At 43.5% G+C, this 57,671-nt stretch carries 61 protein-coding genes (1 of these 61 running past the window's edge); 8 read left to right on the top strand and 53 right to left on the bottom strand.

Annotation, left to right across the window (positions count from 1 at the left end):
- The 38 genes from carB to BLV00_RS19460 form a co-directional block, all read right to left on the bottom strand.
- Window positions 1–144, bottom strand: the start of a protein-coding gene (carB, locus tag BLV00_RS19645; protein WP_093046645.1) for a carbamoyl-phosphate synthase large subunit. 3,057 nt of this gene lie to the left of the window's left edge; the window shows 144 of its 3,201 coding nt (coding positions 1–144); the start codon lies at window positions 142–144; its stop codon lies off the left edge, out of view.
- Complete coding sequence (locus tag BLV00_RS19640) at window positions 123–1,238, bottom strand: carbamoyl phosphate synthase small subunit (protein WP_093046644.1); 1,116 nt, start codon at window positions 1,236–1,238, stop codon at window positions 123–125. Before BLV00_RS19640 ends, carB begins: the two co-directional genes overlap by 22 nt.
- A 1-nt stretch (window position 1,239) precedes the next feature.
- The gene (locus tag BLV00_RS19635; RefSeq protein ID WP_093046643.1) at window positions 1,240–2,511 is read right to left on the bottom strand and encodes a dihydroorotase; all 1,272 of its coding nucleotides are present in this window, start codon (window positions 2,509–2,511) and stop codon (window positions 1,240–1,242) included.
- On the bottom strand, window positions 2,511–3,389 hold the full coding sequence (locus tag BLV00_RS19630) for an aspartate carbamoyltransferase catalytic subunit (protein ID WP_093046642.1): 879 nt from the start codon (window positions 3,387–3,389) through the stop codon (window positions 2,511–2,513). The genes BLV00_RS19635 and BLV00_RS19630 overlap by 1 nt, the downstream gene beginning before the upstream one ends.
- Window positions 3,390–3,578: 189 nt before the next feature.
- Window positions 3,579–4,970 (bottom strand): solute carrier family 23 protein, encoded by a 1,392-nt coding sequence (locus tag BLV00_RS19625; protein ID WP_093046654.1) that lies wholly within the window; start codon window positions 4,968–4,970, stop codon window positions 3,579–3,581.
- A 162-nt stretch (window positions 4,971–5,132) separates the two neighbouring features.
- Window positions 5,133–5,681: a bifunctional pyr operon transcriptional regulator/uracil phosphoribosyltransferase PyrR gene (gene pyrR, locus BLV00_RS19620; protein ID WP_093046641.1), complete on the bottom strand. Its 549-nt coding sequence runs from the start codon at window positions 5,679–5,681 to the stop codon at window positions 5,133–5,135.
- Window positions 5,682–5,877: 196 nt separating this feature from the next.
- Complete coding sequence (locus BLV00_RS19615; protein WP_093046640.1) at window positions 5,878–6,786, bottom strand: RluA family pseudouridine synthase; 909 nt, start codon at window positions 6,784–6,786, stop codon at window positions 5,878–5,880.
- Window positions 6,783–7,256, bottom strand: a complete 474-nt coding sequence (gene lspA, locus BLV00_RS19610) for a signal peptidase II (RefSeq protein WP_093046639.1) — start codon at window positions 7,254–7,256, stop codon at window positions 6,783–6,785. Before lspA ends, BLV00_RS19615 begins: the two co-directional genes overlap by 4 nt.
- Window positions 7,257–7,417: 161 nt before the next feature.
- Window positions 7,418–10,174 carry an isoleucine--tRNA ligase gene (gene ileS, locus BLV00_RS19605; RefSeq protein WP_093046638.1) on the bottom strand — a complete coding sequence of 919 codons (2,757 nt, stop codon included), beginning with the start codon at window positions 10,172–10,174 and terminating at the stop codon, window positions 7,418–7,420.
- 357 nt (window positions 10,175–10,531) lie between these two features.
- Window positions 10,532–11,047, bottom strand: coding sequence for a DivIVA domain-containing protein (locus BLV00_RS19600; protein WP_093046637.1), 516 nt, complete (start codon window positions 11,045–11,047; stop codon window positions 10,532–10,534).
- A gap of 88 nt (window positions 11,048–11,135) precedes the next feature.
- The gene (locus BLV00_RS19595; protein WP_093046636.1) at window positions 11,136–11,909 is read right to left on the bottom strand and encodes a YlmH family RNA-binding protein; all 774 of its coding nucleotides are present in this window, start codon (window positions 11,907–11,909) and stop codon (window positions 11,136–11,138) included.
- A gap of 235 nt (window positions 11,910–12,144) precedes the next feature.
- Window positions 12,145–12,408 (bottom strand): YggT family protein, encoded by a 264-nt coding sequence (locus tag BLV00_RS19590; RefSeq protein ID WP_093046635.1) that lies wholly within the window; start codon window positions 12,406–12,408, stop codon window positions 12,145–12,147.
- A gap of 4 nt (window positions 12,409–12,412) precedes the next feature.
- The gene (locus BLV00_RS19585) at window positions 12,413–12,859 is read right to left on the bottom strand and encodes a cell division protein SepF (protein ID WP_093046634.1); all 447 of its coding nucleotides are present in this window, start codon (window positions 12,857–12,859) and stop codon (window positions 12,413–12,415) included.
- A 25-nt stretch (window positions 12,860–12,884) separates the two neighbouring features.
- Window positions 12,885–13,553, bottom strand: coding sequence for a YggS family pyridoxal phosphate-dependent enzyme (locus BLV00_RS19580; RefSeq protein WP_093046633.1), 669 nt, complete (start codon window positions 13,551–13,553; stop codon window positions 12,885–12,887).
- A gap of 1 nt (window position 13,554) precedes the next feature.
- Window positions 13,555–14,376 carry a peptidoglycan editing factor PgeF gene (gene pgeF, locus BLV00_RS19575; RefSeq protein ID WP_093046632.1) on the bottom strand — a complete coding sequence of 274 codons (822 nt, stop codon included), beginning with the start codon at window positions 14,374–14,376 and terminating at the stop codon, window positions 13,555–13,557.
- Window positions 14,377–14,439: 63 nt separating this feature from the next.
- Window positions 14,440–14,703 carry a YlmC/YmxH family sporulation protein gene (locus BLV00_RS19570; protein ID WP_425441708.1) on the bottom strand — a complete coding sequence of 88 codons (264 nt, stop codon included), beginning with the start codon at window positions 14,701–14,703 and terminating at the stop codon, window positions 14,440–14,442.
- A 749-nt stretch (window positions 14,704–15,452) separates the two neighbouring features.
- A complete protein-coding gene (sigG, locus tag BLV00_RS19565; protein ID WP_093046631.1) occupies window positions 15,453–16,232 on the bottom strand; it encodes an RNA polymerase sporulation sigma factor SigG in 780 nt (259 codons plus the stop codon).
- Window positions 16,233–16,350: 118 nt separating this feature from the next.
- On the bottom strand, window positions 16,351–17,070 hold the full coding sequence (gene sigE, locus BLV00_RS19560; protein WP_093046630.1) for an RNA polymerase sporulation sigma factor SigE: 720 nt from the start codon (window positions 17,068–17,070) through the stop codon (window positions 16,351–16,353).
- A 17-nt stretch (window positions 17,071–17,087) separates the two neighbouring features.
- Window positions 17,088–18,002 (bottom strand): sigma-E processing peptidase SpoIIGA, encoded by a 915-nt coding sequence (gene spoIIGA, locus BLV00_RS19555; protein ID WP_093046629.1) that lies wholly within the window; start codon window positions 18,000–18,002, stop codon window positions 17,088–17,090.
- A gap of 307 nt (window positions 18,003–18,309) precedes the next feature.
- Window positions 18,310–19,473, bottom strand: coding sequence for a cell division protein FtsZ (gene ftsZ, locus BLV00_RS19550; protein WP_093046628.1), 1,164 nt, complete (start codon window positions 19,471–19,473; stop codon window positions 18,310–18,312).
- A 74-nt stretch (window positions 19,474–19,547) separates the two neighbouring features.
- Complete coding sequence (ftsA, locus tag BLV00_RS19545) at window positions 19,548–20,852, bottom strand: cell division protein FtsA (RefSeq protein ID WP_093046627.1); 1,305 nt, start codon at window positions 20,850–20,852, stop codon at window positions 19,548–19,550.
- A gap of 184 nt (window positions 20,853–21,036) precedes the next feature.
- Window positions 21,037–21,405: a small basic family protein gene (locus BLV00_RS19540; RefSeq protein WP_093046626.1), complete on the bottom strand. Its 369-nt coding sequence runs from the start codon at window positions 21,403–21,405 to the stop codon at window positions 21,037–21,039.
- Window positions 21,405–22,130, bottom strand: coding sequence for a DUF881 domain-containing protein (locus tag BLV00_RS19535; RefSeq protein ID WP_143030753.1), 726 nt, complete (start codon window positions 22,128–22,130; stop codon window positions 21,405–21,407). Before BLV00_RS19535 ends, BLV00_RS19540 begins: the two co-directional genes overlap by 1 nt.
- Window positions 22,131–22,135: 5 nt before the next feature.
- Window positions 22,136–22,837 (bottom strand): DUF881 domain-containing protein, encoded by a 702-nt coding sequence (locus BLV00_RS19530; RefSeq protein ID WP_093046624.1) that lies wholly within the window; start codon window positions 22,835–22,837, stop codon window positions 22,136–22,138.
- The gene (locus tag BLV00_RS19525; RefSeq protein ID WP_093046623.1) at window positions 22,821–23,642 is read right to left on the bottom strand and encodes a cell division protein FtsQ/DivIB; all 822 of its coding nucleotides are present in this window, start codon (window positions 23,640–23,642) and stop codon (window positions 22,821–22,823) included. The genes BLV00_RS19530 and BLV00_RS19525 overlap by 17 nt, the downstream gene beginning before the upstream one ends.
- A 1,014-nt stretch (window positions 23,643–24,656) precedes the next feature.
- Complete coding sequence (gene spoVE, locus BLV00_RS19520; RefSeq protein ID WP_093046653.1) at window positions 24,657–25,739, bottom strand: stage V sporulation protein E; 1,083 nt, start codon at window positions 25,737–25,739, stop codon at window positions 24,657–24,659.
- 87 nt (window positions 25,740–25,826) lie between these two features.
- Complete coding sequence (gene murD / locus BLV00_RS19515) at window positions 25,827–27,176, bottom strand: UDP-N-acetylmuramoyl-L-alanine--D-glutamate ligase (RefSeq protein ID WP_093046622.1); 1,350 nt, start codon at window positions 27,174–27,176, stop codon at window positions 25,827–25,829.
- Window positions 27,173–28,159 carry a phospho-N-acetylmuramoyl-pentapeptide-transferase gene (gene mraY, locus BLV00_RS19510; RefSeq protein ID WP_093046621.1) on the bottom strand — a complete coding sequence of 329 codons (987 nt, stop codon included), beginning with the start codon at window positions 28,157–28,159 and terminating at the stop codon, window positions 27,173–27,175. The genes murD and mraY overlap by 4 nt, the downstream gene beginning before the upstream one ends.
- A gap of 33 nt (window positions 28,160–28,192) precedes the next feature.
- Complete coding sequence (locus BLV00_RS19505) at window positions 28,193–29,554, bottom strand: UDP-N-acetylmuramoyl-tripeptide--D-alanyl-D-alanine ligase (RefSeq protein ID WP_093046620.1); 1,362 nt, start codon at window positions 29,552–29,554, stop codon at window positions 28,193–28,195.
- Window positions 29,554–31,029: a UDP-N-acetylmuramoyl-L-alanyl-D-glutamate--2,6-diaminopimelate ligase gene (locus BLV00_RS19500; RefSeq protein WP_093046619.1), complete on the bottom strand. Its 1,476-nt coding sequence runs from the start codon at window positions 31,027–31,029 to the stop codon at window positions 29,554–29,556. Before BLV00_RS19500 ends, BLV00_RS19505 begins: the two co-directional genes overlap by 1 nt.
- Window positions 31,030–31,212: 183 nt before the next feature.
- Complete coding sequence (locus tag BLV00_RS19495; RefSeq protein ID WP_093046618.1) at window positions 31,213–33,135, bottom strand: stage V sporulation protein D; 1,923 nt, start codon at window positions 33,133–33,135, stop codon at window positions 31,213–31,215.
- A gap of 77 nt (window positions 33,136–33,212) precedes the next feature.
- On the bottom strand, window positions 33,213–35,423 hold the full coding sequence (locus tag BLV00_RS19490) for a penicillin-binding transpeptidase domain-containing protein (protein WP_342723153.1): 2,211 nt from the start codon (window positions 35,421–35,423) through the stop codon (window positions 33,213–33,215).
- A 23-nt stretch (window positions 35,424–35,446) separates the two neighbouring features.
- A complete protein-coding gene (gene ftsL, locus BLV00_RS19485) occupies window positions 35,447–35,812 on the bottom strand; it encodes a cell division protein FtsL (RefSeq protein ID WP_093046617.1) in 366 nt (121 codons plus the stop codon).
- Window positions 35,812–36,789, bottom strand: coding sequence for a 16S rRNA (cytosine(1402)-N(4))-methyltransferase RsmH (gene rsmH / locus BLV00_RS19480; protein WP_093046651.1), 978 nt, complete (start codon window positions 36,787–36,789; stop codon window positions 35,812–35,814). The genes ftsL and rsmH overlap by 1 nt, the downstream gene beginning before the upstream one ends.
- 24 nt (window positions 36,790–36,813) lie before the next feature.
- Complete coding sequence (mraZ, locus tag BLV00_RS19475) at window positions 36,814–37,245, bottom strand: division/cell wall cluster transcriptional repressor MraZ (protein ID WP_093046650.1); 432 nt, start codon at window positions 37,243–37,245, stop codon at window positions 36,814–36,816.
- 200 nt (window positions 37,246–37,445) lie between these two features.
- Window positions 37,446–39,071, bottom strand: a complete 1,626-nt coding sequence (gene bshC, locus BLV00_RS19470) for a bacillithiol biosynthesis cysteine-adding enzyme BshC (RefSeq protein ID WP_093046616.1) — start codon at window positions 39,069–39,071, stop codon at window positions 37,446–37,448.
- A gap of 80 nt (window positions 39,072–39,151) precedes the next feature.
- Window positions 39,152–39,535, bottom strand: coding sequence for a DUF3397 domain-containing protein (locus tag BLV00_RS19465; protein WP_093046615.1), 384 nt, complete (start codon window positions 39,533–39,535; stop codon window positions 39,152–39,154).
- Window positions 39,528–40,409: a 2-dehydropantoate 2-reductase gene (locus tag BLV00_RS19460; protein WP_093046614.1), complete on the bottom strand. Its 882-nt coding sequence runs from the start codon at window positions 40,407–40,409 to the stop codon at window positions 39,528–39,530. Before BLV00_RS19460 ends, BLV00_RS19465 begins: the two co-directional genes overlap by 8 nt.
- 260 nt (window positions 40,410–40,669) lie before the next feature.
- Here BLV00_RS19460 and BLV00_RS19455 point away from each other — a divergent pair, with 260 nt between their 5' ends.
- On the top strand, window positions 40,670–41,164 hold the full coding sequence (locus BLV00_RS19455) for an N-acetyltransferase (protein ID WP_093046613.1): 495 nt from the start codon (window positions 40,670–40,672) through the stop codon (window positions 41,162–41,164).
- A gap of 163 nt (window positions 41,165–41,327) precedes the next feature.
- Here the strand turns inward: BLV00_RS19455 and BLV00_RS19450 are convergent, their stop codons facing one another.
- The 4 genes from BLV00_RS19450 to BLV00_RS19435 form a co-directional block, all read right to left on the bottom strand.
- On the bottom strand, window positions 41,328–41,801 hold the full coding sequence (locus BLV00_RS19450; RefSeq protein WP_093046612.1) for an RsfA family transcriptional regulator: 474 nt from the start codon (window positions 41,799–41,801) through the stop codon (window positions 41,328–41,330).
- Between the two features lie 82 nt (window positions 41,802–41,883).
- Window positions 41,884–42,654 carry an enoyl-CoA hydratase/isomerase family protein gene (locus tag BLV00_RS19445; RefSeq protein ID WP_093046611.1) on the bottom strand — a complete coding sequence of 257 codons (771 nt, stop codon included), beginning with the start codon at window positions 42,652–42,654 and terminating at the stop codon, window positions 41,884–41,886.
- Window positions 42,655–42,840: 186 nt separating this feature from the next.
- Window positions 42,841–43,014: a 50S ribosomal protein L32 gene (gene rpmF, locus BLV00_RS19440; RefSeq protein ID WP_028782672.1), complete on the bottom strand. Its 174-nt coding sequence runs from the start codon at window positions 43,012–43,014 to the stop codon at window positions 42,841–42,843.
- 46 nt (window positions 43,015–43,060) lie between these two features.
- A complete protein-coding gene (locus BLV00_RS19435; protein WP_093046610.1) occupies window positions 43,061–43,585 on the bottom strand; it encodes a YceD family protein in 525 nt (174 codons plus the stop codon).
- An 827-nt stretch (window positions 43,586–44,412) separates the two neighbouring features.
- On the opposite strand from BLV00_RS19435, the gene BLV00_RS19430 reads away from it, so the two are divergent.
- Entirely contained in the window at window positions 44,413–45,705 is a 1,293-nt protein-coding gene (locus BLV00_RS19430) for a nucleotidyltransferase (RefSeq protein WP_245729025.1), read from the top strand.
- Window positions 45,706–45,774: 69 nt separating this feature from the next.
- Here BLV00_RS19430 and BLV00_RS19425 read toward each other — a convergent pair whose 3' ends face one another.
- Entirely contained in the window at window positions 45,775–46,800 is a 1,026-nt protein-coding gene (locus BLV00_RS19425) for a SepM family pheromone-processing serine protease (RefSeq protein ID WP_093046608.1), read from the bottom strand.
- 1 nt (window position 46,801) lies between these two features.
- Window positions 46,802–47,584, bottom strand: a complete 783-nt coding sequence (locus tag BLV00_RS19420; protein WP_093046607.1) for a patatin-like phospholipase family protein — start codon at window positions 47,582–47,584, stop codon at window positions 46,802–46,804.
- Window positions 47,585–47,752: 168 nt separating this feature from the next.
- Between BLV00_RS19420 and ylbJ the strand changes: the two genes are divergently transcribed.
- Window positions 47,753–48,970 carry a sporulation integral membrane protein YlbJ gene (ylbJ, locus tag BLV00_RS19415; RefSeq protein ID WP_093046606.1) on the top strand — a complete coding sequence of 406 codons (1,218 nt, stop codon included), beginning with the start codon at window positions 47,753–47,755 and terminating at the stop codon, window positions 48,968–48,970.
- A 45-nt stretch (window positions 48,971–49,015) separates the two neighbouring features.
- On the opposite strand, the gene coaD is transcribed toward ylbJ, so the two are convergent.
- Together coaD and rsmD are read right to left on the bottom strand one after the other, a co-directional pair.
- Complete coding sequence (gene coaD / locus BLV00_RS19410; protein WP_093046605.1) at window positions 49,016–49,498, bottom strand: pantetheine-phosphate adenylyltransferase; 483 nt, start codon at window positions 49,496–49,498, stop codon at window positions 49,016–49,018.
- Window positions 49,499–49,510: 12 nt separating this feature from the next.
- Entirely contained in the window at window positions 49,511–50,059 is a 549-nt protein-coding gene (gene rsmD, locus BLV00_RS19405; protein ID WP_093046604.1) for a 16S rRNA (guanine(966)-N(2))-methyltransferase RsmD, read from the bottom strand.
- A gap of 503 nt (window positions 50,060–50,562) precedes the next feature.
- Between rsmD and BLV00_RS19395 the strand changes: the two genes are divergently transcribed.
- Window positions 50,563–50,952 (top strand): DUF7147 family protein, encoded by a 390-nt coding sequence (locus BLV00_RS19395; RefSeq protein ID WP_093046602.1) that lies wholly within the window; start codon window positions 50,563–50,565, stop codon window positions 50,950–50,952.
- Window positions 50,953–51,301: 349 nt separating this feature from the next.
- On the opposite strand, the gene BLV00_RS19390 is transcribed toward BLV00_RS19395, so the two are convergent.
- A complete protein-coding gene (locus BLV00_RS19390; protein WP_093046601.1) occupies window positions 51,302–51,577 on the bottom strand; it encodes a YlbG family protein in 276 nt (91 codons plus the stop codon).
- Window positions 51,578–51,725: 148 nt separating this feature from the next.
- Between BLV00_RS19390 and BLV00_RS19385 the strand changes: the two genes are divergently transcribed.
- The gene (locus BLV00_RS19385; RefSeq protein WP_093046600.1) at window positions 51,726–52,055 is read left to right on the top strand and encodes a hypothetical protein; all 330 of its coding nucleotides are present in this window, start codon (window positions 51,726–51,728) and stop codon (window positions 52,053–52,055) included.
- A 1-nt stretch (window position 52,056) separates the two neighbouring features.
- On the opposite strand, the gene BLV00_RS19380 is transcribed toward BLV00_RS19385, so the two are convergent.
- Genes BLV00_RS19380 through ylbD form a run of 3 tightly spaced genes read right to left on the bottom strand, consistent with a single transcriptional unit; the run spans window position 52,057 to window position 53,189 of the window.
- Window positions 52,057–52,494 carry a YlbF/YmcA family competence regulator gene (locus tag BLV00_RS19380; protein WP_093046599.1) on the bottom strand — a complete coding sequence of 146 codons (438 nt, stop codon included), beginning with the start codon at window positions 52,492–52,494 and terminating at the stop codon, window positions 52,057–52,059.
- A gap of 58 nt (window positions 52,495–52,552) precedes the next feature.
- The gene (locus BLV00_RS19375; protein WP_093046598.1) at window positions 52,553–52,789 is read right to left on the bottom strand and encodes a YlbE-like family protein; all 237 of its coding nucleotides are present in this window, start codon (window positions 52,787–52,789) and stop codon (window positions 52,553–52,555) included.
- Between the two features lie 7 nt (window positions 52,790–52,796).
- On the bottom strand, window positions 52,797–53,189 hold the full coding sequence (gene ylbD / locus BLV00_RS19370; RefSeq protein ID WP_093046597.1) for a spore coat protein YlbD: 393 nt from the start codon (window positions 53,187–53,189) through the stop codon (window positions 52,797–52,799).
- A gap of 85 nt (window positions 53,190–53,274) precedes the next feature.
- Here ylbD and BLV00_RS19365 point away from each other — a divergent pair, with 85 nt between their 5' ends.
- Complete coding sequence (locus BLV00_RS19365; RefSeq protein ID WP_093046596.1) at window positions 53,275–53,643, top strand: hypothetical protein; 369 nt, start codon at window positions 53,275–53,277, stop codon at window positions 53,641–53,643.
- On the opposite strand, the gene BLV00_RS19360 is transcribed toward BLV00_RS19365, so the two are convergent.
- Both BLV00_RS19360 and BLV00_RS19355 read right to left on the bottom strand, forming a co-directional pair.
- The gene (locus BLV00_RS19360; protein ID WP_093046595.1) at window positions 53,629–54,714 is read right to left on the bottom strand and encodes a CAP domain-containing protein; all 1,086 of its coding nucleotides are present in this window, start codon (window positions 54,712–54,714) and stop codon (window positions 53,629–53,631) included. The two genes, BLV00_RS19365 and BLV00_RS19360, sit on opposite strands and share 15 nt — an antisense overlap.
- A gap of 182 nt (window positions 54,715–54,896) precedes the next feature.
- Window positions 54,897–55,325, bottom strand: coding sequence for a CBS domain-containing protein (locus BLV00_RS19355; protein ID WP_093046594.1), 429 nt, complete (start codon window positions 55,323–55,325; stop codon window positions 54,897–54,899).
- Between the two features lie 184 nt (window positions 55,326–55,509).
- Here BLV00_RS19355 and BLV00_RS19350 point away from each other — a divergent pair, with 184 nt between their 5' ends.
- Window positions 55,510–55,881: a YugN family protein gene (locus BLV00_RS19350; protein ID WP_093046593.1), complete on the top strand. Its 372-nt coding sequence runs from the start codon at window positions 55,510–55,512 to the stop codon at window positions 55,879–55,881.
- Window positions 55,882–56,018: 137 nt separating this feature from the next.
- On the top strand, window positions 56,019–57,077 hold the full coding sequence (gene ytvI, locus BLV00_RS19345; protein ID WP_093046592.1) for a sporulation integral membrane protein YtvI: 1,059 nt from the start codon (window positions 56,019–56,021) through the stop codon (window positions 57,075–57,077).
- Window positions 57,078–57,149: 72 nt separating this feature from the next.
- Here the strand turns inward: ytvI and BLV00_RS19340 are convergent.
- Window positions 57,150–57,671 (bottom strand): hypothetical protein (locus BLV00_RS19340; RefSeq protein ID WP_218131913.1); only part of this gene is annotated, 522 nt, incomplete at its 5' end.

The raw sequence follows: 57,671 nt of genomic DNA, 5'->3' as shown, positions 1-57,671 counted from the left end.
GTTGGCCAGGATGACTTCATAGCCTTCTTCTTTCAAAGCCTGACATGCTTGTGTTCCTGAATAGTCGAACTCTGCTGCCTGACCGATAATGATCGGTCCGGAACCAATAACAAGAATTTTATTTAAATCTGTGCGTTTAGGCATGTGGCTTCCTCCTTCTGCTGCTTCTTGTCGGCTTGTATGTTTTCTAGAAATACATCAAATAAGTTTTCCGTATCTTCTGGTCCTGGTGAGCTTTCTGGATGATATTGCACCGAGAATACCGGATGTAAGCGGTGTGCAAGCCCCTCAACCGATTCATCATTCAAGGAAGTCTGGGTAAGTTCCAGATCGGTCGCTTCCAACGACTCCCTGCTCACTGAGTAGCCGTGGTTCTGAGAAGTGATGTAGGTTTTGCCATTTTTCAAATCTTTGACAGGCTGGTTGGATCCCCTGTGGCCGAATTTCATCTTCGCTGTATCAGCTCCGCTTGCTAAAGCGATCAGCTGATGACCAAGACATATACCGAACACCGGTACCTGGCCGATCAATTCTTTGATTGTCTCAATCGCTTCCGGCACATTCTTCGGATCCCCCGGTCCATTTGTCAGCATGATGCCATCAGGCTTAAGCCGGTCGATCTCCTGGGCTGTTGTATCGTATGGTACTACGGTGACATGGCAGTCCCGCTTCGTAAGTTCTCTTAAGATCCCATGCTTCATCCCGAAATCCATCAGGACGATGCGGCATCCTCTTCCAGGTACTACATATGGCTTGATGGTAGATACCTGGCTAACCTGATCTATAGGAAGTTTTGTCTGATTGAGAATTTCCAGCACTTCCGATACCGGCCGATCCATTGAAGTAATCATCGCTTTCATCGTTCCATGACGACGTATGATTTTCGTCAGCTTCCGCGTATCGATACCTGCGATTCCCGGAATGTCTTTTGCCTCTAGAAATTGATCCAGCGTTTCTTCACTGCGGAAATTTGAAGGCGTGTCGCAATGCTCTTTCACTACAACCCCTAAAATAGCCGGGTCGACGGATTCAAAATCATCACGGTTGATGCCGTAGTTCCCAACCAATGGATAAGTGAACGTTACAATCTGTCCACAATAAGAGGGATCTGAAATGATTTCCTGGTATCCTGTCATTCCTGTATTGAAGACGATTTCTCCTATTGACTCGCTGTCGCTGCCGAAACCTTCCCCGACAAAGTAGCTGCCATCTTCAAGTACTAGCTGTTTTAAACTCATATCACTCATCCTCCCAAACAATTTTTCCTTCTGCTATCGTCAATGCCGGCCATCCTGTTGCTTCCCATTCATGAAATGGAGTGTTCTTCCCTTTTGATACAAAGGCATGCCGATCGATGGTGGCTCGTTTTTCAAGGTCAATCAGTGTAATATCAGCCACAGCGCCTTCTTCCAGCCTTCCATATGGGAGTCCGAAAACATCGGCAGGCACCCGGCTCAGACGATCAAGCAACTCCTCCAGACTGATTTTTCCTTTCTGGACCAGGTGGGTGTACAATAACGGAAATGCGGTTTCCAGGCCTACAATTCCGAACGGCGAACCTATCAGCCCTTGCGATTTTTCTTCCTCGGTATGGGGGGCGTGATCCGTGGCAATACAATCGATTGTTCCATCCAAAAGTCCTTCCAGCAAGGCTTGCTGATCCGCTTCACTACGTAGCGGGGGATTCATTTTGAACATGGCGTCATCATTTTTTATATCATTTTCATTCAATAACAGGTGATGTGGTGTCACTTCTGCTGTCACACGTATTCCTGCACGTTTCGCATCACGGATAACCCGGACCGATTCCTTCGTACTTACATGACAGACATGGTAATGACAGCCCGTTGCTTCGGCAATAAGAACGTCCCTGGCGATGTGGACAGATTCGCATATAGATGGAATACCAGGCACATCCAATTTCTCACTTGTCGTACCTTTATGGATGACTCCTCCCTGAATAAGGCTGTTATCTTCACAATGGGCAACAATGCTATACCCATGCTCTGCAGCCTTGGTCATGGCCTCTAACATTTTCCCTGCTTCCTGCACCCCGACACCATCATCAGTAAAAGCGAATGCTCCTGCTTCATACAAAGCCTGCATATCGACAACTTCTTCGCCAAGCTGACGGGTTGTTATTGCTGCATATGGCAGAACACGAACCTTTGCGTCCTGCTCGATTTTTTCCTTCAAGCTAGTCACTGTTTCTTTCGTATCTGGGACCGGCCTGGTATTCGGCATTGCGCATACCGTTGTAAATCCGCCTTTAGCTGCGGCATCCGTGCCGGTAGCTATGGTCTCTTTCGCTTCTCCGCCTGGTTCGCGGAGGTGAATATGTACATCAACCAGCCCGGGAGTTGCTATTTTTCCCTGGCCATCAATGACTTTGTCAACCTCTATATCAATAGATGAATCAATTTTTTTAATGTTGTTGCCCTCCACCAGGATATCGTGAGTCAACCATTCCCCTTCTTTTCTGAGTTTTACATTTTTAATTAATAGATTCATTACAATTCCTCCTTCAGCAATGCAGTGATGATCGCCATACGCATTGTCACGCCGTTCGTCATCTGTTTGAAAATCCGTGATTTTGATGAATCAACTACCTCACTATCGATCTCTACCCCTCGATTAAAAGGCCCAGGATGCATAATTATTGAATTTTTATTCATTATTGCTTCTCTATCCTTGGTTAACCCATAGGTGTAGAGATAGTTATTTTCATCCGCGGCTGTTTCATGTCGTTCCCTTTGGATGCGAAGCAGCATGACGACATCTGCAAGTCTGACCGCCTCATCGATAGATACATAGTTTTCGGATATCCCCTCGTCCTGCCACTCCGGTCTGGAAACGTAATATACTTCTGCTCCCAGCTTCCTTAAAGCTTCACTATTGGAGCGGGCTACCCTGCTATGTTTGATGTCACCGATGATGGCAACTTTCAACCCTTGGAATGTATGAAATTCCTGATAAATCGTATAGAGGTCCAGCAGACATTGGGTGGGGTGCTGACCGGTCCCATCACCAGCATTGATGATCGGTACATCCACTTGATCTGCTATTTCTCTTAATATACCATTTTGGGAGTGACGTACAATGCATAAATTTGCAGAAATACTGTATAATGTTTTAACAGTATCATATAAAGACTCCCCTTTTGTCAAACTCGAATTCTCCCCGGAAACATCGAGAACTTCCAGTCCCAACCGTCTTTCTGCGACGATAAAGCTATTTTTCGTCCTGGTGCTTGGTTCTAAAAAAATATTTGCTGCAAATAATTGTTTGAGAAATGCCGGAACATCTCCTCGTTCAATCGCTTCTGCCTGGTTGATCAAACGAAAAATGTCTTCGGACGTCAAATCTTCCATCGATAGTAAATGCTTCACGTCATAAACCTCCTTAAGTTGTCGGGGGTGAGCAAGGCGCTTTCGCTTTTGTGCACGCAACAGGGTATAAAAAAAGCACCCCCGGGGTGGGGGGTGCTCAATCATCATCATTTTGAGACATGACGAATCAATCAAACCCTACACCCTTTAAAATCTCACGGGATTTTATTAAAAAGTGTGATGGTTCGCTTATGCGGCGCTATCATCATTTGATTTTTTATTATTGACTGTAGTGTCCTTAAACATTTTACCATTTCCATGAGCCTTTTCTTTTCCTGGAAGAATGACATTCAATACGACACCAATCAGTGCGGAAAGAGCCATGCCGGCGATTTGTACATTATCGGTAACCTGGATGAAAGCTCCACCGATTCCGATTACCAGAATGACAGATGAGATGATCAGGTTACGCTTTTCTCCTAAATCAACCTGATTGTCAATCAGCATGCGGAGCCCGCTGGATGCGATGATACCGAACAGCAGGATGGAAACCCCACCCATGACAGCGGATGGAATCGAACCGATCACAGCGGTACTCATACCGATGAATCCGAACAGGACAGCCAGGACTGCCGCTCCGCCGATGACGAAGACACTGAAAACACGTGTGATGGCAAGTACACCGATATTTTCACCATAGGTAGTGTTCGGCGGGCCTCCTAGGAAGGAAGCAATAACGGTCGCTGTTCCATCTCCAAGGATCGATCTGTTCAAGCCCGGTTCTTTTATGAAGTTTCGCCCGACGACTTTTGATAGTACCATCTGGTCTCCGATATGTTCCGCAATTGTTACCAGTGCGATCGGCACCATAATAAAGACGATCTCTACACTGAGAACATCCAGCGGTGAGTAATCTACGAACGGGACAATGAAATCCGGTTTCTGGAAGATTGCGCCCAGTACTCCACCAAGTGAATCCGCGGAAGTGATTGCTTCCCATTCGACTTTAATCTCTGAAGTGTCAACAATGCCGCGGAATAGTCCGAATACATAACCGCCGACGATCCCGACAAGGATTGGCAGAAGGCTGAAAAATCCTTTGAAAAAGACGGAAGCGATGATGGTAATGGCTAGAGTGACTAACGCGACACTAAAGTGTTTCGAGCTGTACACCTGCTCATCGATACCTGGTACATACATCGACATGTCGATAGCAGTTGTGGCAAGTCCAAGCCCAATGACGATGATGACTGGCCCCACTACCACAGGAGGCAATAAGTTGATCAGCCAGTTGGTACCAAACATCGTGATCAGGAGAGCTACCAAACCGTATACGATACCGGCAAGGAAACTACCGACCATGGCCCCGGGTACTCCACTGGCCGAGCTTGCAGCTATTACAGGAGCGATGAAGGCAAAACTGGAACCGAGATAGGCTGGAATCCTTCCTCTTGTAATCAGCAGGTAAGCCAGTGTACCAGTACCGCTGGAAACTAATGCAACTGATGGCGACAATCCTGTCAAGAATGGTACAAGGATTGTTGCTCCGAACATGGCGAATAAGTGCTGTAAGCTTAAGGTGAGCCATTTATGAAGAGCAGGAACCTCTCTGACATCTAATGCAGCGTTATTTGATTTCATAATCATTTCCTCCTTTTGTTTATTGCAAGTTGCTTGCGCTTTTGACATAAAAAAACCTCTTTGCTTAAAAAACCGCAAAGAGGTGAACGTATCTTTGGATTGCCTGATACGTACTGGTTTGCGACCTTTTAAGCCTCACTGGACTTACTTAAAGGTGCTTCGTTATTCGTTTTTTTCGAAGATGACTACTTCATCTTGTTTATCTGTTTCTGAGACAGTCACCGTTACTATTTCATCGAGTGATGTCGGAACATTTTTTCCGACATAGTCAGCCCGGATTGGCAATTCACGATGTCCACGGTCTACGAGGACGGCCAATTGTATTTGTGAAGGTCTTCCGTGATCGATCAAGGCATCCATTGCGGCACGCACTGTCCGACCTGTATAAAGAACATCATCGACGAGTACCACTTTTTTTCCGTCTATGTTCGTTTCAATATTCGTTTCTTTCAGTTCAGGTTCTTTTTGATTTGTTTTTGTAGTCAGATCATCGCGGTAAAGCGTGATATCCAGTTCCCCGCTTGGCAGGGTGACTCCCTCGATATCATTGATCCTTTTTTGCAGGCGGGCTGCCAAAGGCACGCCTCTGGTTTTTATACCGACAAGGATGACGTCTTCGACTCCCTTGTTCTTTTCTATAATCTCGTGGGAGATGCGAGTGAGTGCTCGTCGGATAGCTGCTTCGTCTAATACGGTCGTCTTCGGTTTCATTCCTCCACCCCCGGTTCTCTGAATTTATTGGAAAAACTTTCTTTAAAGTATAAAAAACCCTTTTCCTGCGTGAGGGCAGAAAAAGGGTATGATACACATACGAAAATATGAGCCGTTTCCTTTTCAGCCTCACAGGACTGTCTTTAAAGGTCTTATTCAGTTCTTTAATTGATTATCACAAATGATACGCGATTTGTCAACTGCGTTTTTTCACAAGTTCGAGCATTTCTTTGAAATCATCTGGAGGTTCGACATGAAAATCCATGCGCTCATTCGTTACAGGATGATTGAAGGCAAGCGTTCGGGCATGAAGTGCCTGACCGTTAATAGGCAGCGATTTACGCGGGCCATACTTTGGATCACCAGCAAGTGGGTGGTTGATATATTTCATATGGACTCGAATTTGATGGGTGCGCCCTGTCTCGAGTACACATTCCACATGGGTGAAGTCCTTGAATAGCTCGAGCACCTTAAAATGCGTGACAGCCGGCTTGCCTTCTTCTACCACAGCCATGGACTGCCGGTCTTTATTATCACGTCCGATGGGTGCTTCAATCGTGCCGTATTCATGAGCGATTTCACCATGGACAATCGCTTCATACTTTCTATCCGTCGTTTTGTTTGCCAATTGTTCCGCCAGTGACTGATGGGCATGATCATTTTTGGCAACCATTAACAGACCGCTGGTATCTTTATCTATCCGATGGACGATCCCCGGCCTTGTGACTCCATTGATCCCGGACAAATCATCACAATGATGCAGAAGGGCATTGACCAATGTCCCATTTGGATGGCCGGAAGAAGGGTGTACAACCATTCCTCTTGGCTTGTTGACAACAATGAGGTCCTTGTCCTCATACACGACGTCAAGCGGGATATCTTCCGCTTCAATTTTCAAAGGTTCCGGCTCTGGTATCTCCCAGGTAATCTCATCATTTTCCTGGACTTTATAATTGCTTTTCACTTGTTCCCCGCCCACAAGGAGGTGACCATCTTTGATCCAGTTCTGCACCTGTGTCCGTGAAGCGGAAGGATCTATTTCTGTGATCAATTTATCGATTCGTTTGCCTGTATCCTGTTCACTTACTTGATAATGATTACTCACGATTGGGTACTCTCCTTCTTCTTACGTTCATCCAAAAAGGATGCGATCATCACTAAAATGACACCGATCACCAGGGAGGAGTCGGCGATATTGAAGATCGGATAATCGTATGTAAAAATAATAAAATCAAAAAAGTCCACGACTTCTTTCCTTAGCAGCCGGTCGATGAAATTCCCGATGGCTCCAGCCAATAACAATGCGAGGGCAATGCCCCCTAATTTATATTGTTTTCCATATTGATGCAAGTAGTAAATGATTACGCCAATGACCACCAGTGTGATAATGTAAAAAAAGATCATCTGCCCTTGCAATATCCCCCAAGCTGCCCCACGGTTACGGTGAGAAGTCAGATAAAAAAAGTTTGCAACGATCGGGATACTTTCCCCGAGATACATATTTTTAACGACCAGCCATTTTGTCCATTGATCAATGACGACGACAAAACTTGCTAATATGTAATACCAAACCATAGTCTTCCTCCAAAATAATTATTCGATTTTTTCATTGTACCATAACTATCACTGAAAAAGATAATCACTGTCATTTGTTTACATAATAATATTATTAACAAATAAAACCAAGTAAAAAGCCGTGTGCAGCTGGTTTCTTGCACACGACTTAATAGAATCAATTAATCTTGATAGTGCTCTTTTACGACAGTGGCACAGCGTACACACAATTCCGGATGCTCGTCGTCTTCTCCAACATCATTGGAAGCGACCCAGCAGCGTTCACATTTTTCACCTTCATGCTTCTCGACATAAACGTCGACATGCTCATATGCTTTTGCATCAGGATGTGATAATGCTACCTCTGCTTCTGAGACAATCAGGAGCTGGTGGAGATGCTCAATGTTTTTCAAGACACTTTGTGTCTGCTCATCCTTCGGTACAATCGTCACTCTTGCTTCCAGTGACTTACCAATGACTTTTTCGTTCCGGGCATCTTCTAAAGCTTTTAGAACATCATCTCTCACATCCATGAAATGATCCCATTTGGCTTTAAGCTCCTGGCTGTCGATAACGGCTACCTCTTCCGGCATATCAGTCAGTTGGACACTTTCTTCGCTCACGCCTGGCAGGTACTCCCACACTTCATCTGTGGTGTGAGGAATAATTGGCGCTAACAGCTTAACTAATGCAGTCAGCGTTTCATAGTAGACCGTCTGGATGCTTCTTCTCCGTGGATGATCAGGAGCTTCGATGTACAGGATATCTTTGGCGAAATCCAGGTAGAACGAGCTCAAATCAATCGTACAGAAGTTATGAACCTGATGGTAGATCACGTTGAATTCATAGTTGTCATAAGCTTCATTGACGTTTTTAACCAGGTTGTTCAATCGCATTTTCATATAACGATCTACTTCTTCCAATTGTTCCTCCGGTACACGGTCGGCAGCTGGATCGAAATCATGAAGATTTCCGAGCAGGAAGCGGAACGTGTTGCGAATTTTACGATAAACCTCAGATACCTGTTTCAGGATATCATCGGAAACTCTTACATCTGCCTGGTAATCAGAGCTTGCCACCCATAAACGGATGATTTCCGCCCCCAGCTGCTTCGTCACCTTGTCCGGCAGGATGACGTTACCGATTGATTTACTCATCTTACGGCCATGGCCATCCAAAGCAAACCCGTGGCTTAAAATCCCTTTGAATGGTGCTTTTCCTGTCACAGCTACAGAAGTAGATAAGGAAGAGTTGAACCAGCCGCGGTATTGGTCAGAACCCTCTAAATAAAGGTCTGCCGGACGTTGAAGCTCTGGGCGCTGGTGCAGTACTGCCTGGTGTGACGAACCGGAATCAAACCAGACATCCATGATGTCTTCTTCTTTGGTGAATTTGCCGTTCGGGCTGTGTTCGGAAGTGAAGCCTTCCGGAAGCAAATCTTTCGCCTCGCGTTCGAACCACACATTGGAGCCATGTTCACGGAACAAACCTGCAACATGGTCGATCGTTTCATCCGTAATGATTGGCGTTCCATCTTCCCCATAGAACACCGGAATCGGTACGCCCCATGTACGTTGACGGGAAATACACCAATCTTCACGGTCGCGAACCATGTTGTACAGACGTGTTTCACCCCAACGCGGCACCCATTTGACATGGTTGATTTCCTCTAATAATGTGTCACGGAAATCTTTGATGGAAGCGAACCACTGGTCTGTAGCACGGAAAATCGTCGGTTTCTTCGTTCTCCAGTCATGCGGGTAGGAGTGCGTGATGAATTCTAATTTTTCCAATGCTCCTGCTTCGGTCAATTTTTCTGTAATCGGTTTGTTTGCTTTATCGTAGAACATGCCTTCAAAACCAGGAGCTTCTGCGGTAAATACCCCTTTGTTATCAACCGGGCAAAGCACCTCCAGTCCATATTGCTTTCCGACCCAGAAGTCATCTTCCCCGTGCCCAGGTGCGGTATGGACACACCCGGTACCACCATCTGTAGTAACATGATCACCAAGAATGACTAGAGATTCACGATCATAGAATGGATGCTTGGTCGTAACATGTTCTGCTTCTTTTCCTTTAAAGCTCTTCTCGACTTCGTGAGATTCCCATTCCAGCTTTTCTGCAACATCTTCAAGCAGATCTTCAGCAATGACGAATTTATTGTCTCCAGCTTTCACGACTACATAGTTGTAGGCCGGATTCAAAGCGATTGCCAGATTAGAAGGAATCGTCCAAGGAGTTGTCGTCCAGATAATGAACTTTTCATCTCCGTCAAACAAATCCTTTCCATCTTTCACTTGGAAAGAGACATATATGGATGGGGACCTTTTATCCTGATACTCGATTTCAGCCTCTGCAAGCGCTGATTCGGATGATGGAGACCAATAGACAGGCTTCAATCCTTTGTAGATATATCCTTTTTTAGCCATTTCTCCAAATACTTTGATCTGTTCAGCTTCATAATCTTTATTCAATGTCACATAAGGGTTATCCCAATCCCCGCGGACACCCATGCGTTTGAATTCTTTTCGCTGGTTATCCAGCTGCCCCATCGCATAATCCGCACACTTTTGACGGAATTCAGCTATGGACATCTTTTTACGATCAATTTTCTTTTTCTTTGTCAATGCTGTTTCAATCGGCAGTCCGTGTGTATCCCAGCCTGGGACATATGGCGCATGGTACCCGGACATGGATTTATACCTGACGATGAAATCCTTCAAGGATTTATTAAGCGCATGCCCCATATGCAAGTCGCCATTAGCGTACGGAGGGCCGTCATGAAGAACGAACAATGGACGTCCTTCGGTCCGTTCCTGTACTTTTGCATAAATGTTCATTTCTTCCCACCGTTCCTGCATCTTCGGTTCACGGTTCGGAAGGTTTCCCCGCATTGGAAACTCGGTCTTAGGCATCCGTAATGTATCTTTATAATTCACTGTTGCTTCCTCCTTCAGTTTCTAAGTATTGCTAAATAATATAAAAAAGACCCTCTTATCCCTGGAAGGGACGAGAGGATCTCGCGGTACCACCCTTGTAGAACCGGCCATCAACATGCCGATTCCGCTCTGTTGATCCGTATCGTGGATAAAGCGTCCATTTCTACTCATCGCTTTTCGAATGGAAAACTCGAGGGTGATTTTCCATCTAGGCGCTGCCCCAGGCTTTCACCATCCCTGGATCGCTCATGCTGCATGCGAGCCTGTGTACTCTCCCTGTCATCGTTCAACTATTTCTATTCTTTTCTTCTGGAATTATATCATGTTAATGAATTATATGTAATATTACTTTTTTCGTCAAGATTTATTTTCCACCATCTCTTTTTTCACGTTTGTCTTATCATCTAATTCCGTGTCAAATAAGTGATCCCAGTCGTCTGTATCAATCATATCCAGTTGGGCTTCCACCAGCATACGCAGCCGGGTTCTGAACACTTTTGACTGTTTTTTCAACTCTTCCACCTCGATAGCAATCCGGTGGGATTTCTGCAGGGCTTCATTGATGATTCGGTCGGCGTTCTTTTCTGCTTCTTTTATAATCAGCTTAGATTCTTTGCTGGCATTGCTTTTTACTTCTTCTGCCGTTTCCTGAGCCACTAGAATGGATTTATTAAGCGTTGTTTCGATGTTATTAAAATGACCGAGACGCTCATTCATCTGTTCCACTTTTTCTTTGAGCGCTTTTTTATCACGGTTCACCATCTCATAATCTTTGATGACCTGCTCAAGAAATTCATTGACCTCGTCCTCATCATAACCTCGAAAACCGCGTGTGAATTCTTTATTATGAATATCCAGTGGTGTTAATGGCACACCAGCCACCTCCTCAAAAGTATCGGACATTATTTCGAATTATATTCCATTTCGACAAAAGTTGGTCGATTCCTGCTTGCACAGCGGTTTATTTTAATCGGGAGATGATCACTTTGTACTTATCCTTTTTGGTGGTGCCCAGAACCTCTGTGAGTTTGCTGCGGCCTTTCCCCCTGATGGAAATTATGTCGCCTGATTGCAGCTTGAATGAGGTGTCTTCAACGATTCGGAAGTTCACCTTCACCTGTCCTTTTTCAATGAATAAAGATGCTTTCTGGCGGGAGATGCGGTAAATTTCTTTGATGAGGGTATCCAGCCGCAATGATGAAACGGTTGTATTTAACTCTTCCCACTGTTCATAATCCTCCAGCAAACGGTCAAAAGATATCTCCTGAAAATGCACGGTGGCTTTTTTTATCCCATCAAGATTCATACGTACATAATCTGCAATTTCACTGGCAACGATGATTTGAACGACTCCATTCCTGACAATCAGATCACCCAGCTTCTTACGTTTGATGCCCAAACTCATGAATGCACCGAGTACATCAGGATGAGTCAAGGTGACAAACTTCTCTGGATAAGAAGCCTCTAAAAGAGTCAGGTCGAATTGGTCTGGTTGAATTTGTTCATAATATGGTGCCAAAAGCCCTCGCTTCCGTTCGGAATCTTCCCTCCCACCGAACAGTTTCCAGGTAAAGTCGGGATGATTGCCAAGCAGGCTTTCAAAAATAAATTGTTCTCTAGGATCCAGAAAGTCAGTCAGCTTACTTTGGAAACTGCGGCCAACTTCCTCCTGCCAGGAGAGTACTTGATCGATGAATGGCTGTTCTTCTTTTCGAAAATGCTGATAAATATCCATTTCTTCCTCCAACTCCAACACTATATCAAATTATTACCCAACTTTATTCAGGCTTAGTATCTATGGAACTCGTAAAAACGAAATATAGTTTATAGCTGAAACGGGCCAAACGGCGAGTCAATGCTTTGCACCGGTGTTTTTTGAGGTAAGATTTGGCCGCACCTCAATGTAGGAATAAAAGCTCATAAGAAAAGCCGCCAGTGGCAGCTTTACTTCCCGTTCATTATGATATCTATTACATAAGCATGATGTATAGTTCACGAAGTCCCATATTTGCAAAGTTCAACACTAAAATAGCTACAATTGGGGAAATATCAATCATTCCAAGCGGGGGAATGATGCGTCGGAACGGCTCTAAAAATGGTTCACATATTTTAGCCAGAAACTGCCCGATCGACGATTCTCTAGCCCCTGGGAACCAGGACATGAAGATATAAATAATTAATGCCCAGCTGTAGATTTGGATTGCATTGGTCAATATAACAAATAGTTGTTGCATTTCTTTACCACCTTTTGTCTAGATCGTCTTCCTGCTCAAGAATTTCTGAAATCGAACCGGATATCTCTACATTGTCTGGTGTGCACAGGAAAGTCTGCATACCAAGCTTTTGAATATCCCCTCCAATAGCATAAACGGTTCCGCTTAAAAAATCCACAATCCGTTTTGCCTGCTGGTGATCCACTCGCTGCAAATTGATCACAACCGCACGACGATTTACGAGATGATCCGCAATATCCTGTGCCTCGTTATAATTGCGAGGCTCACACAACATCATCCGGGAAGAGGATTGGGCGCTTTTTAAACTGACAACGTTTTTTGTCTTCTGCTCAGGAAAACTTTGCTGCTGATTAGCCGGCTGGTTGTTATTAGTATCTTCCATTTCTTCCTCCATGTATTCATATTCATCATCTAGTGTGAAAAATGATTTGAATTTATTTTTCATACTCATTTCATGATCACCTCTTTAATAGTTATCAGCCTACCAGGCTGGAGCCAAGCCGGATAAAAGTAGCACCTTCTTCGATCGCCAGCTTGTAATCATTGCTCATTCCCATGGATAATTCCTGACATGGGGCGTGGGGATATTGCTTGTCCCTGATCCGGTCGCGCATGGCACGTAATTTACGGAAAGTGCCTCTAAGCGTTTCTTCATCCTCTACATGAGGAGCCATGGTCATCAATCCGATAACCTGGACATTAGGGTATGCTTCCAGCCACTCAACGAACGCTTCTACTTCATCCAGTGCCATCCCATGCTTTGATTCTTCCCCGCTGACATTCACTTGCAGGAAACACGAAACAGGGCTATCGGCACGTTTGTCAATTTCCTTCGCCAAGGATTTTCTATCCAGGGAATGGATATAGTCTACATCATTGATGATTTCCTTAACCTTACGAGACTGTAAAGACCCGATGAAATGCCAGATGGCATCATTACCGATGGTTTCGTACTTTTCCAAAAAACCTTTCATTCTGTTTTCCCCGAGATGGTTGATACCTGCAGCTAAGGCTTCTCTCGCCCGCTCAACTGTTACGTATTTTGTAACTGCTACTACTGTAACTTCTTCCAAATCTCTTCCACAATTCCTACATGCTTGTTCTATCGTTGTTTGAATTTCCTGCCAATTTGCTTCCACACTCATGCTACACGTCTCCTTTTCCATCTGTAAAGCCTATGAATCCAAGCATCCGGCCTGTTTTCCCGTAATCACGGCGATGGGAAAAAAATACGTCTTCTTGTTCGTATGTACAATGCTCGGTAACACGGATGTATTTTTCATTTACTCCTGCATCTAATAAAATCAGTCGATTCAATTCTCTCAAATCCAACAGAAATTTTCCATCATGAAGGGGTTCGGTGACTTTATTTACATGTTTACCTTCTATGTGGTCGACCACACGTTGATCCACTTCGTAATGTTTCATGCTGATAGAAGGACCGATGACAGCGCTTATTTCTTGCGCTGGTATGCCTTGAGCTTGAAAGGCTTTTACCATCGATGCAGCCATACCATTAACTGAACCTTTCCAGCCGGCATGCGCGATACCAATCCATCCTGCTTTAGGCGCGTGAAAATATAACGGCACACAATCAGCGAAAAAAGCAGCTAATAACACGCCTGGGGTATTTGTGATCAGCCCATCGCACCCCTTGACCGCATTGTCTTGTCGGTAAGCCCCTTTACCGGCATCTTCCTCATGAACAACAGCCACCTCTGTACTGTGGACCTGTTCTCCAATCACCCATCTATTTAGGGGAATACCAGCAGACACAGCAAGTCGTTCCCGATTTGTGATGACATCCTCTTCTCGATCATTTACATGCAGGCCCTGGTTGAAATTTATAAACGGAGGCCCGCTGACCCCACCATACCTGGTTGAAAAGCCTGCCGTAAGCGCCTGATATTGCTTCCAATCCTGTATAGCTAACAGAGAATCGTATTTATGTTTAAATGGTTCTGTCATGTTACCACCTCAGTTGCCCTATATTTTACCACAGAACCAGTCATATTTCTTCTTCTAGCCCCATTATTCTATCTTATTTGTCGATTGAGGAGGGAGTGCGAAGGGTTTTTTCACTAAAATAACATCCGTCCCGATGTTGATGATCTGATCCCACGGTATCACCGCTTCTTCATCTTTTCCAAACAGGCCCATCATTTTTCCTTTCAGCGTAATCACGATGGCAACCACTTTGCCATTATCGACATCTATATCCAAATCAGCAATCTGACCGAGCCGTTCACCTGTTTCCATGGCGATGATATCCTTCATTTGTAATTCTGAAATCATCATATCTAATCACCTTCCTTGATCTATTCTATGCAAGAAAGGTGGATTACATGGTTCTAAAATATAAAAATGCGCTGTGAAATCTCCTTATTTGATTTTACAGTAAAGCTCCCTTTAGTTGAAGACTCAGTTTCGAGACTTTAGGTTGCAATGATGGAGGCTGGGAAAACGGATCGCTTTCCGTGGGCATGTGGTGAGCTTCCTCAGGCTTCGCCTTGCGGGATCTCACCGATCATGTTCATCCCACAGGACTTTGAATAAACATCTTGAATACACACCGCACGAAGGAAATGCGTAGCATTTCCGAGGAGTCTCACCGTTTTTCCAGCCACCATATGGTTGTAAGAATCTCGAAACTTCTGTTACGAATGGCATACTTTTGAAGCAATAAGAACGGATCAATCTGGCATTGTAATAGTATTCTCCTAACAATTTAGGGTAAGTAAATTTAAGAGCGATTTCGATAATCTTATGTGGTAAGGGGCGTGAGGGAAGGGTGAGACTCCTGCGGGAAAGGATAGACTGGCAAGACCCCGCAGAGCTTTAGCTCGAGGAGGCTTGCCGTCTTCCCCGCGGAAAGCGAATCCTTCCCCAACGACCCTAATCTCCTCCAATATCTCGAAATCAAGTCTTCGACTTTTCGGCCCAATAGTTGAATAAGTCCTTTGTTAAAGATTAACAACAACGTTTTAATAGAGCCAAAATAAAAAAGCGCACCGGGGTCCGGTGCACTTTGTGAATAGCTTGGTTTATTCAAACATGGTTGCATTCATTTCTTTGATGGCTGCTTTTTCAAGCCTGGAAACCTGTGCTTGAGAAATTCCGATTTCATCCGCCACTTCCATTTGCGTTTTTCCTTGGAAGAAACGTTTCGTTAAAATCATCTTTTCTCGTTCATTCAAACGCTTCATGCCTTCTCTAAGTGATAATTCATCAAGCCATACCGAGTCTTTATGCTTTTCATCCTTTAGTTGATCCATAACGAATATCGGATCTCCTCCGTCATTGTAGATTGGTTCGAACAATGACACTGGATCCTGGATTGCATCCATAGCGAAAACGACATCTTCATGGGGGACCCCCATTTCCTTGGCTATTTCAGCGGGTGCCGGATCCTTTGAACGTTCACTGATTAACTTCTCTCGCATTTGCAAGGCTTTATACGCGGTATCACGTAACGAACGTGATACACGGATCGGGTTGTTATCCCGAAGGTACCTGCGTATTTCACCAATAATCATCGGAACAGCATAAGTAGAAAACTTTACATTATGGCTTAAATCAAAATTATCGATGGATTTCATAAGACCAATACAACCCACCTGGAAAAGATCATCTACGAACTCGCCACGGTTATTGAACCGCTGAATGACACTCAATACCAGCCGTAAGTTGCCATTGACTAGTTCCTCCCTGGCAGATCGATCTCCATTTTGCATCCTTTTGAATAAAATACGCATTTCGTCATTTTTAAGTACTGGAAGCTTAGATGTATCTACACCACAAATTTCAACTTTATGTCTAGTCACGGTATTAAACCCTCCCAGGAAGCTATTCAAAATTCAGTATCTCCCTGGGTTGGGAATTATATGCATATCCAATTAAGACAAAACGGCGAACGTACGTTTCAAAAATACCGAGAAAATGCTATACCATCTTGTTAAATTCCCGTTTCAATCTTTTTATAATTTTTTTCTCAAGCCTTGAAATATAGGACTGGGATATACCGAGCATGTCGGCGACATCTTTTTGGGTCTTTTCTTCTTTATCCACCAGGCCGAACCGGAGTTCCATGATTTGCTTTTCCCTGTCATTCAGCTGTTCTAATGCTTTTTTCAATAACCGCTTATCGACCTTATCTTCGATACCTTTGGTAATGATATCTTCCTCTGTACCGAGAATATCAGACAGCAGTAGTTCATTTCCATCCCAATCGACATTCAACGGTTCGTCGAAAGAAACCTCTGATTTCAATTTATTGCTTTTCCGCAGATGCATGAGAATTTCATTTTCGATACAGCGAGAGGCGTACGTAGCAAGCTTGATTTTCTTTTCTGGATTAAAGGTATTCACGGCCTTGATCAATCCAATTGTACCGATGCTGATCAAATCCTCGATATTCAGACCAGTGTTTTCGAATTTTCGAGCAATATAGACGACCAGCCGCAGATTACGTTCAATCAACATCGCCCTGGCGGCTTTATCCCCTTTCGGCAGCCGCTTTAACAGCTCTGCCTCTTCTTCTCTTGATAATGGAGGGGGAAGCGCTTCACTTCCTCCTATGTAATAAATTTCATTCGTTTTCAAGCCAAGCTTCAATAAAATCCGATAATACCAAAGCCGTAACTTCAATTTCCATTTGTTCATATCAAAACTCCTTCCTTTTAAGCTACTTTTCCTTTTTGCATCATTTCCGGATGAAGCAGGACATGATAGCTGTCATCATCCGTCAATCTGCCGAACTGCAGACCCAGCAGCGGAGCATGCATGCTGATTTTTTTCTTCTCATCACTGACTAATTCGATTTTGTCTAATTGTAGGGCCAGCATTAATTTTCTTTCTCCACTGGCACCCTTGTAGGGAATGAAATGTACGGATTCCTGTAATGAATCAGGGATCCGGTTAATATCATAGCTTTCTTCTACCTCTTTAAGCTCCGACCATTCCTCCTCGGTGACAAACGATCGGAATACCTCTTCATCTCCCAGAAAAACAAGCTTGTTTGTCAACGGGTCACTCAAATGGTTCCCGCTATCCACTAAGCCGGTGGAAGCAGCCCTTTTCCCGTTCCACTCTAAAATAACGTCATAGATTTCCTCGTATTTCAATTTCAATATTGCAATCCTCTGTAAGCGTTGTTTTGTAAACCACCAGGCAACAGGAAACCCGATAAGCACAAACATCCAACTGATTGGATCGCCATAACCTGTAGAGAAGGTGACCATCCCTGGCGCAGACATCTGGACGTTCATTCTCAAGAAAAAATGACTGGCAAACAGGGCACCTCCAATCGCAAAAGTAACAAAATAGAAACTGGTCAAGTTACGTAAATAAACGGCTATAGACTTATAAGGGAAAGCCGCCAATATGATAATCATCGAATAAGCGAATTTACCTAATGGAGATACTAGCCAGGAATCTGAAAAAAATATCGTCAGAGGTACAATAAGGGAGGCGATCAGAGCAGCGAACATAATCCGTCGCATCGTTGTATAAGATTTTGTGACTGCCTGCGTTATAATCAGAATCATTCCATCTACTAAAAAATTAAGCAGCCATACGGCGTCGAGATAGATCATCACCTCTTTCTCCTTTTCTCAATAAATAGTGATACCAAGTATAAGACATGCTGTTCCTAAAAGTCTGTCACTTTCTGCCAGGACAGGAAGACTTTTTTTAGCCGATTTTGTCGCTGTTCGATAAGCATCCCTTTCAAGTCGAGCGCTAAAGCATGTCGAAACGTAAAAAAGGCTTCCTGGTCATTGACAAGAAGCCTTTTATGATTAAGTTGGGAGAAAATACTGGAAACTCAAAGGTTAAACGGGTTACGGGTTACATAACAAAGAGCCTCCTGCTGAATGGCAGGAGGCTCTTTGTTCATCGTTATTATCTTCTACGGTTGCGGTTTCTTAAAAATGTCGGAATATCCAATGTGTCTTCTTCTTGATTACCACGCTGCTGGGATGGCATGTCTTGTTGACGTGGCTCTTCTCTTCTTCTTTCCATGCGTTCCGGTTGTTGCTGCTGGTTGTTGACGCCGCCTCCCATTTGTCCAAGAGCCGGGCGCTGCTGTTTCGGTTGGTTCTGGCTCAACTGAGCTTCATCAAAACCAGTCGCAATAACTGTTACAACAATTTCGTCCTTCAGGTTTTCATTGATGACAGAGCCGAAAATAACGTTTACTTCCTGATCGGCTGCCGAAGTCACAATGTCAGCCGCCTCTTGTACTTCATACAAGCTTAAATTAGAACCGCCGGTGATGTTCATCAATACACCGTGCGCACCATCAATGGAAGTTTCCAGTAATGGGGAAGATATCGCTTTTTTAGCAGCTTCCACAGCACGGCTTTCACCTGTTGCAATTCCAATTCCCATCAAAGCAGACCCTTTATCCATCATGATTGTCTTAACGTCTGCAAAGTCAACATTGATCAGACCTGGGACTGCAATCAAGTCAGAGATACCTTGTACACCTTGACGAAGCACATTATCCGCTTCACGGAATGCTTCAAGCATCGGCGTATTCTTATCAACAATTTCCAATAACCGGTCATTTGGAATAACAATCAATGTATCCACGGCGCTTTTCAGGCCATCGATACCTCCTGTCGCCTGTACAGACCGCTTCTTACCTTCGAATGTGAATGGGCGTGTAACAACACCGACAGTCAATGCTCCCAGTTCTTTTGCCACGTTGGCAATGACAGGTGCTGCACCAGTACCGGTACCTCCACCCATACCAGCTGTAACGAACACCATGTCTGCTCCTTGCAAGGCTTCTTCCAGCTGTTCCTTACTTTCTTCCGCAGCCTTTTTACCTACTTCCGGGTTGGCACCTGCGCCAAGACCGCGGGTAAGCTTACCACCGATTTGCATTTTAACTTCTGCTTTAGAAAGGTTCAATGCTTGGGCGTCCGTGTTGACTGCGATGAATTCTACACCTTGCACGCCATGTTCAATCATTCGGTTGACAGCGTTGCTTCCGCCGCCACCGACTCCAATAACTTTTATTGTTGCTAGTTGGTCCATGCTTGTATCAAAATCTAACATTTTTCGTTCCTCCCAGTTCAAAGATTACGAGACTTATTTTAGCTTCCATTCGTCGGATATGAAGGAAACGTTGTTTAGTCGAAAAAGTATTTCAGTAGATTAGATAATCCTGATTCTTTTTTCTCTTTTTCTTCCTTAACAGGCTTTTCTTGTGGTTCTTGTTGTTTTACGGCACTCCGTTTCTGCTTTTTCGGTCTCGGTTGTTGATGATCTGCTACTTGTACAGATGGAAAAATCTCTTTTCCTTGTATTTTCGCATTACGATAAGCGAATTGCAAGATACCGACACCACTTGTGAATTGAGGTTCACGAACCCCGATATAATCCGGGATCGCCAATCGGATATTCGCATGGAAGATATCCTGTGCCAACTCCATCACACCAGGCATGCTCATTGTGCCACCTGTCAGTACGAAACCTCCAGGAAGATCTTTTACTCCCATCCGGTGGATTTCTTGTGCTGCAAAAACATAAATCTCTTCTAGTCTAGCTTCAATCATATCAGATAATTGCAATTGATTGAATGTTTGTTTTCGATTACTTCCGATAATTGTTGCTTCAAATTGTTCTTCTTCCCGGGCATCATCGAAAAAGGCATGTCCATGTTCCAGTTTGATTTCCTCTGCTTCTTCCGTAGAGGTTCTCAAACCGATCGATAAGTCTTTCGTAATATTATCACCGCCTAAAGCGGTCATGCTTGTCCCTTTAAGGTGTCCATCTTCAAAGACAGAAACAGTAGTGCTGCCACCTCCGATATCGATCAATGCAACACCAAGATTCTTTTCATCATCAGATAATGCCACTGTACCTGCAGCAAGTGGCTGAAGGCATATATCCAACACTTGAAGTTCAGCTCTTTCCACACACTTCAGCAAGTTATGTAGCACAGTTTTTGAACAAGTTATAATGGTTCCTTCCATTTCCAGTCGTACTCCGATCATCCCACGTGGATCGGTGATTTCATCCTGTCCATCTACAATGAACTGTTTAGGAATGACATCGATGATTTCACGTTCCGGAGGTATGGAAATGACTTGTGCGGCGTCGATAACGCGCTTGATGTCTTCATTTCCGATTTCCCTGTCATCGCTGGAGACAGCTACCACACCATGACATGGCTGAAGCTGAATATGATTCCCGTTCACCCCGACAACGACACGATCTATTTTCATATCAACCATTCTCTCCGCCTGCTCGACTGCCGAACGGATGGACTGGACCGTTTGGTCGATATCTACAATTGCTCCTTTTTTCATACCATTTGATTTTGCGGTACCCACACCGATGATATTCAAGGAATCGTTTAAGATTTCCCCGATGATCACTTTGATACGGGTGGTTCCGATATCTAAACTTACTAGAATTTCATTTTGATTCAAAAGCGATGCACCTCCTGCACTAAAGGCATATGAATAGTTCAAATATTATCGAATATAAGAAGAAAATACAATCCATTTCACCTTTCGTAAATAGATTGATATATTATGTGGTTCTTTTCACTCACATAACTGGGAAATAGAATCAATTCATGTTCTGTTTCCACAGAAAGACGTGATAATCCTCTTATTTTTCCGTATTTTTTTTCAGTTTGTTCGAAGTACGCAGATTACTGATTAAATGTCTTCGGATAATCGCTATATTCTGGAATAAACGAACTCCAAACGCGAATACAGCTGCCAGATATAAATCGATACCGAGCTGTACCCCCAAAAAGGCCAATAAGGCAGCTAATGCTACGTTGGAAAAGAAACCAGTCAAAAATACAATGTCATCGAATTTCTTTTCTAATTGGGCCCGAATACCGCCTAGCAATGTATCGAAAGCAGCCAGAACTGCTATGGTCAAGTAATCAGTATATGCATCCGGCACACGGATATCCGTCAACAGACCCAGGATTATCCCGACCAATAAAAATGCAATCGGCAGCCACATTAGTTTTCACCTGTTTCTTTACTGGAATCATGCTCCAATATTCCTAGCTGAAGATTATCGTCATATCCAGGCAGTTTCAAATTTTTTTCTGTCTGCACATCCATGGAAATATCATCAAGCGCGAACATATCCCTGGAGCGACTGGCATTTACATAATCAAGCATTTTTTTTGGATTACTGGTGAGGACTTTTATTTCCACTGGCAAAGGCTGCATCGGCCGGTTATTCACATAAGTATCTCCGTTTACATTCCTGATTGGAGATAAACTAACCACCCTCTCCTCCCCTACCGCTATTCCTTCGGCTCCAAATGTATTCAATTCATTGATCAGATGCGTCAACAAAGAGGTACTCACCGTCGGATAAGCAGGGGCATCTTCCTCCCACTCTTGAAAAATCGGAGCGAGTTTAATGGTGATGCCACTTCCTTCAACTGTGGTCAACCCGGCTTGCTGCTCTAATTGCTCTATCGAACCTTTCAATGTTTCCAGCTTTTCTTCATCAGAAACTTCGTCATACTCTTCCAATATACGATCCGCACTGGTTATCTGCTCCAGCAATTCCTGCTGCAGCTTTTGCTGTTCCTGCAGTTCTTGCCGTACTTCCCATTGATCGCGTGTATCGCGAAGTTCAGGTTCTGAAGAAGCCGTTTGAAATTGAATGGCGACCATGAAGCCAATAATTGCGAAAATGATTGACATGAGCCATTTACTACGCTTACTCACAGCATTCACCCTTCACTGGAAAGCCTTGCATCCATTTGGATAGCCTCCGACTTTTCCAGCTCTACTTCAATATTGTCAGCGACCAGCTGATCGACTACCCCATTTTTCAGAGAGAAACTGGAAAACAGCACTTCCGGGTCGCCGATTGCAGAAATGACAAAAGGTGCGGGATGCTGTGTTCCATCAACTGTAATTACTGGGCCCGTACAAGCAAAATAACTGTTGCTGAGATATCGCTGCCCGTTGATAGCTATCGCTTTAGCTCCAGCACTCTTTAGCTCATTGACCACTTTATGGATATGAGGCTCATGCACAATATAATTATTCGCATGTGCTTCATCGGGGATATATTCCGCATCCCTTAGTGTTACCGTCATTCCTGGTCCTTCTACTGGCAGCTCTCCGGTAAGCAGTTGAAGTTTTTTCTTCCGTTCTACAAAATCTGCGATCTGTCGTTCGCTAGATGCCAAATTGTTTTCAAATTGCTGAATCTTTTCTGTTTTGCCTTGTAATTCCTCCCGAAGCTCTCTGTTCTTTTCCTCTAAATCGAGGAGCTGTTTCCGGTAAAAATATTCCTTCTCCCACGTGCGCTCGGTCAGTTTAACCATTTGGGACTCTGTATCGGCCTGTGTATAACTATAAGATACTAAAAATCCCGTTGCCAAGAGAACGAAAGCGAGAATGACATGCTTACCCTTGAGTTTCATTTTCATTCTCCTCTGGTTCTGCTTGAGCGTCTTCATCTTCTGATGATTCTTGTTCAGATGTTGAATAAGCTTCAAAATAAGCACCCACATCAATATGGATGATCCCTTTATCTTCCGGACCTAACTGAGTCACAATTGAAGGGTATGCTCTCATCTTTTTAGAAAAATTCCGGATTGTCCCCTGTACTTCATATCCATCATTCATATAAAGTTTGATTTGAAATGGATTATCATCGGTCGGCGTCCAGTGAATTTCGGAAATCAATCTAGCTATACTGGCTGGGAGTTCCCTCAGTTCTTTGGACATTTCTTCCAAATAGGTAGCTTTATCGAAGCCAATCAAAAGTGGTGCATCACCGTTTGTAACATGAAGCTCATAGGATTCCAGGCGAGTCCCATTTTCCAGGATAGGATAATAGCTGCCATCGAGCTTTACATACCCGACCCGGTCATATTCCTCCACCTTGATTTGGATGGTATTCGGAAAGTTTCGCGACACACTTGCTTCGTTTACTTCTGGATGGGCCATTACACTAGTTTGGATTTGGTGTTTATCCACTTGCCAAAAGTTCTCGTCTCCCGAGACGTGGCTCATTTCCTTGATCTCTTCATCTGTAACATGGACATTTCCACTGACCTTGATATTCTTCACATGGCTAAGGGGGGACTGCAAGTAGATCACTATCGCAATCAGTAAAAACAAAATGGTTAGGTAAAAGATCAAGCGTCTGTTCGCTTTTTTCTTCCGAGCCTGCTTCAACTTCGGAATGCGATCTTCAATGGAAACAATATTCTTTTTCTCCATAATGGTGATTTCCCCTTAACATCGTTCAATATAATGAAAGACAGCTATTATGTAGGAAAATTTTTTTGAGCTTATGTTCCTATCATACATTACCTTTCAACTATCTTCCGTTGTTTCTCAAACCCATCTGGTTTCAACCCTTCAAGAAAAGCATCGGGTCATTCGAGCTAAGAAGTTATCGGTTGATGCATCGTAAACTACTGGTTTACCTGATTTGACCCCAAACCCGTTTGAATGTACCCGCTTGAAAGTTTATTTAAACATTTATCTGCCCCTCCATTTTATCATGTTAGAACAAGTTTTGTGACTCCTAGTGTTAAAAACTTAATATTTTTTAAAGATTCACCATATTTAGTGGTAATTAAGACTCTCCATACGTAAAAAAGCCGAAACTATACCTGTTCACATAGTACGGCTTATGTCCTGTGAATTTGACTGTCATTAACAAATTTCTTTACCTGCTACGAAAATTTCTTGATTTATAAAATTAAAATCCACTTCAACGGGAAAAGTATACCACTCGTTTGCCATAAATAGTGAGGGCGGGCAGGGAAAACAGTAAGCTTTCCGCGGGCGAGACGCCAAGCCTCCTCGGGCTGTGATCCCGCAGGAGTCTCCCTGTTTTCCCTGCCCTTCCAGCCTAAATAGCATTAACGAAACTTAAGTGAGTGGATTTCACATCATGAAAATAGATTTCCAACAACTATTATTTAGAAAATCATAAGTTTTCGTCTGGAAGTATATTCGCCCCCGTGTCTCCTTTATGGAAAAATGGTTGGGGAAATGGTGAGACTCCAGTGGGATTAAAGTGCCTGGTGAGATCCCGCAAGGCGATAGCCTGAGGAAGCTCACCGTACGTCCACGGAAAGCGAGCTATTTCCACAACCACCTACTCCTCACCTCAATAACGGATCAGCCAAAGGCTATTAACTATTTCTACGGATCACCAATACTTAAAGAAATAATTGCAAACCTACATTTTTCTAGATTAAATCGATTGTTTTAAGAGTAAGATTAAAGTTTCGAGTATCTGCTGACGCTTAGCAGGATACCTACAGAACATAGCGTTAAGGTCAAGGACGAACCGCCATAGCTTAAAAACGGAAGCGTGATACCCGTGACGGGGATGAGACCTGTCACAACACTGATATTGATCATCACCTGGATTGATATCATGCCGATGATGCCGAGCGCAAGCAGGCTTCCATATAAATCGGGGGCATAAAGGGCTACCCTTATTCCTCTCCACAGAATAAGCAGAAATAACAGCAGGACAAATGCACCTCCGAGGAACCCTAATTCTTCCGCTAAAATAGCAAATATGAAATCTGTCTGAGGTTCAGGAAGGTAAAAGAATTTCTGCAGGCTTTGGCCAAGCCCAAGCCCCATTAAACCGCCAGGACCAATCGCATATAAAGATTGAATGATTTGAAAGCCACTGCCCAGTGGATCTTCCCAGGGATTCAGAAAAGCGGTTATTCGCTTGATCCGGTAAGGAGCAGACGCAATCAAAGCGACAAAACCAGCCAGACCAAGCAAGCCTAACCCGATGAAATGTGCCCACCTGGCGCCTGCCACGAAAATCATCAGCATGCAAGTGCCTACCAGTACGACCCCGGTTCCTAAATCCGGCTGTAGCATAATCAGTGCAAATGCCACCATTACCAGACTCAAGGCAGGCAAAAAACCTTGCTGAAAAGAGGTAATATATTTTTGCCGTTCTGATAAGAACTTAGCCAAAAATATAATCAAACCGAGTTTCATGAATTCAGACGGCTGGATACTGAAGGCTCCGACACCAATCCAGCTTTGCGCTCCTCCTCTGACCATACCGACTCCGGGTATCAGTACCGCTATTAAAAAAACAAAACAGATGATTAAGAGCTTTTTTGCATGGGTCCTCCAGAATAAATACGGTATCCTTGCAATAAAAAACATCGCCAGGACCCCGACACCTGCGAATAAAATCTGACGTTTCGCAAAGAAAAATGAATCGTTGAATTTATAGCTCGCCCATATACTGGATGAACTGTATACCATGATGACTCCTATCGTCAGCAAAGACAGGATTCCAACCATCAATAGGATATCCGGCATTGTTTTGGGATTGCTAGTCTTATGCAATGAAAAAACCCCTCCTCCAACTAAAATTGGAAAATGGGGCTTTTACTGCGGAACAAGCCCCTACTTCAGCTTATGCACAGCTTGGACATACATATTCCCTCTTTCTTCAAAAGTACGGTACTGATCCCAGCTTGCGCAAGCTGGAGACAAGAGGATGACGTCCTTATTTTCAGATAGTTCATATGCTGCCTGTGCTGCTTGTTCCACATTATCGACTTTTTTAATTGCAGTTATACCAGCCTGTTCACCAGCCTGCTGCATTTTACCGGCTGTTTCGCCAAACACGACCATCGCTTTGACATGATCTAAAAAAGGAACCAATTCATCAAAATCATTTCCACGGTCAAGGCCGCCTGCCAAAAGAATCACAGGCTGTTTGAAAGAGCTTAACGCTTTCGAGGTAGCGAGAATATTCGTAGCTTTCGAATCGTTATAGAACAGTCTGTCTTCAATATTGTCTACAAACTCTAAACGGTGCGGAACACCTTTAAAGCTTGTCAACACGTTTATTATTCCTTCATTGGTGGCACCATTCAGTTTAGCAGCAGCTACTGCTGCCAAAATATTTTCCATATTATGTTCCCCTACCAGCACAACCTCGTCCCGTTTGATGATTGGCTCGCCATTGTAATAGATATATTCTTCATCTGCATACGCGCCCTTATCAAGTTTCTGCATGGTAGAAAAAGGGACGAGCTGTGCATTTGCTTCGCCTATAAACTTAGCAATCGTCGGATCATCGATATTAAAGACAAGAAAATCTTCCTCGGACTGGTTTTTGAAAATTTGCGCTTTCGCCTGCCGATAGTTCTCTAATGTTTTATGATAATCCAGGTGGGCTTCATAAATATTCAATAATACGGCAACAGTAGGACGGAAACGCTCAATGCCCATTAATTGGAAAGACGACAACTCAATAACCAACGTGTCTTGGTCATTCGTCCGCCTGGCTACTTCACAAGACACTTCTCCGATATTACCAGCGATGCTTGACTGCTTGCCGCTTTTCAATAATATTTCATGGGTCAGGGTAGTTGTAGTGGTTTTTCCATTGGAACCCGTAATCCCAATCATCGGTCCTTTATGAAGGATACCGGCAAGTTCTACTTCCGTGATGATCGGCAGGCCGCGGACCTCCGCTTCAGCTACCAGGCTGTTGTCATATGGAATGCCAGGATTTTTGATCATGACATCGATTCCATCCAGGGCTGAAACAGGATGGCCGCCAAGAATGATTTCGGCTCCAGCCTCTTTTAGGTCCTGGACGACCGGATCCTCCGGGTTAGCTTTATAATCATTGATACGGACAGAAATACCGCTATCCAATAACAGCTTAGCAGCAGCTGTTCCACTTTTAGCGAGTCCTAAAATTAGTGCATGATGATACGTAAAGTCTTCTAGTCGTTTCAACCTAACCACACCTCAATATAGATTCCTAGCATTGCGAACACAAGGCCGAGAAGCCAAAAAGACGTCACAACACGCCATTCCGACCAGCCTTTCAACTCATAATGGTGATGAAGCGGACTCATACGGAATACCCGCTTGCCTGTAGTTTTAAAAGATATGACTTGAATGATGACAGATAAGGTTTCGATAACAAACACGCCACCGATAATGACAAGTAATATTTCCAGTTTTGTAAGAATAGCTACGATAGCGATCGCTCCACCCAATGCCAGTGAACCGGTGTCTCCCATGAATACTTTAGCAGGATGTGCATTAAATACCAAAAATCCTAGCAAAGCACCGACAATAGCCAATGAAAAAATCGTGATTTCAAATTGCGGATTCCCCGTCCATGCAAGAATGGCAAAAGCACCGAAAGCTAAAGCCGCCGTTCCTGCGAGCAGCCCGTCGAGACCATCTGTCAGGTTGACAGCATTTGACGCACCTACCAGCATGACGAGGATCAATACCGGGTAAAGCAGTCCTAGGTCCAACTGAATATCAGTAGCCGGAACACCTATGTAAGTCGGAAAGTTATGCTGCCTTAGAATCATGTAAACGACCACAGCAATGACGAATTGTGCCAGTAGTTTCTGCTTGGATGTCAAGCCAAGGTTCCGTTTCATGACGACTTTGATAAAGTCATCTAAAAAGCCAATCAATCCATACCCGATCAATACGAATAAAAGTAAAAAGACTTCAAAACTCATCGGGTTGGGATTGAATTTTGCTGCCATGATCAAGGTTGTGATACTGACAGAGAATAATACCATCAATCCTCCCATGGTAGGTGTTCCGGATTTTTTTTGATGGCTTTCTGGTCCTTCTTCCCGAATACTCTGACCAAATTTCAATCTGCGAAGAAAAGGGATGAATACCGGTGAGATCAGGACGGTGATTAAAAATGCGACTGCTATGGTGATTAATAGTACATAATCGTTCATTTGTTGTTCCTCCTTTACGACAGTTCCCGTCCGTTACTTTTCTATCAAGGGATCGATGATCGTTTCCAGTTCCACACCTCGGGATGCTTTCACCAGAATGACTGTTTCCTCACCCAGTTCTTTTTCGACCATTTGCTGCAGTTTCCGCTTATCGGTGAAATGGTCTGTTTTTATAGTAGGATTTTTTTCTTTAGCGGCTACACTGATCTGATTAGCATCTTCTCCATACGTAAATACAGCCGCGATCGTGTCATCAATCACTTCTGCCACAGACCGGTGCATTTGTTTCGCGTGTTTGCCAAGCTCGTAAATATCACCAAGAACAAGCACTTTGTGGGTCTTTTCTTTCATTTCCTTGATGACTTCGATGACAGCTTTCATCGAGGTGGGAGAAGCGTTGTACGCATCATTAATGATCAGGGACCCATGCTTGCCTTTCAGTCTTTCGAACCGCATGCCTGTAACTTCTATTTCGTTCAATCCTTCTTGAATCTGTACTGGTGAAATATCCAAAAGACGAGCAAGGGTAATGACAAAGCTTGCATTTTTAACATTATGCTTCCCGGCAAGCGGTAATTCATAGTTGATGCCAGCAATAGAAAAACGGCTGTTTTGATCCGTCAATTCAAGGTTTTCGATACGGGAACGGTTCTGTGGCTCCACCCCGCACCCCCAATTATTCGCATTCTTTAATTCTTCTGCAAGTAAAGGTTCGTCGCCGTCAAAAATCAAGGCCCCTTCATTCTTAAGCCCTGCTTTTATTTCCAGCTTCGCCTTAGCAATCCCCTCTCGGCTTCCTAAATATTCAATATGAGATTCGCCGATATTCGTTATGATCGCATAATCCGGCTTTGCTAAATGGCTCAACACTTCGATTTCCCCAGCCTGGCTCATGCCCATTTCCAGGACAGCCACTTCTGTCTGTTCTGGCATAGCAAAAATAGTCAATGGCAAACCAATGTGATTATTGAAATTCCCAGCTGTCTTATGGGTGCGGTATTTTGTGCCTATGACTGCTGCCGTTAAATCTTTCGTAGTCGTTTTTCCATTTGAGCCGGTCACACCAATAACAATCGGATTGACTTTTTCTAAATAGAGTACCGCCATCGCCTGCAAAGCAGCCAATGTATCGTCGACAAAAAATAACGGGAAATCCGTCGGTACATACCGAGGCACTTCCCTGTTTTTTTGCCATATCGATGCGACAGCACCATTTTCAATCGCTTGTTTGAGGAACTCGTGGGCATCGAAGTTTTCGCCGACGATTGGAACGAAAATGCTCTGCTTCAGATCTTTTCTCGAATCCGTCATCACGTGACGCAATGGAATACGATCATTTACTGCCCCTTTGGACTCCGGGAATAAATCATTCAATTCGTTTACAGCAAATAACATCATTTACTCTCCTTTAGCTGCTTTAAAAGTTCACGTGCTACTTCACGATCATCAAATTCGTATCGTTTGCCGTTAATGTCCTGATAGGTCTCATGTCCTTTACCGGCGATTAAAATCATATCCCCAGGCTGTGCTTTTTCCACGGCAAATCGAATCGCTTCCTTACGGTCCACGATTCTTTCATATCCTCCCGCTTCCAGATGCTCAACCATATCATCGAGGATCTGTTCTGGAGGCTCTGTTCTTGGGTTATCCGAAGTGAATATGGCATGGTCACCGAACTCCATCGCTACATCAGCCATTAACGGGCGCTTCGTACGGTCACGGTCTCCGCCGCAGCCAACCACTACCCTGACTTTGCCCCGACAGAACTCCTGCATCGTCTGCAAGACATTATGAAGGGAGTCGGGTGTGTGGGCATAATCAATGACGACACCGAAAGGCTGCCCTTCCTCCACAGGCTCAAATCGTCCGCGTACACCCTTAGTGGCTTCCAACGCTTGCTTAATCACATCCAGTTTCACCCCGGATGCGATAGCTGCCCCCGCCGCCGCCAGCATATTGTAAACATTAAATTTCCCCATCAGGCTACTGTTGATGGTGACCTCGCCTTCGGGAGTGGTCAATGTAAAGGTCGTGCCCTTTTCATGTAATTGAAGATTATCAGCCATGATTGCTGCTTCTTTTTGTATGCCATAACTAAGAACCGGCTGGGCAGTACTTCGTTTCATGACGTCAGCTGCAGGATCGTCCTCATTGATGACGGCAAACTTCGGTTTCTCCGGGTTAAAGGTATTGCCCAATTGAGCGAACAACAGCGATTTAGCATGGAGGTACTCATCCATATTCCCGTGATAATCCAAATGGTCCTGACTCAGGTTTGTAAAAACAGCTACATCAAAATCACAACCATGCACACGGCCTTTATCCAAAGCATGAGAAGACACCTCCATAACCGCAGTGTCTACGTTCCTTTCCTTCATCTCATGGAAACTTTTTTGCAAAAACAAAGAGTCTGGTGTCGTATTCTTCACAGGATACACCGACTCGTTTATTTTCATTTGGATCGTGCCGATCAAGCCGGTTTGATGTCTGTTCATTTGAAAGATTTCATCAAGCAGATAACTGATGGACGTTTTACCATTCGTACCGGTAATCCCAATCAATTGCATGGAAGTGGTAGGGTAGTGATAAAACGTGTTGGCTATGCTGCCCATGGCCCTGTTCGTGTCCGGTACAACAATATACGGGATAGAAACCTCCAGCGGACGTTCGCAGATAAGCGCAGCTGCTCCCTGCTGCACCGCCTGCTGAGCAAAGTCATGGCCATCGAAATGTTCCCCGGGGAGACAGATGAACAGGTCCCCTTCCTTTACATTCCGGGAGTCCATCTCCACCCCGTTAACTTCGATATCCTTCAATGGTTTATTTGTTTGAAAATATGGTATATGTCTCAATAATTCTGGTAGCTTCATCTTCTATCATCCTAACTGTAAACACATTCTCATCTATTATAGCAAAAGTTTCTTCATCTCACGATGACAGAAAAAAAATTAATTAGGAAAAGTTGACTTGTCGCCAAGTCCTTATGGTGAAAGACTTGCTTTTTCCTATACTTCCATCGTTTTATAAAGGTAAATTTTCTTAAAAGGTAAAAATCACTTTCCTAAGTATACACGTACAGACGAGCCCATTTCTAACTTTACGCCAGGCTCGGGCGCTTGTTCAATAACCTTATCTCCTTCTCCACTTACTTCTACATTGAGATCGATAAGATAAGTTTCGAGTTCATCCTTCTCCAGCCCGACTAAATCAGGCATTTCCACCATCGGCTGATCCGGCCATTTGTACTCTTTCTCCAGACCGCCATCTCTTTGCTCTACACCAAGCGCCCGCAGGCTGTCTTCCATGATGTTGCCAACAAGGGGAGCAGCTACTACACCACCGAATTGGATGGTGTTCTTAGGATTATCCACTGCTAAATAAACGACAAGTTGGGGATCATCAGCAGGGGCAAATCCAATAAACGAAACGATATGATTGTTACTCATATATTTCCCGTCTTTGCCTACCTTCTGAGCGGTACCTGTCTTACCACCGACACGGTATCCTTCGACATAGGCTCCTCTTCCAGATCCTTTAGCGACGACGCTCTCGAGTGCTTTACTGACTTCGTTAGATGTTTCTTCAGAAATAATTCTTTCTTTCATTTTGGGTTCATTTTTTTTAACAATGTCCCCTGTCACCGGATCCCTCCAGGCTTCCTGGATATAAGGTTCATATAAGTATCCACCGTTTACAGCAGCAGCCACTGCCATCACTTGCTGGATAGGGGTGACGGAGACCCCTTGGCCAAAGGCTGTTGTCGCAAGTTCGACCGGACCGACATTTTCCGGTTTAAACAATATTCCTTTCCCTTCTCCTTGCAAATCTATTCCTGTTTTTTCACCAAACCCGAAATTATCGATGTAGTTGAATAATTTTTCTTTGCCAAGCTTTTGTCCCAAGGTCACAAAACCGGGGTTGCAGGAGTTTTGGACGACTTCCAAATAAGTTTGATCGCCATGCCCTCCTTTTTTCCAACACCTTATCTTTGCTCCATCCACATTGATCGAACCAGAATCGTGATAGCGATCTTCATGCAGATCGACGAGGTTTTCTTCCAGTGCAGCTGCCAGTGTGATTATCTTAAATGTGGAACCAGGCTCATATGTACTCCATACCGGTAAATTTCGATTGTACACGGCAGGGTCTACATCCTGGTAATTTTCCGGGTGAAAATTAGGTCTGGATGACATTCCAAGCACACGGCCGGTTTTCGGATCGACTGCAATTGCCACGGCGCCGTCCGGCTCATATTTGGAGACAGCGATATCCAGTTCACGTTCCATTATCGTCTGGACGCGTTGGTCGATGGTTAGTTGTAAGTCCATTCCATCTTTAGGCGCTTCGTAAACATCCGCTTTGTTTGGCATACGTTTTCCCTTCGCATCCGAATAAAAAGATAAGTAGCCTGGATTCCCGCTTAATTGTTCATCATAATAAGCTTCAAGCCCCATTAAACCTTGATTATCGATGCCTGTGAAGCCAAGCACATGAGAAAGAAACTCTCCGTTTGGATAGTAGCGCTTCGAATCCTGTGCGACATAAATTCCTTCCATCCGTAACCCTTGTATTGCTTTTGCTTGTTCCTCTGAGATTTTTCGTCCTTCTGGATGGATTCTTTCAATTGAAATATTTTTCGTGACATGCTGGTAAGCTTTTTCCAATGGCATGTCCAAAATCCTTGCCAACTCCTGAGCTGCTTTTTTCGGTTCTTTTATCTGCCTTGGCACGACCATCACGGTAGGGGCGGATACATTACCAACCAATACCTCCCCTTCCGTGTCCAGGATTTTTCCTCGCTCTGGTTCAAAGGTAATGTCTCTGCTCCATGATTCTTCCGCATCGGAAACAAGAAAATCTCCCAGCACAAATTGGACATAACCAAGCCTGGTTATAATGATTAAAAATATAACTGCTGCCAAAATAAAAACAGTGATCAACCGTTTTCTGACTGTTACGAGTGATACGCGCTTCATCGATTTGGCTCCTTTCGCGCATAGACTTAGCTTGTATCACTATATGACAGTCAAAAAACGATTAGAACACTGCTCGTTCACGAGGAAGGGTCAGCTTCTTCTTCAGAATCCGCTTCTGTTTCCTCTTTTTCTCCCTCTTCCATTCCGGGCGGCTGGAATTCTACCACTAAATACCCCCCGTCTTGTATTTTCGCACCAGGTTGTGCACTCTGTTTAAACGCAAATCCATTTCCCATAGTTTCTACTTTCAAATTAAACATGTCTGCAAAATGAAAGACATCCCTTGCTGACCAGCCAGTTATATCAGGCATGGTCGGATTGTTCGTCACAAGGAAAATCCGTTGATTAGGAAGAATCGGTGTCCCCTCTTCCGGGTATACCTTTTCGACTTTTCCATCTTCCGATCCAATCACCGTTATTCTATTGAACTCACTTCCAAGCTTCTCTTTCGCCTTCTTGACGGAGTCCCCTTGCACTTCTGGAAGTTCTTTTGGATCCACCGTTTCTTTGGATTCCTGGTCCGGTCGGATATCCAGATAGTGAAGACTGTTCTCTGTCACTGTTTTGACGATATGCGCAACCGGTTCCGGTCCATACTCGGTCACTTCCAGTTCAGGCTGCTGAACTGCAACATAAATCAATAGTTCAGGGTCATCCTCAGGTGCCATACCCAAGAATGAAAAAATATAATTATTTTTTCCTGACATGTATCTTCCTGTTTCTGAATCAGGAATCTGGGCTGTACCGGTTTTTCCAGCCAGACTATAATCATTCAACTGATAAACATTACCAGTAGCTTCTTCATTCGAAACAACAGTCCCCAGTAATTCACGCATTTGTTTTGCTGTTTCCGGAGAAATCGGCTCGCTGATCGTTTCTGGTTCATTTTTGCTTTTTACCTCACCTGATTCACTATCTAAAACTTTTGAAAGCACATACGGTTTCATCATTTTGCCGTCATTGGCAACTGCGCTGGCAGCAGTCAATAACTGGATCGGGGTAGTAGTAGTGCCTTGTCCAAAGGCAGTGGTCAGTTTTTCAACAGGCCAGTCATATAAGATTCTTCCTGTTTCTTCTCCTGGTAAATCAATACCCGTTTTTTGTCCAAAACCGAACTTGTCCAGATAATGACGGAATTTTTCCAATCCAATTTTTTCTTTAGCCAGTTTGGCAGCAGCAACATTGGAGGAATAACGCATTCCCTGATCATATGAGATATTTCCCCACCCTTCACGGCGGTGGTCGTATATAGGACGGCTCCCTTCATCAAACTGATAGTTTCCGGATTTGAATTCTTCTGATCCATTATAGACCCCTTCTTCCATTGCCGAGGCCCACGTGAAAATCTTCATCGTCGAACCGGGTTCAAATGGATAGGATACAATATCGTTGTACCAGTTCTCCACCTCACCGATTTGGTTCGGGTTGTAGCTTGGACGGTTCCCAAGCGCGAGTATTTCCCCGGTATCAGGATCCATGACAGCGCCCATGATCCGTTTCGGTTTGTATTGCTTTTCGACCTGACCCATGGCGTCTTCTAAAAATGTCTGGATTTTCTGGTCGATCGTCAGCATGACATCGTCCCCATCATCCGGCTTTTTGATCACTTCTTTTGGATCAAGCAGCTTCACACCATATTTATCGCGCTGGTAAGAGATTCTCCCAGGACTCCCCTGCAAATATTTCTGCATTTGTTTTTCAACACCTGTCACTCCCTTACTTTCCCCGCCTTGGGGACGCGAAAAGCCGATAATGTGGGATGCGAACGTGCCATTCGGGTAATACCGCTTCGACTCTTCAATGAAATTGATACCAGCAAGTTCCAACTGTTTGATATCTTTCATTTTTTGTTGGGATAAATCCTTCCCGGCCGATCCGAACTCCACCTGGAACCTGTTGTTTTCAATTCCTGATTCTATCCGGGTTTCAATTTCACTTGCTTTCATATCTAATAAAGGAGCCAGCATTTCCGCCGTCTTTTCCGGGTCGGTTACATGCTTTGGCTCCTCCAGGTTCGTTGAATATGCTTCATCCACAATGGCATACAGCCTATAAGTAGGGCGGTCATAAGCCAGCGTCATGCCGTTCTGGTCCAAGATCCGGCCACGGGTCGCATCGAGTTGGTAAGAGCTTGACCGTTTCTTATCCGCCCACTCATTTAAATCGATTCCCTGAACTTCCCCTGTTGTCTGAATGTATAAAAACCTTCCTGCCAATAACATGAAAAGCAGCGAAAAAAACAACATCCACACTTTAGCCATCCGCTGGGTATTCTTGCTCTTCATCATAAGATGCTCACCACAATCTTTTGTTAATTTCCGATGGTTGATGCTTGTTTCACTTTAGCGTTCTGGATTTTAAGCCCATTTTCCTTAGCAATTTTAAGGATGCGGTCCGGGTTACTCAATTCTTTCACTTCGTATTGAAGGTTTTCATTGGTAGTTTTCTGGACTTTCACTTGCTGTTCCAGTTTTTGCACATCCCTGTTCAAGGCATCAGTGGTCGAAGAAAATTGTACCATAAAAACAGAAGCTGTAAGTACAATTCCACTTGCCACCGTGTAAAGGAATTTCTCTCCTCTGGAAATCCATCTCTTCTTCTGAACTTTAACCTTTACCTGTTTTTGTGTTTGTTCCTGCTCCTGGTGTTGTAGGTGTTTTATTTGTTCTGCATTCATCATTTATTCCACCTTTCATCCATTTTGAATTCTTCCGTCCAGTCTTTCACTTTCTCTACGATTCTTAATTTGGCAGATCGTGATCTGCGATTATTCTCTAATTCCGATTCATTTGGAACGATGGGTTTTCTAGTCACAAGCTTAAAAGGCGGCTTCTTTTCTTCAGGTATGACCGGAATATTTTTAGGTATCGGTGGATTGCTGCTCCACTTTTTAAATGCCTGTTTGCATATCCTGTCTTCTAACGAATGAAAAGTTATGACTGCTATCCGACCGTTGATTGCAACGGAACGGGCCGCCTGATCCAATGCATTACTGAACACTCCAAGCTCATCATTGACCGCTATCCGGATCGCCTGAAACACGCGTTTAGCCGGATGTCCACCTTTCCTTCGCGCTGGGGCTGGTATGGCGTCTTTAATGATATCGACGAGTTCAAATGTTGTTTCAATCGGCTTTTCTTCCCGTCTTGCTTCTATTTTTCGTGCGATTTGTTTCGAGAACTTTTCTTCTCCATATTTAAAGAAAATTTTCACCAGCTTTTCATAAGGCCATTCATTGATGACTTGATAGGCTGCAAAGGAATCCTGCTGGTTCATCCGCATATCAAGCGGAGCATCGTTTTGATAACTGAACCCACGCTCTTTCACATCGAGTTGGGGGCTGGAAACTCCAAGGTCGAACAGGATGCCATCCACGTGTTCGATGCCTAACTTTTCTAATTGCAGTTCCAATTCACTGAAATTCGCATGGACAAAAATAATTTTGTTTTGATGAGGTTCAAGCCTCTCTTTAGCTGCCTTAAGGGCCATTTCATCCTGATCGAAGGCAATCAATCTCCCATTCGCGCTTAACTGCTCACAAATGGCTTCCGAGTGTCCGCCTCCGCCAAGTGTACAATCGACGTATGTACCATCTGGCTGTACCTGCAATCCTTCGACAGCTTCTTTTTTTAATACACTAAAATGATCAAACATCCAATCACCCGCTTCTTTTTCCAATTAAATATCAAAATCCATCATATTTTCAGCAATCTCCGCAAAGGATTCTTCGGATTCCTCAAAATAGGTTTCCCATTTGTCCTTCGCCCAGAACTCAATCCGGTTAGAGACACCGATGACAACACATTCTTTCTCAAGATTTGCGAAATTCCTCAAAGGCTGTGCGATATTTACTCTTCCCTGCTTGTCCACTTCGCATTCTACTGCACCTGAGAAGAAAAAACGTGTGAAGGCGCGGGCGTCTTTTTTAGTCAGTGGGAGTTTTTTCAGTTTTTCTTCAAGAATTCTCCATTCGGTCATTGGGTAAGCAAACAAGCATTGATCCAGTCCTCTGGTCAGCACGAAAGTATCCCCCAGGCCCTCACGGAACTTGGCAGGAACGATGATTCTTCCCTTCGTATCAATGTTGTGCTGGAATTCGCCCATGAACATAGAGTCTTCCCCACTTTCTGAATAAATCCAGTGTACCACATTCCCCCACTTTCCTCCACATTAACATACACTTTCGCCCCACAATAAAAAAAATCCTGCTCAAATGAGCAGGATTCCTTCTTTGTTTTTCGACGATGAATTGTTATTAAATCAAGCTTTTACACGTTTTTTGACAGCTGGGTGGTGGATGGTGGGGGAAATTACATGTAAATCCCATAATGGGGTTCTTCAAATCTCATTTCATGGCCGAGAATTTCTTCAAACACATCCCATCCAAACTGGTTGATCCAAGGGAGTATTCCCCACATTCGTTCCTGAAGACCTCCTCCAGGGTGTAATAATAAGCCGAGATAGTCAAACTTGCGCAGCTCGTAGGCATGTTTTTCTTCTATCGCTTTGGACATACGCTGCTCCAGAAACTCGATATCTTTGAACAGATAGGCAAGATTCTTTTCTGCCAGCTGTCCAATGTCATCACGGATGTCGGCTGCTTTTTCCCTTAAGGGGTGATGGATCCGTTCGATTTCCCTTTTCACCTGGTCTGTGATCACTTCTAAAGGCGGGTAACTTTGTGAGGTCAGCCATGCTGTCTTTTCATGCGCAACCCCCTGTTCAATCACTTGTTTCACCTTCAGATGAAAGTTATCCATATATTTAGCTGCTTTACGATCAATAAAAGTGAAAGAAAGGCGCGGTATAACCGGAGGCATTTTCAGCCCCAATGCTTCAAAAGCAGGCTTCAATACCGACCAGTAACTTATTTCACCCGGTCCACCAATGAATGCAAGCGTAGGAAACATCATCTCCTGCATCAGCGGCCGTGTCACTACGTTATTACTTAAATGTTCGGGCTCCTGGTCAGCAATTTCAAGCAGCTCTTCTTCCGTCAAGACCACTTCCTCTTGCTTGCCGAAATAGCGGCCATCTTCTCCTTTAACTAATAGAACCCTTTCCCCGTCCTGGTGTAAGAACAGGTGGGCATCCGATAAATCGCAGTCCAGTGAAACAGGATAGCCTTGCTGCATGTTTTGCTGCCAGGCCGCATACACCCCTTGTGTTATTTGCGATTGGTTATGGATCATCGCTTTAAAATGGGAAGATTCAAGCTTTCTAAACTTCGGATGATGGGAGTCAACCAGGACCACCCCTTCCTGACGAAACAACTTATAGATCAAGCGCGCAAAGAAGTCCACATAGCTTTCAGACTGTTTCAGTTCTTGTTTGATTTCTTGTTGCAGATCTTTGGTAAAGCCTGTTTCTTCTAATTCGCTAAACAAGTCTGCAAGCCATTCTTCCACAGTTTCTTGTTCCATTTGCAATTCACTTACCGAAGCTTTTTGAATGGGTACTTGACCTACCTGATATTTTTTCATCCGGTTTGCTTCTGGTAAAAACAAATGGTTGATTTCATCAAAATCATGGTCTTCCCCCGCTATCCAAAATACAGGGATAACCGGCGTTCCACACTCTTTTTCTGTTTTTCTGGCAAGATAAATGATAGAAATCAATTTATGGACAGAATAAAGGGGACCGGTAAGCAGCCCTGCCTGTTGACCTCCGATGATGACCGTACTTTCAGGGTCTGTTAACCGGTCGATATTCTCTACAGTACTCCTCGGAGCATCCCACTCCCCATTAATTTCATGCAATACACGTACCAGCTCATCCCGTTGAAAGGACTGCTCCTTCAAATCTTCTTTCCGCTTTGTAAAGACAGACGAGTGAAAAGGATGATAGTGGAACTTATCCTGTACGCGCTCCATAGATTGACGATAATCATGGACGAGAGCGTTATTCGTTTTTATATCAATTGGATCGATGCGCATATGCGTAGGTCTCCTTTTCATTCTATTTATGTATACTTATGTATTGTACAAAAAAGGAGAGCGTAATTCACATATTATGATTATAAGGTAAGCAGTTTGCCAGTCAATCCATATATACTTAGACCGATATACAGGAAACCGAACAATAAGGAGTTGAATCTCCAGAACCCTTTCCACGCGCGCTTAAAGGCAACTTCTTCATGAAGCCGGTGCTGGATTATGACCGTCCCTGCCAATATCAGCAGCAGCAGCAATAGAATGTAGCCGAAAAAGGATTGATCAAACAGGACTCTTGCTAACAGGTCGACGGATAGAATAAACAGTAATGTAGCCAGGTTGGTCGTTTTATGAATCGCCTTCCATTTATGCCGGTATATTTTCCGGTAGATAAAATAGAACACAAATAAAATAGGAATCGGCATCGTAAGCGCAGCAGCATAGATATAAATTAATACATCACCCATGGTGTCCCTCCTTTCTTCTCTCGAATTCTTTCGCTTTGATTGCCTGGTAGATAAAGGAATGGATTGGAAGTGTGTCCGTTTCGGCTAATAGATAGCCTGTGATTGCTTCAATTTCCGAAGGACGGCATGCGGAGATATCTTTATACATCGAAGAATAGTTTGCAGCTGTGGCTCGTGCTACCCTTTCGGTATTTTCCCATTCCGCTGCAAAGTCGAGTTTCAGTACCTGGCATGCTTCTCGGCAAAGCCCCAGCGCAAGATCATGGATGAATGGATTCTCCAGTAATTGGCCATTACGTACTTCAAATAAAGCAGTCAATGGATTGATGACCGCATTGACGACAAGCTTCTTAGCTAGCATATGGTAGTAGTCCCGCTCTGCTATAAACGGGAAATGATCTTGATTCAACTGCTCCATTAGTCTATCGACATTGCTGGACTTTTCCATAGAAGCGAGTCTGATTACACCTTTTCCAGTATGACGCACGGAGTAGTCAGCAGTCTTCAACGCTCCATGCTCGGTGACCCCTACCATTACAGCTGAGGAAAGTTTTCTTATTCTTTCCAGATGCCCCATGCCATTTTGCAGAAAGACCAACGTCTCTTCATCACCGATTTCCTCTAATACAGGCATCAGCCCTTTCAAATGATTCTGTTTGACACATACAAAGGTAAGATCATGGTGACTAAGATCTTCGATCAACCGCGCTTCTACCTTTACCGTATCACTGGTTCCACCTAAACCGACCCCAAGCTCATTTACCAGCTCCATTTGCTCACTCCGTCTTACATACAATGTTACCTTGTTTCTTTTTCCTAAGTAGTGAGCCATTAATAAACCAACAGCTCCACCACCAATGATACCTATTTCCACGCCCGCACCTCTAATCCCTGTTATGATTATTATTTATTGTAGCAAACTATTTAGAAAAACTTGACTTATCGCCAAGTCCTTATAGCGAAAGCATAAGTTTTTCTGATACTTTAACGCTTTAACAAAGGTAAACTTTCTTAAAGTATAAAAAACACAGCACTAATTTTTCCCAAAAATTGAGCGTTCAGTCAATTGTAGATTTCATTCTGAAAATTTTTATATTATAATAAAGGTATAGAGAAAAGAAAGGGGAATTCATCATGTTAGAAACAATACAAGTGGAACGGTTATTAGTAAATTATAAAACCCTTGAAGAATTCAAGCGGTTCAAAGAATATGGCAATCAGGAGCTTTCTATGCTGGAGGACCTGCAGAGCAATATTGTGGAGAATGACAGCGAGTCTCCTTTTTTTGGGGTATATTATGGAAACGCTTTAATCGCCCGGATGAGTTTGTATCGTGTTGATGCGAAATACGATCAATATTTTGACCCATCCCAGGATTATTTAGAGCTATGGAAACTTGAAGTGCTGCCGGATTACCGTGGGAAAGGTTATGGTAAAGCATTAGTAGACTTTGCAAAAAGCTATAATTTACCAATTAAAACCAATCCTCGTATTAAATCTCATGGATTTTGGGAGAAAACGGGCTTCCAGAAAGCTCATTATGATATGGAGAGGGACCTTGGGGAAAATCCGTTGATCTGGATGCCTGCAGGGGTCAACGAAAAAGATACAGGTGAGAACAACGAATAAGTATTAGAAAACATGGCTTGTCGTCAAGTACTTATGGCGAATGCCTTCGTATTTTCTTATACTGTAATCTTTAACAAAGTTAAAATTACTTGAAGTATAAAATAAGCCGCGCTATGTAATCCAATAGCGTGGCTTCTATTATTTTTCAGCAATAAAATTATCATTATACCGTTAAGTTGTGATCTTTCTGTACCCATGCCATCAACTTCTCTACTTCCTTCCAGGCAGATTGATAACGGGTAACAGCGGCCTTCAACGCCTGATTTTCTTCTGATAAAGATCTGAGCCGGTCTTCCATGAGCGGAAGATCATCTTCCGTATTCTGCTTCTCTTTCATCTGGGTCAATAGAGAAATTGCATCGTCCAATGACATATTAATGGGAGCATCCGTATTGGATGCTGGTACATGCTGCTTTCTTTTTCTTTCATTCTTAGCCGTTTCAATCGCTTGCTGGTAGTGTTTGCGAACATTCGCATTCCAACGGAAACCACAGGCCGCTGGAGTCCGGGAAAGTTTATCGGCTACTTCTCTGAAGGCCTCCAACTGCGTTCTTCCCTGCCGGATGCAGCGAAGAACCGTTTCAGCCAGAAGCAAATCTTCATCTTCTTTCCAAGCATCCTGTCGATTGACGTCCATTCCATCCCTCCTCTATCGTTTGCTTTATATGTATGCAAGACAGAGGTTTAATAGAATAAGTTAATAAATTAGAAGTTATCTTCTAGGAGCGGCGGGTCATAAACCGCTTGACCGCTTCCTTATGTTCTTCCGATTCCCATAGTCGGGAGCACGTACGTACTTCTTCATCCATAACTGGAGACATAGATAACATGGAGAGTTTTTTATCATATTGTTTTTTCCAGACTCGCATTTGCTTTACTGACTTTTCAAGAAATTTTGCAAGCAGCTCCTCCACATTCGCAAGTTCTTCCCTTTCAATCAGACGGTGCGCCCAGCCGATGGCCGCCACACGATCACTGTCATACATTTCTGCTTCTATGAGCCATTGAAAGGCATATTCCGGTCGGATTTTTTCATATAGTAAAACCCCGCCGCCCCATCCCGGAGTGATTCCCAATTTACCCTGGACAAATCCATAAGAGGCGTCCTTGACAGCATAGCGGATATCACACGCGGTCGCTATTTCGCATCCTCCCCCACGTGCCTGTCCATTCAGCAAAGCGATAGTAGGTAAGGGAAAGGAAGCTAGTTGATAGACGACTTCTTTCATAGGGTATAAAGTTTGAAAGGCCTCGCTCGCATCCAAATCTCCGTGCAAATCTTTCAAATCCCCTCCGCTACAAAATGCACGGTCACCATTCCCTGTAATGACCAGGCATTTTATTCCATCTGCCTTTTTCGCCTCAGCCAGCGCCTGAGAGAGCTCAGAGGTCATCTGTTTTGATACCGCATTCATTTTCTCCGGACGGTTCAAGGTAATTCTGGCATATCCGGCAGGAAATACTTCATATGTAATCGTTTCGTACGTCATTGTTATCCCTCCTGTAAAATGTCATTGACGGTTCATTATATAACCAGGACTATTAGAAAAAACTGGCTTGTCGCCAAGTACTTTTGACGAAAGCCTTCGTAATTTCTTATACTTTCATCCTTTAGCAAGGTTCCTTAAAGTATAAAAAAGGATGCCTGAATAATATCAGACACCCTTTCTGCTTGCTTATTGTTCGACTACTTGCTTTCCATCATAATGTCCACAAGATTTGCAAACATGGTGAGGCTTCGTGTACTCTCCGCAGTTGGAGCATTCCACCATGCCAGGTACGTGAAGTTTTTTGTGCGTACGACGTTGGTTCTTCACTTTTTTAGAAGTTTTTCGCTTTGGTACTGCCATGTTCTACACCTCCTTCAATCGATCGAAAATCTCTATTGGGATTTTCTCAGTCTTCGTTTTGATTATCATTGAGTAATGATTGCAGTTTAGCCATTCGAGGATCCACTTTTTTCTCCTGTGCTTCCTCGGTGACCAGTTGCCAGCCTTGACCTTCTTGTGGTGCCTGATCATATGCTTCCTGTTTTTCAGAAAACACGCGAAAAGGAACCTCCAAGAGTACATTTTCCTTTATATAAGGCGTCAAGTCAAGAACTTCTCCATCCACTGGATGAATTTCTGACTCATCCTCTTCCTCATAAAAAGGGGAAACGGAAAAGACTTCAATAGCATCAACGTGAAATGGATATTCTACATCGACCAGTGTGCGGGCACAAGGAAGTATCATCTTCCCATCGATAGTGAATTGGAAAGTGATTTCTTCTCCATGCATAGTCGCCTGCCCTTTTACATGAACCGGCTCAATGCGGCGAATATCATTCTTCATTTCTTCTAGTTCACTAATATCTACATCATCTTCAAATACAAACGGCTCATCGCCAGCTTGCTTGAGCTTTTGTAGCGGAAATTTCATAAATATCACCTCATGGCAACAAGAGTAATTGTAAATATATTTTTACCTTTTGTCAACATATTTTCTTTACACACACGAAAAGCGGAAGCGCCTGGGCAGCGACGATTGGACTGGACGCTCCCTGTACTTTTTCCACTAGATCATATGTTTTTACTAAAATAACATATTACCTAGCGTATTTGCGAATGATACCCTACATCGCCTGGTTATTTTTGCTACAATAGCCTTATCGTACATAATGAATATACAACAAGTTTATTACTATTCCATTGTCTCTGTTATATCTCAGTATTGATTTCACAGTTAATCTCCCTTTACATGAAGTATCAGCTTCGAGATATATTGTTTCCGTTATGATTGAGAGCGTTAGGAGGCCCGGGAAATCACTCGCTTTCCATAGGAGTACGGTGAGCTTCCTCGGGCTAAAGCCCTGCGGGATCTCACCATGTACTTTAATCCTATAGGAGTCTCGCAATTTCCCGGCCCTCATGGCATTTATGAGAGAAACGGAAACATCAATATTTAGGCATTCAACTGTACTTGGAGCAGTTTAAAAAAGTCTTCAGTGGACCTAGATGAAACCTTCATCTATAAGCAGTGGTCCGTTCCAAAAAACGGATAGGGTGGCTGGGAAACGGCGAGACCCCCGTGGGAGAAGGTGCTAGGTGAGACCCCGCAGGTCGTGAAACGACCGAGGAGGCTTGCCAGCTCCCCCACAGGAAAGCGAACCGTTTCCCAGCCGCCCTTACTCCTGACTCGAGAACGGACCCAAAACATCTCGGAATCGAGTGTTTCATTATACGGCCCTATAATTTAATAAGCCTCTGATGGAAACCCAACAACAGCTTTTAACAGAACCAATTTTTAAGAAAGGAACGGTGTTAATGAAAGCATGCGGACTGGTAGTCGAATATAACCCATTTCATTATGGTCACCTCCATCATTTAGAACAATCAAAACAAGAAACGGATGCTGATTGTATGATTGCAGTCATGAGCGGACCCTTTCTGCAACGAGGCGAACCTGCCATCACCGACAAATGGTCCAGAGCCCGGGCAGCACTTGAATCGGGGATTGATTTAGTAGTCGAGCTGCCTGCCATGTTTGCCATCGAGCACAGCGACCTATTCAGTAAAGGGGCAATACTGACATTAAGAGAACTTGGTATTGACGCTTTATGCTTCGGAAGTGAACATGGAAATATCGAAAGCTTTACAGAAGCAGCTGATGTCTACCACGAATACCAGGAAACATTTGATGCTTACCTTCACGAAGGTTTATCCGCAGGGAATTCATTCCCGGAAGCAGCAAGGTCTGCTTATCGATCGATAGGCCTTACCGAAGGGGAAGTGGACTTATCGAAACCGAATAATATCCTCGGTTTTAGTTATGTCAAACAATTGATGAACTATGCTCCTGAAGTTAAGGCAACGACAATCCAGCGGATCAATAACGATTACCATGACGAGAATATTACCGGGAATATCGCAAGCGCAACTAGCATTCGGAAGGAGCTTTTGAGGCACGGGGAGATGACTGAAGAAGCCGCCTGGACGCTGCCTGAAAGTACCCAACATATGCTGCTTGATTATAGGCGCAAAACCGGTATGTGGCACCATTGGGATTATTACTTCCCATTTTTACACTATCGTATTTTGACAATGAGCAAGCATGATTTACGAAAGATCCATACTGTCGAAGAAGGGCTGGAAAACCGTTTGAAACGAGTAGCTAAACAAGCAAATTCGTTTCAGGAATTAATGGAAGGTATGAAAACAAAACGGTATACGTGGACGCGGTTGCAGCGTATGTTTACCCATATTTTATGTAACACCACAGTAGAAGAAGCTCAACCGCTTCTATCATTAGAAAAAATACCTTATGTAAGAATACTTGGAATGAATGCTACTGGTCAGGAATATCTAAAAAAAGTACGAAAGCATGCGGATGTTCCATTCATCAATCAAATCCAGCAGCTGGATGAACCGCTTCTAGAGGTGGATGAACGAGCGGCTAATGCTTACTATAGTGTGCTGCCAACACCCCTGAAAGCTGAAATGATAAAGCAGGAACTCCAGCCACCGATTCGTATCCATGCAAATAATAGACCACAAGCGTAAGCGCCACTTGATTCATAGCCAATCAAAAAGGAGCTGAGCAACACAAATGTTGCTCAGCTCCTTTATATTTCATTCGCCTGGTTCTAATTGGTTCAGATAGTCCAGTGCATCCTGGAAAGTATCGACTGGAACGATGTCCATGTCTGTTTCTATCTTTTGTGCTGTTTTCTGGGCAACTTCGTAGTTGGACCCTTTTTTTCCTTCATCATTCGGGGCGAAGAAAATATCTGCACCAGCGTTGTCAGCTGCTACCACCTTCTTATCGATTCCCCCAATTCTTCCTACTTCGCCTTCATAGGATATTTCACCTGTTCCAGCTACTTTATAACCTCTGGTAATGTCTTCTTCCGTTAGTTGATCATAGATTTCCAGGGAGAACATTAAACCGGCGCTTGGTCCTCCGATTTCTCCACTTTTGAACTTCACCTTTGGATTAACATCGACACTGCGGTCTGTAACAAGCGTAATGCCGACCCCAACTTTATCTTTTTGATCCGGAAAAGGAGCAAGTTCAATTTCCTTGACCATTTCCTCTCCATCCCGTTCGATGGTCAGCTTTACCGATTCTCCCTCTCCCATTTTATCTACATAATCTACTAAATCACTGGATTGTGTGACTTTCTTATCATCAACTCTGGTGATGCGGTCACCTGGTTTCAATTCGTCTTCCGCGGGCATCCCGTCCAGCAAGTTCATCACGTAAACACCTTGATACTGGATTTCTATGTCCTTACCCGCCGCTTCATAGGCTACAACCTGTGCAGCTTCCTGCGATGTTTCCATCATTTGCAGCTGAGCATGATAATATTCACTTTCTGAAATTCCTTCGGGACGAATATCTTCCAGTGGATATATTTGATGGAACGGCCTGACTTTTGCTAACAGATACTGGATCGGTGTCGCCTGCCCTCCTCTTACCGTTACAAGGTGCATTTCCCCTTTACTATCATAAGCTCCTTCTACCTGCACCACAGGATTGAGCTCTTCTGCTCCTCCGGGCTTATAAATATAAAAAGGCAACCGGTAGCCGCCTAAAAATAAAGCTAATAAAATAGTTATGACTGCAGTGATAATATAACGCCTGCTTAATCTCATGCTAAGACTCCTTCCAATTGGCCAAAAGACCCGTGATGTTACTGATTTGGGCCTTTGCAGCTTTCTCCCCTTCTTTGATGATTTCTTCAATGTCCGTGAATGCTCTGGTGCTGAAACGGGATACATCCGGCTGAATCATGATGTCTGCCGATACTCCCAAGTGGGTGACCAACTCATCCTGCATGATATCAATACTTTGCGTGATGACATCATAAATAGAATTAATATCAGCATCACCGCTGAATTGAGCGCAGTCTACAGCAATTACCATATCAGCACCCATTTCTTTAGCTACCGAGGCAGGAACCCGATCAATGACACCGCCATCTATGTACAAGCGATCGTCTATTTTTTCAGGCACGAAAATTCCCGGTATGCTGATACTCGCACGTACCGCATCGCTGGCGTTTCCAGTCATGAACACCCGTTTCGTACCTGCATAAAGGTCAGTAGCCACCACACCCATTGGGATTACAAATTCTTCGATTTTCTTATGGTAGGTGAACAAACGGATATATTCTTTGATTCTTTTCCCCTGGATAAATCCCATTTTTGGAACGGTAAAATCCAGATAATACTTTCTTTTGAAAGTAGCTGCAAGCTTATATAAATCATCGATTTTCTGTCCTGCTGCATAAAAAGAGCCTACCAGCGCCCCCATACTGCTGCCTGCTATCAAATCGACAGGAATGTTGTGGTCATGCAAGGCTTTCAACACACCCAGATGCGCAAAGCCTCGTGCTCCACCTGAACCTAAAGCCAGACCGATTGTTGGACGCTTCACTTATGATCTCTCCCTGATGGTATTTACATCTATTTTATGGCATATCTGAAGGCACTATGTGCATATCTTTAAAAGACGAACGTATGCTTGTCTTAATTGTAAACATTCTACTACGTATAAAAATAGAAGTACAGGAATCTGAATGCTTTTTCTCTTAAGGAGGCGGACATGAAATCACAAGTAAAATCATTCATCCTCGCCCTATTCACCATTGTTTTCGCGATATTATTAATCAAATACCCAGACCAAGCTTTATCCGCCAGTATCCGGGGGTTGAACATGTGGTGGGAAATCGTTTTTCCTTCCCTACTGCCCTTTTTCATCATTTCTGAATTGATGATCGGTTTCGGGGTGGTTACGTTCATCGGTGTTTTGTTCGAACCGATCATGCGCCCTTTGTTTAATGTGCCTGGTTCAGGGAGCTTCGTATGGGCGATGGGGATGGCGAGCGGCTATCCATCAGGTGCCAAGATAACAGCAAGGCTTCGTCAGGAAAAGCAATTATCCCGTATCGAAGCTGAGCGGCTTGTTTCCTTCACGAACGCTTCCAACCCTTTATTTATTTTTGGAGCTATCGCAGTCGGCTTTTTCAATGATCCTTCGCTTGGCATTCTGCTTGCAGCAAGCCACTATGCTGGTAATACGATGGTCGGTCTTGTGATGCGCTTTTACTGTCGAAAAGACACTGGCACCACCAAAAAAAGTTCAGAAGGCTTTTCCCTGAAACGCGCCTTCCGCGAACTTCATAAAACTCGTATTAAGGACGAGCGCCCTTTCGGAAAATTGTTCGGTGATGCTGTTTTATCTTCTTTGCAAACGTTGTTGATGATTGGTGGTTTCATCATCATATTTTCTGTTTTGAACAAACTATTGTTCGTCACTGGCATCACCGAAGTCATTGCCGCCAGCTTCAGTCTTCTATTGATGCTGCTTCAATTGCCAGAAGTGTTAAGCATCCCCATCTTTTCAGGACTGATGGAAATTACCATGGGGTCTCAGATGATTTCGCAATCGGGAACAGAAATGCTCTATGCAGCTATTGCAGTCAGCTTCATCCTGGGGTTCAATGGTTTTTCCGTTCAGGCTCAAGTAGCAAGCATACTTGCCGAAACGGATGTACGTTTCCTTCCCTATTTTATCGGCCGCCTGATGCACGGGGTATTTGCAAGCGTATTATGTATCTTGCTTTTTCATCCCTTATACTTATCACAATCAGAAGGGTCGTCAGGGGCAGTGCCGGTTCTATCAAAGATAGGAGCTCAGAATTGGGCGATGAATTTTTTAGAGCAGTTATCCTACTATGGTCCGTTGATAACGATTGCAAGCCTGATGACAGGGTGTCTCATCCTTTGGAAACAACTGAAAGCATCCCACAGCTTTAAATAATATAAAACCTGCCTTGATGCGATCGGCAGGTTTTATTACGTACCATTAACCTAAGTATTTTTCCTTCAAGGCAGCTTCAACAGGCGGGGGTACAAGATCAGAAACAGAAGCTTGATATTTTGCCACCTCTTTGACAATACTGGAACTTAAAAAGGAATACTGGTTATTGGTCATCATGAAGAAGGTTTCTATTTCTTCATTCAATTTTCTATTCATAGAAGTGATTTGCATCTCATATTCAAAATCACTTACTGCCCGAAGTCCGCGTAAAATCGCCTGGGCGTTCTTGCTCTGGGCGTATTCCATCAATAATCCTCCGCAAGAATCAACGGAAACGTTTTCAATATCCTTTGTGACTTCTTCAATCAGTGCCTTTCGTTCTTCCACATCGAATAGTGGGGCTTTTGATTGATTATTGAAAACGGCGACGATGACATGGTCAAAAACTTTGGCACCTCTTTGAATGATATCGAGATGTCCATATGTAATCGGGTCGAAACTGCCTGGACAAATGGCAAGTCGTGTCATGCTATATCCTCCTTACTGGTATATACTGATGGCAATCGTACCACCATAGATTTCATGTTTGAAAAGTGGAATACCTGCCAGCTGTTCAGGCAAGTGTTCATCAGCATCATGCTCACAAATGATCATTCCATTTTCTTTCAACAGCTGATGGTCGTTGATATCCTCGACCAGCTTCTCATAGGAAACTTTTTTATATGGAGGATCAAGGAATATCAAATCAAAGCTCAAGTCACGTTTCCCTGCTGCCTTCATCGCCCTGAAAGCATCAGTACGAAACACTTCTGTCTTTTCTTCCAGTTTCAGAGCTTTCACGTTGTCATAGATCGTCTGAATGGCTTTTGGGTGCTTATCGACAAAGACACAATGGTCGATACCACGGCTGATCGCTTCGATTCCTAACCCCCCACTTCCAGCAAACAAATCAAGCGCCTGGCCACCTTCAAAAAAGGGACCGATGATTTGGAACAGCGCTTCCTTCACTTTATCCGTGGTTGGCCGGGTAAGCCGGTTGGGGACCGGGCGAAGTTGTCTTCCCTTATGTTCACCAGCAATCACTCTCATATGTATTCCCCTCCTCTATTACAGACAGCTATCAAGTCGATTCAAAAAAATAGCTTGCTCGTTGGCTATCAGTAGTCGAATCATTCTCCATTATCCTACCACAAACTGTCTTTTTCGTGAAACTTCCTTTTTAAACAAATAATTCATGAAGAATGTTGTATAAATTTAAAAGGAAGGGTTCATAATAACCAATGAAGCAGGAGGCAATGGCTTACTGCTTTAGAAGACGGAGAAGGCTTACATCCCCATAAGCCTTCCTCCGGTTTCTCCTCTCCCTTTGCTTTTTGTTTCTCCAAATCGGAAACAAAAAGACGGGCTGTCCGCTTATGCGTTTGTGGATATATGCCGAATGGCGATGTCTGCATGCAATAGCCGGACAGCCCTATTTTTATATCCCTTCCCCCTCCTCTATCCAGGAAGGTATTTTCTTTACGTTCACATCTTTGCTATTCCATGCTAAAGTTAATGCGAAAGTACAATACATAAAGTGAGGGGGCAAATAGATGAACCAGAAATTCATTGAATTGGGAGAAGGAACATCTGATTTATACGAGTTGATTGATATCGGTGATCATATGGCGGAACGGGTCAAACATGTGATGACATTTGCGACAATTAAAAAGGCGCAGCCAGTTGTTTCCCTGGCACTTGTCCTGGAACCATCCGGTATCGATAAATTTCAGCCGATTTATATATGCCGGGAAGGGGTACCGGATCCGGAAGAAAAGAAAACCCAGCGTTATGAAATGTTTGAAGCTCTGGCAGAACGCCTGGAAAAATCGATCATTCCACTGACCGTAAAACCATCTGATGAATTTTATGAAACAGCTTTATATTACCAGCATCTGATCGGTATTCTCCGAATGAACCGTTATATCCCACCGATGAGCTAATGCTCCATTCGTCTTTTTATCTAAGCCTGATCTCTCTTTAACACCAATGGTCATTTAGAAGCGACATGTTGTTAATCTAATTTTAAAATATAGGCAGATGTTGATTATTCAAAGTCCTATGGGTAAATAGTACATGGTAAGATCCCGCAGGGCTTTAGCCCGAGGAAGCTCACCGTACGCCCATGGAAAGCGAGTGATTTCCCGGACCTCCAAACACTCACCACCATCACGGAAACAGTTTCTCTCGAAGCTGAGTCTTCATGTAAAGGGAGCTTAACTGTAAAATCAATACTGATATTTTTAACAGGACCAAAATAAAAAAAGCCAGTCCGTCTTTGGACTGGCTTTTTTATATCCCCATTTTATAGTCATATTGCTTTGCTTTATCCGGTTTTGCATTTTCGTAATCTGTTTTGACTTCTGGTTTATAGGAAGGGACGACTTTCGAGACGAATGGGAAACGCTCGAGTTTTTCCATCGTTTCCTCATGACGCTCCTTATCTACATAAAGGATCGCATACTTGCTTTTTTTGGATGCATAGATTAAATGTCCATGCTTTTTTATTTGTCTTAAATTTTTCATGTGCTGAAAATAAATGACCATACCTTGTCGTTGCACGTTCATATTTGCTTCCTCGCTTTTATAGGCATTTACAGCAAGTGTATCAGAATTATAATTTTCAGGCAATTGTTCTAAATATCAGCTGTCCATTGAAAATGTCTGAACAGAAAGATAGGATAGAATAAAAGTGGCTTTCCAGAGGAGGGACGGTATGACGGATCATGAACGCGCATGGGAGAAATTCATCGCATTTATGGAACAGGCAGACATCATTGAGAAGTTTATAGTAAAGACCTATACCGGTCTCCCATTTGTATATATAAAGCCTGTGGAAGAGACGTCCCGTATCGAAGTCGAAGACCTTTTGAAACGGGCAGCAGCATCTGCCATGAAAGGAAAACGCCTGACCCTTGCGATGAGTTACGTTCGCAAAAGTCAAGCGCTCTATGTGTATAGGGTCCGTTTTTTGGTCCCTCAGCGTAAAATGTTCTGTTGCGGCAATCTATGTGATGATTGTATAAGGTTCACCGATCCTTTGTGAATCAGGAAGCGCACCCACAACCGCCGCCAGTACCGCAGCCACAGCCGCTGTCCGTCAGGGCCATGCCATCACGAGGTACTTTGATATTCTCGGAAACACTGAAGGCCACATGTTGACTCACTTCATCAAGGAGTTTTTGAAGATCCCGCTCTCTTAGTTTGAAGGAGGCAACCTTTTCATTCATGTCCATTTCCCGTTTAACGGTACGAACCTCTTTCATTATCCGATTATAGTCAGGATGGTAACGACCAAACCGCTGCACATCTTCGTATTGATCTTTGATTTTTTGGAAATCACGGATCAGGCGTTGTGCCTCGTCATCTTCTTCCAACTGCTTTTTAGCAGTTTGATACGCATCCATGACATCCGATTGCAATATCATTTGCCCGATATGTTCGGATGAATCCAACACATCGACAATTTCTATCGTGGCCAGCATTTGTTTCACCTCCACCTTTATCATAACAAATGTGGAAAGATAAAGAAATGCACGATGGTTATTCTTCTTTCATCACCTTGGCCATTTGAATCAGCATATTTACCATCTGCAGCTGGTTTCCGACCTTTTCCACACGTTGGATCGGCGTTTTTCCAAAGAAATGTTTCATTTCTTTATCGAACTGTACTTGATGACCGGGTTCACGGGCAAGTTTCCGATACCATTCCGGGTTGAGCCGGATGAAAGCCAGCCGCTCTTCATTAGCTTTTAAAAATTGATAATTCTCAGGTTGCATGGGTACCTCAGTCCTTTAAAAACGGAAAATTATTGGAATGATTGCCTTTAGAAGAGCTTTTCATTTCCTGGAATTGCTTCACCAGTGTCTGTAAGTTTCCAAGTGCACCGTTCAGGTGATGAATATGGCCATTGATATTATCCCAGTTGACTTGATCGACCATTTGGACAAATTGGTTCATCCATTCTTTTTTATCACTACTTTTATTCTTTGTTTCACCTTCACCATCAGCAGTTCGATAATCATCAAAAATCGGATCGTCTTCTCCTAGTAGAAGCCATTTTTCATAATACTCCTGAAGCTTCTTTCTGTCATTACGCAACTCGCTTTTCAATTTCGGATGGTCATTGACAAAGTTACGGAACTGTTCAACACTTGGATGAAGCTTGTTTCTATCCATATGCTGCACCCCTTTACTTCAAGTATTCCCCGGTAATAGCCTATGCCAGGGTTGTGAATTTGTTCCTAAAGCAAGGAGGAATCTGATGTTTATCGCATCGATCGTCATCCCTATCCTGATTTTTTATTTTTACCGTCGTACAAAAAAAGAGCGTGAAAGCTATTATAATGAATGGATTGATATGGGAAAGACCAATGAAGCAGCCGTGCTGGAAGGAACGATAGTACGTACAGCTGCCTATCAAGAAAAATACTATCAGGATCTCTACCTGTCCGTTACTGAACTTTGGGTGGACAGTAAAAGAGGCAGGATAAAAGCAATAAAAAAAGAACCCGCCTGCCCAAGTCATGAGCAAGCGAAGTTCGAGACCGGTCAGTTTGCACGGCTTTCCGGTGAATGGCATCGCTCGATTTTTTATTTTTCCAGCATTCTCGAAGGATCATCGAGGGACTAGGAAATTCTGCGTGTAATAATCCTTATACACCCCTACACCAAGGTGGGAATAGCGATCATGCAGCAATGCCTCTCTGTGTCCTTCACTATTGAGCCAACCTTCCATGGCTGCAGCAGCATCCGGGTATTGAGCCGCGATATTTTCACCTGCACTTGAATAGGTGACACCATCTGCTTTCAGCCGTTCCTGGAGGCCAATGCCTTCTGGTGTATAATGGGAAAAATAATTATTTTCACGCATATCTTTACTATGTTTGAAGGCTACCTCGGCAACTGGTTGATACCATTCCAGCCGCTCTTTACCGAAACGGATTCTGTAGCGGTTGGTGATATCAAATATCTGTTTTTCTCTCGCCGTCTCGATCGCTTCCCACTCTTCTTCTATAACTACAGACTTCGGCAGCTTTCCGCGATAAGAAACCTGATAAGGCTGTTGTTTTAACAGCACTTCATAATTCATCACCCTGATAGAGGAAAGCTGATCGGTAAATGTATCAAAATACAACTGGGCATAGACGCTGTCACTCAATTGAACCAAAGGTCTCGATGCAAGGTCGTCCTCTGATAAGATGAATGTATATTGTTCAATACCCTTTTTATACGTAACCTCTTTCGTAAAATCATGCTGTGATTTTACCGTTTGATAATCATCCCCAATGGTAAGCGGTTCCGCGGCAGCGTCAGCACCAGTTAAAAACCAGGTAGATATTTTCCCGTCTTCTATCCCGAATTGAAGGTACTTTTCAGGATCCGTATTATATACCCACCACGTGTAGCCATAGGCACTGGGATCTTTTCGCTGTGGCTCACCATAAGTGTCCAGGAGTGCTTGTTTATCCTTGCCGATCCATTTATACATATCCCCTTCCAAAGATAAGCTTTCTTCTTTGGACATATCTTCAGAGGAAGGTTCCTCTGGTTCTTCCTGTTCAAATATTTCTGCTAGTTTTTCGGCTGCATCCTTACCTTTTTCCAGGCCTTCCTCCAACGTTTCGTCAGCGAAATCCCCCGTTACTACCAGGTAGATACCAGCAGCCAGCATAATCAGTACAATGAAGCGAATGAAGTTCATGGCTTCTCTCCCTTATTTAATCTCGTGCTGTTTCTAGTTGATGCTACTCTATTTTTATCATCAGTATAGTCTAAGCCGCAACTATTTATGACTATGTCATACGAGCTTAAGGGGCTTTAAGCGACAGGTGGAATAAAAAAAGAAAAAACGATCCTGCCATAGCAGAACCGTTTTTACTTAGACTAGTGCAATTCCGGGCGTTCAGATATTTCTCCCAGAGCTCTTCCTGCCGCTTCATCAGACATATCTTCTAAAGATAGATCTCCCAGTGACAGGATTCCAATAAGCTTGCCTTGTTCGACGACTGGAAGACGACGAACCTGATGTTCAGCCATCACATTACTAGCTTCCTGCAAAGTTGCATCAGGAGCTACATGATAGAGCTTGTCACTCATTACCTCCTGGAGCGGCGTAGAACCAGGCTTTTTATTGGCGTATCCACGGATAACCAAATCACGGTCTGTCACCATCCCGAGCAATTCCTGGTTGCTTCCGCATACCGGCACCGCACCAACATTTCTTTCCTTCATCATAGTAGCGGCATCGAATAAATGATCATCCGTTGTACAAGCAGAAACCTCTCCAGTCATGACCTCACGTACTGTTTTCATTATTGTGTACCCTCCTTTATACTTAAAAGAGACAGATAATCCTGCCCATTCAACAGGTAGTTTATCCAAAAAGGAAGAAAGTTTGCATGCAACAGGTGAGGATTTATAGTATAATAAATTGCATCATGCTTGATTTCATACTATGATAAGCTTAACTACATACAATTTTTGCGAGGTGTTTGAAATGAAACTGGAAGCTACAGGGATTGAAGGATTAGTCATCAAACAAAAGCCGCTCCATCATATATTGAACAAAGCGGGATTCATCCGCGGAGGTCAATGGGACTATGAGCGTGTTACTTACGATTACAAAATCGGCTCACCTGAAAAGAACATTACTTATTATGTACGTATCCAAGGGTATGCGATCGAAGGGGAAGTTGATTCAGGGACAGGCGTATTCAAAATGCTTCCTCCGCTTCTAGGACGTCATTATTATCCACATGGAGTGGAATATGGCGAGCAGGAAGGTTTCTCGCAAGACCTGATCGATCGTGCCAATAAATTAGTCGCAAAAGCTGCAGAAGACATCAAAAAGCATCAAGAAGTAGTCTGAACCTCTGCCGCTGCCGCATCCTAGTTGATAGGTTGCGGTTTTTTATTACATTCTAACCTGCATGACTGTTCAAAATGCCTCTATTTTGCTATATTTTGAAGTATAGGTGTTATTAGGAAAGGAGATACATAACTAAATTGTTCCGCTACCTTACAAAACGACAATGGATTTTGATTATTATAACTGTACTATTTGTTATCGCGGCCTATTTTCTGCTGCCCGTTTCCGTTCCTTTGATCGCAGCTTTCGTAACAGCACTGTTTCTTAACCCAGCCATTCGTATGATGCAATTTCGATTTCGGATGAAACGAAAACTTTCCGTTATCATAACCTTTTTACTTTTTTTGCTGCTGATCAGCATATTAGGAACATTCATCATTACAAAAACCGTTACACAAGTGGCTCACTTGACGGAAAATGCTCCTACTTACGTAAAAGAAGTAAATCTGATCGTGCAGGATTGGGAAGAAAGCATCGATCGATATGCCCAGGATCTTCCCGATGAATTTGTTTCAGAGATAACAGCAGGAATGCAAAGTAACGTGAAGAACCTGAGCGAAACGATTACGAATAATTTAACGATCGAAAACATTACGAAAGTGTTTGCAAAAATCCCGGAATATCTAGTCAGTTTTTTAGTTTATTTGATCGCGCTTTTCCTGTTTATGCTGGAAATGCCACGATTGAAAGAGAACGCATACGAGCATATGACGGAAGAAACTTCGGAAAAAGTGAAGTTCATGAATGCACGTTTGTCTTATGTGGTATTCGGATTTTTAAAAGCGCAATTCCTGGTAAGTATCATCATTTTTATTGTAACCTTGATCGGTTTGCTGTTTATATCACCTGAAGTTGCGGTAATCATGTCACTGATCATTTGGGCGATCGATTTCATCCCTATCATTGGATCTATCGTCATTTTAGCTCCATGGTCGTTATATATGTACCTGGCGGGTGATGTCGTGTCAGGAACAAAATTGGCAATTTTAGCGATCCTTCTACTTGCTATTCGCCGTACCGTCGAGCCGAAAGTGATGGGACGCCATATCGGGCTTTCTCCGCTGGCAACTTTGATTGCAATGTTCCTCGGATTGCAATTAATGGGGATCATGGGGTTTATTTTAGGACCTTTAATCCTAATCGCCTTTAATTCGGCTAAAGAAGCAGGAATCATCCGATGGAACTATAAAATTTAAGATGATTAAAAAAGCTCAGAGTATTTAGCTCTGAGCTTTTCTTTCCTAAAGCAAAATGGCCTTCAGCGGTTTTCAGTGACTAAAATTCTTAACGAAAAATGCTTCCAGAGCTCTGATGTCATTAGTACGATAGGTTATCCCTTCGGTGTCAAAAACAATAAATTCAGGTAATTGAGTGATATTCAATGCTTGTCCGTAATCATAAGGTTCAGTTGGAATCTCTTCTAAAATTTCAAACGAATTAACGGTAGCTTCCCATACCTCTTCTTGTTCAATGGTAAAGGTTTCATTAATAAGAGACTGGAACGCTTCTGATGGCATATCATCTTTAAAGGCAACCACATTATATTTGCCTTCTACATTTGACTTCAGCTCATCCACAAGCTTCTCTTCCTCAGAAGTACAACCGGCCAGCAAAATAGTGAATAAAACCACTGTCAAAAGGACTTTTTTCATCATACTCCCCCTGTTGTATAAAATACTGTTGATTTTACAGTTAAAGCTCCCTTTTATTGAAGACTCAGTTTCGAGATAAACCGTTTCCGTTACGGTGGTGAGCGGTTGGAGGTCCGTGAAATCACTCGCTTTCCGTGG

The sequence above is a fragment of the Thalassobacillus cyri genome (genome assembly GCF_900107755.1).
Classification (GTDB): Bacteria; Bacillota; Bacilli; order Bacillales; family Halobacillaceae; genus Thalassobacillus; species Thalassobacillus cyri.
This window is presented reverse-complemented; position numbering and strand designations above follow the sequence as displayed.

What these genes read in the sequence shown, in the direction of transcription:
- BLV00_RS19640 (WP_093046644.1), bottom strand. Translation starts at nt 1,238, where the DNA reads ATGAGTTTAAAACAGCTAGTACTTGAAGATGGCAGCTACTTTGTCGGG.
- BLV00_RS19635 (WP_093046643.1), bottom strand. Translation starts at nt 2,511, where the DNA reads ATGAATCTATTAATTAAAAATGTAAAACTCAGAAAAGAAGGGGAATGG.
- BLV00_RS19625 (WP_093046654.1), bottom strand. Translation starts at nt 4,970, where the DNA reads ATGAAATCAAATAACGCTGCATTAGATGTCAGAGAGGTTCCTGCTCTT.
- pyrR (WP_093046641.1), bottom strand. Translation starts at nt 5,681, where the DNA reads ATGAAACCGAAGACGACCGTATTAGACGAAGCAGCTATCCGACGAGCA.
- lspA (WP_093046639.1), bottom strand. Translation starts at nt 7,256, where the DNA reads ATGGTTTGGTATTACATATTAGCAAGTTTTGTCGTCGTCATTGATCAA.
- BLV00_RS19595 (WP_093046636.1), bottom strand. Translation starts at nt 11,909, where the DNA reads ATGGATATTTATCAGCATTTTCGAAAAGAAGAACAGCCATTCATCGAT.
- BLV00_RS19590 (WP_093046635.1), bottom strand. Translation starts at nt 12,408, where the DNA reads ATGCAACAACTATTTGTTATATTGACCAATGCAATCCAAATCTACAGC.
- BLV00_RS19585 (WP_093046634.1), bottom strand. Translation starts at nt 12,859, where the DNA reads ATGAGTATGAAAAATAAATTCAAATCATTTTTCACACTAGATGATGAA.
- BLV00_RS19580 (WP_093046633.1), bottom strand. Translation starts at nt 13,553, where the DNA reads ATGAGTGTGGAAGCAAATTGGCAGGAAATTCAAACAACGATAGAACAA.
- pgeF (WP_093046632.1), bottom strand. Translation starts at nt 14,376, where the DNA reads ATGACAGAACCATTTAAACATAAATACGATTCTCTGTTAGCTATACAG.
- BLV00_RS19570 (WP_425441708.1), bottom strand. Translation starts at nt 14,703, where the DNA reads ATGATTTCAGAATTACAAATGAAGGATATCATCGCCATGGAAACAGGT.
- sigE (WP_093046630.1), bottom strand. Translation starts at nt 17,070, where the DNA reads ATGAACAAATGGAAATTGAAGTTACGGCTTTGGTATTATCGGATTTTA.
- spoIIGA (WP_093046629.1), bottom strand. Translation starts at nt 18,002, where the DNA reads ATGATCTATCTCGACGCCGTATGGCTGCTTAATTTTTTAGTAGATGGA.
- ftsZ (WP_093046628.1), bottom strand. Translation starts at nt 19,473, where the DNA reads ATGTTAGATTTTGATACAAGCATGGACCAACTAGCAACAATAAAAGTT.
- BLV00_RS19540 (WP_093046626.1), bottom strand. Translation starts at nt 21,405, where the DNA reads ATGTGGCTGCCGATTGCATTTTTATTGGTCGGGATAATCCTGGGTCTG.
- BLV00_RS19530 (WP_093046624.1), bottom strand. Translation starts at nt 22,837, where the DNA reads ATGAAACTCAAGGGTAAGCATGTCATTCTCGCTTTCGTTCTCTTGGCA.
- BLV00_RS19525 (WP_093046623.1), bottom strand. Translation starts at nt 23,642, where the DNA reads ATGGAGAAAAAGAATATTGTTTCCATTGAAGATCGCATTCCGAAGTTG.
- spoVE (WP_093046653.1), bottom strand. Translation starts at nt 25,739, where the DNA reads ATGCCGGATATCCTATTGATGGTTGGAATCCTGTCTTTGCTGACGATA.
- mraY (WP_093046621.1), bottom strand. Translation starts at nt 28,159, where the DNA reads ATGAACGATTATGTACTATTAATCACCATAGCAGTCGCATTTTTAATC.
- BLV00_RS19505 (WP_093046620.1), bottom strand. Translation starts at nt 29,554, where the DNA reads ATGTTATTTGCTGTAAACGAATTGAATGATTTATTCCCGGAGTCCAAA.
- BLV00_RS19500 (WP_093046619.1), bottom strand. Translation starts at nt 31,029, where the DNA reads ATGAAGCTACCAGAATTATTGAGACATATACCATATTTTCAAACAAAT.
- BLV00_RS19495 (WP_093046618.1), bottom strand. Translation starts at nt 33,135, where the DNA reads ATGAAGCGCGTATCACTCGTAACAGTCAGAAAACGGTTGATCACTGTT.
- BLV00_RS19490 (WP_342723153.1), bottom strand. Translation starts at nt 35,423, where the DNA reads ATGATGAAGAGCAAGAATACCCAGCGGATGGCTAAAGTGTGGATGTTG.
- ftsL (WP_093046617.1), bottom strand. Translation starts at nt 35,812, where the DNA reads ATGAATGCAGAACAAATAAAACACCTACAACACCAGGAGCAGGAACAA.
- rsmH (WP_093046651.1), bottom strand. Translation starts at nt 36,789, where the DNA reads ATGTTTGATCATTTTAGTGTATTAAAAAAAGAAGCTGTCGAAGGATTG.
- mraZ (WP_093046650.1), bottom strand. Translation starts at nt 37,245, where the DNA reads ATGTTCATGGGCGAATTCCAGCACAACATTGATACGAAGGGAAGAATC.
- bshC (WP_093046616.1), bottom strand. Translation starts at nt 39,071, where the DNA reads ATGCGCATCGATCCAATTGATATAAAAACGAATAACGCTCTCGTCCAT.
- BLV00_RS19465 (WP_093046615.1), bottom strand. Translation starts at nt 39,535, where the DNA reads ATGGGTGATGTATTAATTTATATCTATGCTGCTGCGCTTACGATGCCG.
- BLV00_RS19455 (WP_093046613.1), top strand. Translation starts at nt 40,670, where the DNA reads ATGTTAGAAACAATACAAGTGGAACGGTTATTAGTAAATTATAAAACC.
- BLV00_RS19450 (WP_093046612.1), bottom strand. Translation starts at nt 41,801, where the DNA reads ATGGACGTCAATCGACAGGATGCTTGGAAAGAAGATGAAGATTTGCTT.
- BLV00_RS19445 (WP_093046611.1), bottom strand. Translation starts at nt 42,654, where the DNA reads ATGACGTACGAAACGATTACATATGAAGTATTTCCTGCCGGATATGCC.
- rpmF (WP_028782672.1), bottom strand. Translation starts at nt 43,014, where the DNA reads ATGGCAGTACCAAAGCGAAAAACTTCTAAAAAAGTGAAGAACCAACGT.
- BLV00_RS19435 (WP_093046610.1), bottom strand. Translation starts at nt 43,585, where the DNA reads ATGAAATTTCCGCTACAAAAGCTCAAGCAAGCTGGCGATGAGCCGTTT.
- BLV00_RS19430 (WP_245729025.1), top strand. Translation starts at nt 44,413, where the DNA reads ATGGAAACCCAACAACAGCTTTTAACAGAACCAATTTTTAAGAAAGGA.
- BLV00_RS19425 (WP_093046608.1), bottom strand. Translation starts at nt 46,800, where the DNA reads ATGAGATTAAGCAGGCGTTATATTATCACTGCAGTCATAACTATTTTA.
- ylbJ (WP_093046606.1), top strand. Translation starts at nt 47,753, where the DNA reads ATGAAATCACAAGTAAAATCATTCATCCTCGCCCTATTCACCATTGTT.
- coaD (WP_093046605.1), bottom strand. Translation starts at nt 49,498, where the DNA reads ATGACACGACTTGCCATTTGTCCAGGCAGTTTCGACCCGATTACATAT.
- rsmD (WP_093046604.1), bottom strand. Translation starts at nt 50,059, where the DNA reads ATGAGAGTGATTGCTGGTGAACATAAGGGAAGACAACTTCGCCCGGTC.
- BLV00_RS19395 (WP_093046602.1), top strand. Translation starts at nt 50,563, where the DNA reads ATGAACCAGAAATTCATTGAATTGGGAGAAGGAACATCTGATTTATAC.
- BLV00_RS19390 (WP_093046601.1), bottom strand. Translation starts at nt 51,577, where the DNA reads ATGAACGTGCAACGACAAGGTATGGTCATTTATTTTCAGCACATGAAA.
- BLV00_RS19385 (WP_093046600.1), top strand. Translation starts at nt 51,726, where the DNA reads ATGACGGATCATGAACGCGCATGGGAGAAATTCATCGCATTTATGGAA.
- BLV00_RS19380 (WP_093046599.1), bottom strand. Translation starts at nt 52,494, where the DNA reads ATGCTGGCCACGATAGAAATTGTCGATGTGTTGGATTCATCCGAACAT.
- BLV00_RS19375 (WP_093046598.1), bottom strand. Translation starts at nt 52,789, where the DNA reads ATGCAACCTGAGAATTATCAATTTTTAAAAGCTAATGAAGAGCGGCTG.
- ylbD (WP_093046597.1), bottom strand. Translation starts at nt 53,189, where the DNA reads ATGGATAGAAACAAGCTTCATCCAAGTGTTGAACAGTTCCGTAACTTT.
- BLV00_RS19365 (WP_093046596.1), top strand. Translation starts at nt 53,275, where the DNA reads ATGTTTATCGCATCGATCGTCATCCCTATCCTGATTTTTTATTTTTAC.
- BLV00_RS19360 (WP_093046595.1), bottom strand. Translation starts at nt 54,714, where the DNA reads ATGAACTTCATTCGCTTCATTGTACTGATTATGCTGGCTGCTGGTATC.
- BLV00_RS19355 (WP_093046594.1), bottom strand. Translation starts at nt 55,325, where the DNA reads ATGAAAACAGTACGTGAGGTCATGACTGGAGAGGTTTCTGCTTGTACA.
- BLV00_RS19350 (WP_093046593.1), top strand. Translation starts at nt 55,510, where the DNA reads ATGAAACTGGAAGCTACAGGGATTGAAGGATTAGTCATCAAACAAAAG.